This is a genomic window from Bradyrhizobium sp. HKCCYLRH2047 (genome assembly GCF_051168175.1).
Classification (GTDB): domain Bacteria; phylum Pseudomonadota; class Alphaproteobacteria; order Rhizobiales; family Xanthobacteraceae; genus Bradyrhizobium.
In genome coordinates this window covers 112,075-168,165 of record NZ_JBNPUM010000010.1, presented here as the reverse complement: position 1 = coordinate 168,165, position 56,091 = coordinate 112,075, and the positions used below count along the sequence as shown (strand labels likewise).

General features: G+C 66.9%; 48 protein-coding genes (1 of these 48 only partly in view). 21 read left to right on the top strand and 27 right to left on the bottom strand.

Going from position 1 to position 56,091, the window contains the following annotated elements; genetic code table 11:
• Positions 1-253: 253 nt before the first annotated feature.
• Both ACQR1D_RS23945 and ACQR1D_RS23940 read right to left on the bottom strand, forming a co-directional pair.
• The gene (locus tag ACQR1D_RS23945) at positions 254-1,891 is read right to left on the bottom strand and encodes a DUF4403 family protein (protein ID WP_434839189.1); all 1,638 of its coding nucleotides are present in this window, start codon (positions 1,889-1,891) and stop codon (positions 254-256) included.
• A gap of 244 nt (positions 1,892-2,135) precedes the next feature.
• Positions 2,136-2,834: a L,D-transpeptidase gene (locus ACQR1D_RS23940; RefSeq protein WP_434839188.1), complete on the bottom strand. Its 699-nt coding sequence runs from the start codon at positions 2,832-2,834 to the stop codon at positions 2,136-2,138.
• Positions 2,835-3,191: 357 nt separating this feature from the next.
• On the opposite strand from ACQR1D_RS23940, the gene ACQR1D_RS23935 reads away from it, so the two are divergent.
• The 3 genes from ACQR1D_RS23935 (at position 3,192) to ACQR1D_RS23925 (ending at position 5,765) form a co-directional block, all read left to right on the top strand.
• Positions 3,192-4,247: a glycosyltransferase family 4 protein gene (locus tag ACQR1D_RS23935; RefSeq protein ID WP_315804382.1), complete on the top strand. Its 1,056-nt coding sequence runs from the start codon at positions 3,192-3,194 to the stop codon at positions 4,245-4,247.
• 50 nt (positions 4,248-4,297) lie between these two features.
• On the top strand, positions 4,298-4,987 hold the full coding sequence (locus ACQR1D_RS23930; RefSeq protein ID WP_434839187.1) for a class I SAM-dependent methyltransferase: 690 nt from the start codon (positions 4,298-4,300) through the stop codon (positions 4,985-4,987).
• Between the two features lie 145 nt (positions 4,988-5,132).
• A complete protein-coding gene (locus tag ACQR1D_RS23925; RefSeq protein WP_315804384.1) occupies positions 5,133-5,765 on the top strand; it encodes a hypothetical protein in 633 nt (210 codons plus the stop codon).
• A gap of 247 nt (positions 5,766-6,012) precedes the next feature.
• Here the strand turns inward: ACQR1D_RS23925 and ACQR1D_RS23920 are convergent, their stop codons facing one another.
• Positions 6,013-7,677 (bottom strand): aminotransferase class III-fold pyridoxal phosphate-dependent enzyme, encoded by a 1,665-nt coding sequence (locus ACQR1D_RS23920; RefSeq protein ID WP_434894098.1) that lies wholly within the window; start codon positions 7,675-7,677, stop codon positions 6,013-6,015.
• Between the two features lie 35 nt (positions 7,678-7,712).
• Between ACQR1D_RS23920 and asd the strand changes: the two genes are divergently transcribed.
• From asd to ACQR1D_RS23885, 7 genes are all read left to right on the top strand, one after another.
• Positions 7,713-8,588, top strand: a complete 876-nt coding sequence (gene asd / locus ACQR1D_RS23915; RefSeq protein WP_434839186.1) for an archaetidylserine decarboxylase — start codon at positions 7,713-7,715, stop codon at positions 8,586-8,588.
• 115 nt (positions 8,589-8,703) lie between these two features.
• Positions 8,704-9,681 carry an NUDIX hydrolase gene (locus ACQR1D_RS23910; RefSeq protein ID WP_434839185.1) on the top strand — a complete coding sequence of 326 codons (978 nt, stop codon included), beginning with the start codon at positions 8,704-8,706 and terminating at the stop codon, positions 9,679-9,681.
• A gap of 150 nt (positions 9,682-9,831) precedes the next feature.
• A complete protein-coding gene (locus tag ACQR1D_RS23905; RefSeq protein WP_434839184.1) occupies positions 9,832-10,341 on the top strand; it encodes a (2Fe-2S)-binding protein in 510 nt (169 codons plus the stop codon).
• Entirely contained in the window at positions 10,338-11,354 is a 1,017-nt protein-coding gene (locus ACQR1D_RS23900) for an FAD binding domain-containing protein (protein ID WP_434839183.1), read from the top strand. Before ACQR1D_RS23905 ends, ACQR1D_RS23900 begins: the two co-directional genes overlap by 4 nt.
• Before the next feature lie 4 nt (positions 11,355-11,358).
• Positions 11,359-13,563, top strand: a complete 2,205-nt coding sequence (locus ACQR1D_RS23895) for a xanthine dehydrogenase family protein molybdopterin-binding subunit (protein ID WP_434839182.1) — start codon at positions 11,359-11,361, stop codon at positions 13,561-13,563.
• Between the two features lie 289 nt (positions 13,564-13,852).
• A complete protein-coding gene (locus tag ACQR1D_RS23890) occupies positions 13,853-14,731 on the top strand; it encodes an EamA family transporter (RefSeq protein WP_434839181.1) in 879 nt (292 codons plus the stop codon).
• A gap of 166 nt (positions 14,732-14,897) precedes the next feature.
• Positions 14,898-15,791 (top strand): DUF3313 domain-containing protein, encoded by an 894-nt coding sequence (locus ACQR1D_RS23885; RefSeq protein ID WP_434839180.1) that lies wholly within the window; start codon positions 14,898-14,900, stop codon positions 15,789-15,791.
• A gap of 115 nt (positions 15,792-15,906) precedes the next feature.
• Here ACQR1D_RS23885 and ACQR1D_RS23880 read toward each other — a convergent pair whose 3' ends face one another.
• The 4 genes from ACQR1D_RS23880 to ACQR1D_RS23865 form a co-directional block, all read right to left on the bottom strand.
• Entirely contained in the window at positions 15,907-17,181 is a 1,275-nt protein-coding gene (locus ACQR1D_RS23880) for a DUF2130 domain-containing protein (RefSeq protein WP_434839179.1), read from the bottom strand.
• Positions 17,182-17,289: 108 nt separating this feature from the next.
• Entirely contained in the window at positions 17,290-20,367 is a 3,078-nt protein-coding gene (locus ACQR1D_RS23875) for an efflux RND transporter permease subunit (protein WP_316238388.1), read from the bottom strand.
• Positions 20,364-21,437 (bottom strand): efflux RND transporter periplasmic adaptor subunit, encoded by a 1,074-nt coding sequence (locus ACQR1D_RS23870; protein ID WP_434839265.1) that lies wholly within the window; start codon positions 21,435-21,437, stop codon positions 20,364-20,366. Before ACQR1D_RS23870 ends, ACQR1D_RS23875 begins: the two co-directional genes overlap by 4 nt.
• Positions 21,437-22,558: an efflux RND transporter periplasmic adaptor subunit gene (locus ACQR1D_RS23865; RefSeq protein WP_315804395.1), complete on the bottom strand. Its 1,122-nt coding sequence runs from the start codon at positions 22,556-22,558 to the stop codon at positions 21,437-21,439. The genes ACQR1D_RS23870 and ACQR1D_RS23865 overlap by 1 nt, the downstream gene beginning before the upstream one ends.
• On the opposite strand from ACQR1D_RS23865, the gene ACQR1D_RS23860 reads away from it, so the two are divergent.
• Both ACQR1D_RS23860 and ACQR1D_RS23855 read left to right on the top strand, forming a co-directional pair.
• Positions 22,549-22,728, top strand: coding sequence for a hypothetical protein (locus ACQR1D_RS23860; protein WP_316238390.1), 180 nt, complete (start codon positions 22,549-22,551; stop codon positions 22,726-22,728). The two genes, ACQR1D_RS23865 and ACQR1D_RS23860, sit on opposite strands and share 10 nt — an antisense overlap.
• Positions 22,729-22,869: 141 nt before the next feature.
• A complete protein-coding gene (locus tag ACQR1D_RS23855) occupies positions 22,870-23,508 on the top strand; it encodes a TetR/AcrR family transcriptional regulator (RefSeq protein ID WP_434839178.1) in 639 nt (212 codons plus the stop codon).
• Between the two features lie 227 nt (positions 23,509-23,735).
• Here the strand turns inward: ACQR1D_RS23855 and ACQR1D_RS23850 are convergent, their stop codons facing one another.
• Together ACQR1D_RS23850 and ACQR1D_RS23845 are read right to left on the bottom strand one after the other, a co-directional pair.
• Entirely contained in the window at positions 23,736-24,035 is a 300-nt protein-coding gene (locus ACQR1D_RS23850) for a hypothetical protein (RefSeq protein ID WP_316238391.1), read from the bottom strand.
• Between the two features lie 423 nt (positions 24,036-24,458).
• Positions 24,459-25,643, bottom strand: a complete 1,185-nt coding sequence (locus ACQR1D_RS23845) for a urate hydroxylase PuuD (RefSeq protein WP_434839177.1) — start codon at positions 25,641-25,643, stop codon at positions 24,459-24,461.
• Between the two features lie 200 nt (positions 25,644-25,843).
• Between ACQR1D_RS23845 and ACQR1D_RS23840 the strand changes: the two genes are divergently transcribed.
• A complete protein-coding gene (locus ACQR1D_RS23840; protein WP_434839176.1) occupies positions 25,844-26,146 on the top strand; it encodes a hypothetical protein in 303 nt (100 codons plus the stop codon).
• Between the two features lie 23 nt (positions 26,147-26,169).
• Here the strand turns inward: ACQR1D_RS23840 and ACQR1D_RS23835 are convergent, their stop codons facing one another.
• Entirely contained in the window at positions 26,170-28,884 is a 2,715-nt protein-coding gene (locus ACQR1D_RS23835; RefSeq protein ID WP_434894089.1) for a molybdopterin-dependent oxidoreductase, read from the bottom strand.
• Positions 28,881-29,705: an FAD binding domain-containing protein gene (locus tag ACQR1D_RS23830; protein WP_316177889.1), complete on the bottom strand. Its 825-nt coding sequence runs from the start codon at positions 29,703-29,705 to the stop codon at positions 28,881-28,883. Before ACQR1D_RS23830 ends, ACQR1D_RS23835 begins: the two co-directional genes overlap by 4 nt.
• Before the next feature lie 140 nt (positions 29,706-29,845).
• On the opposite strand from ACQR1D_RS23830, the gene ACQR1D_RS23825 reads away from it, so the two are divergent.
• The gene (locus ACQR1D_RS23825; RefSeq protein ID WP_315804402.1) at positions 29,846-31,192 is read left to right on the top strand and encodes an 8-oxoguanine deaminase; all 1,347 of its coding nucleotides are present in this window, start codon (positions 29,846-29,848) and stop codon (positions 31,190-31,192) included.
• Positions 31,193-31,268: 76 nt separating this feature from the next.
• Here the strand turns inward: ACQR1D_RS23825 and ACQR1D_RS23820 are convergent, their stop codons facing one another.
• From ACQR1D_RS23820 to ACQR1D_RS23805, 4 genes are all read right to left on the bottom strand, one after another.
• Positions 31,269-32,348: a BMP family ABC transporter substrate-binding protein gene (locus tag ACQR1D_RS23820; RefSeq protein ID WP_315804403.1), complete on the bottom strand. Its 1,080-nt coding sequence runs from the start codon at positions 32,346-32,348 to the stop codon at positions 31,269-31,271.
• 80 nt (positions 32,349-32,428) lie between these two features.
• On the bottom strand, positions 32,429-33,346 hold the full coding sequence (locus ACQR1D_RS23815) for an ABC transporter permease (protein ID WP_315804404.1): 918 nt from the start codon (positions 33,344-33,346) through the stop codon (positions 32,429-32,431).
• Positions 33,333-34,424, bottom strand: a complete 1,092-nt coding sequence (locus tag ACQR1D_RS23810; protein WP_316177891.1) for an ABC transporter permease — start codon at positions 34,422-34,424, stop codon at positions 33,333-33,335. The genes ACQR1D_RS23815 and ACQR1D_RS23810 overlap by 14 nt, the downstream gene beginning before the upstream one ends.
• Positions 34,408-35,973: an ABC transporter ATP-binding protein gene (locus tag ACQR1D_RS23805; RefSeq protein WP_434839174.1), complete on the bottom strand. Its 1,566-nt coding sequence runs from the start codon at positions 35,971-35,973 to the stop codon at positions 34,408-34,410. Before ACQR1D_RS23805 ends, ACQR1D_RS23810 begins: the two co-directional genes overlap by 17 nt.
• 580 nt (positions 35,974-36,553) lie before the next feature.
• Between ACQR1D_RS23805 and ACQR1D_RS23800 the strand changes: the two genes are divergently transcribed.
• A complete protein-coding gene (locus tag ACQR1D_RS23800; RefSeq protein ID WP_316177893.1) occupies positions 36,554-37,675 on the top strand; it encodes a hypothetical protein in 1,122 nt (373 codons plus the stop codon).
• A 52-nt stretch (positions 37,676-37,727) separates the two neighbouring features.
• Here ACQR1D_RS23800 and ACQR1D_RS23795 read toward each other — a convergent pair whose 3' ends face one another.
• Positions 37,728-38,249, bottom strand: a complete 522-nt coding sequence (locus tag ACQR1D_RS23795) for a nucleoside deaminase (protein ID WP_316238396.1) — start codon at positions 38,247-38,249, stop codon at positions 37,728-37,730.
• A 124-nt stretch (positions 38,250-38,373) separates the two neighbouring features.
• Here ACQR1D_RS23795 and ACQR1D_RS23790 point away from each other — a divergent pair, with 124 nt between their 5' ends.
• Positions 38,374-39,336: a cation diffusion facilitator family transporter gene (locus tag ACQR1D_RS23790; RefSeq protein WP_434839173.1), complete on the top strand. Its 963-nt coding sequence runs from the start codon at positions 38,374-38,376 to the stop codon at positions 39,334-39,336.
• Between the two features lie 90 nt (positions 39,337-39,426).
• Here ACQR1D_RS23790 and ACQR1D_RS23785 read toward each other — a convergent pair whose 3' ends face one another.
• Entirely contained in the window at positions 39,427-40,563 is a 1,137-nt protein-coding gene (locus tag ACQR1D_RS23785) for an MFS transporter (protein WP_434839172.1), read from the bottom strand.
• Positions 40,564-40,595: 32 nt separating this feature from the next.
• Entirely contained in the window at positions 40,596-41,369 is a 774-nt protein-coding gene (locus tag ACQR1D_RS23780) for a DeoR/GlpR family DNA-binding transcription regulator (protein ID WP_434839171.1), read from the bottom strand.
• A 122-nt stretch (positions 41,370-41,491) separates the two neighbouring features.
• Here ACQR1D_RS23780 and ACQR1D_RS23775 point away from each other — a divergent pair, with 122 nt between their 5' ends.
• Positions 41,492-42,430 (top strand): 2-dehydro-3-deoxygalactonokinase, encoded by a 939-nt coding sequence (locus tag ACQR1D_RS23775; protein ID WP_316177896.1) that lies wholly within the window; start codon positions 41,492-41,494, stop codon positions 42,428-42,430.
• Positions 42,427-43,068, top strand: a complete 642-nt coding sequence (locus ACQR1D_RS23770) for a 2-dehydro-3-deoxy-6-phosphogalactonate aldolase (RefSeq protein WP_315804412.1) — start codon at positions 42,427-42,429, stop codon at positions 43,066-43,068. The genes ACQR1D_RS23775 and ACQR1D_RS23770 overlap by 4 nt, the downstream gene beginning before the upstream one ends.
• Positions 43,069-43,254: 186 nt before the next feature.
• Here ACQR1D_RS23770 and ACQR1D_RS23765 read toward each other — a convergent pair whose 3' ends face one another.
• Positions 43,255-45,909: an alpha/beta hydrolase fold domain-containing protein gene (locus ACQR1D_RS23765; protein WP_434839170.1), complete on the bottom strand. Its 2,655-nt coding sequence runs from the start codon at positions 45,907-45,909 to the stop codon at positions 43,255-43,257.
• 288 nt (positions 45,910-46,197) lie between these two features.
• On the opposite strand from ACQR1D_RS23765, the gene serA reads away from it, so the two are divergent.
• Complete coding sequence (gene serA / locus ACQR1D_RS23760; protein WP_315804414.1) at positions 46,198-47,445, top strand: phosphoglycerate dehydrogenase; 1,248 nt, start codon at positions 46,198-46,200, stop codon at positions 47,443-47,445.
• 21 nt (positions 47,446-47,466) lie between these two features.
• Positions 47,467-47,946, top strand: a complete 480-nt coding sequence (locus ACQR1D_RS23755; RefSeq protein WP_315804415.1) for a TOBE domain-containing protein — start codon at positions 47,467-47,469, stop codon at positions 47,944-47,946.
• On the opposite strand, the gene ACQR1D_RS23750 is transcribed toward ACQR1D_RS23755, so the two are convergent.
• The 8 genes from ACQR1D_RS23750 to ACQR1D_RS23715 all read right to left on the bottom strand — a co-directional run bounded on the left by ACQR1D_RS23750 (position 47,855) and on the right by ACQR1D_RS23715 (position 55,791).
• Positions 47,855-48,277, bottom strand: coding sequence for a winged helix-turn-helix domain-containing protein (locus ACQR1D_RS23750; RefSeq protein ID WP_434839169.1), 423 nt, complete (start codon positions 48,275-48,277; stop codon positions 47,855-47,857). The two genes, ACQR1D_RS23755 and ACQR1D_RS23750, sit on opposite strands and share 92 nt — an antisense overlap.
• Positions 48,274-48,864 (bottom strand): DUF2478 domain-containing protein, encoded by a 591-nt coding sequence (locus ACQR1D_RS23745; protein WP_316217574.1) that lies wholly within the window; start codon positions 48,862-48,864, stop codon positions 48,274-48,276. Before ACQR1D_RS23745 ends, ACQR1D_RS23750 begins: the two co-directional genes overlap by 4 nt.
• A gap of 11 nt (positions 48,865-48,875) precedes the next feature.
• Positions 48,876-49,739 carry a xanthine dehydrogenase gene (locus tag ACQR1D_RS23740; RefSeq protein ID WP_316217572.1) on the bottom strand — a complete coding sequence of 288 codons (864 nt, stop codon included), beginning with the start codon at positions 49,737-49,739 and terminating at the stop codon, positions 48,876-48,878.
• A gap of 208 nt (positions 49,740-49,947) precedes the next feature.
• On the bottom strand, positions 49,948-51,042 hold the full coding sequence (modC, locus tag ACQR1D_RS23735; protein WP_316177908.1) for a molybdenum ABC transporter ATP-binding protein: 1,095 nt from the start codon (positions 51,040-51,042) through the stop codon (positions 49,948-49,950).
• Entirely contained in the window at positions 51,039-51,728 is a 690-nt protein-coding gene (gene modB, locus ACQR1D_RS23730) for a molybdate ABC transporter permease subunit (RefSeq protein ID WP_316177910.1), read from the bottom strand. The genes modC and modB overlap by 4 nt, the downstream gene beginning before the upstream one ends.
• Positions 51,729-51,754: 26 nt before the next feature.
• Positions 51,755-52,522, bottom strand: a complete 768-nt coding sequence (gene modA, locus ACQR1D_RS23725) for a molybdate ABC transporter substrate-binding protein (protein ID WP_315804421.1) — start codon at positions 52,520-52,522, stop codon at positions 51,755-51,757.
• Positions 52,523-52,785: 263 nt separating this feature from the next.
• Positions 52,786-54,351 carry an amidase family protein gene (locus ACQR1D_RS23720; RefSeq protein WP_434839168.1) on the bottom strand — a complete coding sequence of 522 codons (1,566 nt, stop codon included), beginning with the start codon at positions 54,349-54,351 and terminating at the stop codon, positions 52,786-52,788.
• A gap of 21 nt (positions 54,352-54,372) precedes the next feature.
• Complete coding sequence (locus tag ACQR1D_RS23715) at positions 54,373-55,791, bottom strand: M20 family metallopeptidase (RefSeq protein ID WP_434839167.1); 1,419 nt, start codon at positions 55,789-55,791, stop codon at positions 54,373-54,375.
• Between the two features lie 298 nt (positions 55,792-56,089).
• Between ACQR1D_RS23715 and ACQR1D_RS23710 the strand changes: the two genes are divergently transcribed.
• On the top strand, positions 56,090-56,091 hold a 2-nt sliver of the coding sequence (locus ACQR1D_RS23710) for a hypothetical protein (RefSeq protein ID WP_434839166.1). It continues 244 nt past the right edge of the window; a 2-nt sliver of its 246-nt coding sequence is all that appears in the window; only part of the start codon is in view: it crosses the right edge, with 2 bases visible at positions 56,090-56,091; its stop codon lies off the right edge, out of view.

Genomic DNA, 56,091 nt, shown 5'->3' with positions numbered 1-56,091 from the left:
CGGGCGCGCGGACAAGGCCCGACAATCTCTCCCTGCGCCGTGTTGCGGCTTCCGTGAGGGCGCGTCAAGCCTCGCGAAACGTATGGCCTCGGGGCCGCAGCACGCTCGCGCGATGCGGCTGCATCGGGTTACCGGAAACGGTGCGGACATTCGTGAGTGGCCGCAGACCAGGTCAGGCCCGATTGAATCGTTGCCGGTCGTTGCACGATCCGAACGCCCGCAGCGACGGGATGCGACATTCCGAAACGGCCCGTCACAGTCCCGGCAACGTATTGACTCGAACCGACATCGTGCCCTCCGCCGAGGCGATCACGCGCAGCACGGTGGCGTCGAAGGCGATGTCGGTCAAAGCGAGGTTGTTGATGTCGGTATCGACGCGGATGCCGTTCTCGTTCTTCTGCAGCTCGGCGACCGCGGTCGCGATCTTGTCGCGGACGTTGTCGGCGAAAGGCTTGAGATCGACCACCGAACGTTCCAGCAGCGCGCGCTGCAGATGCGGCACCACGGCGCGCGCGGCGGCGCCGAGCAGGCCGAACGCCGCGTCGGATTCGACGGCGAGCTGCAGGTCCGACAGCCGCAGGATCTGCTGCGCCTGATCGACCATGGGGCGTCCCCAGATGTGCACGGTCGCGTCGGCGCCGAGGCCGAAGAAGCTCTCCTTCTCCTTGCCCTTCACCTGCAGCGAGATCAGCAGCCGGTTGCCCGAGGGCACGACGGTCGCGTGCTTCACCGTGACCGCGACCGGGCCGGAGCCGTCCTCGGGGAACGTCCGCCCGGCGAGCTGCGAGTCGACGAGCTTGCTGAGCTCGGTGAACGGGACGTCGATCGGAACCGCGACGTTGATGGCGCCGGCGGTGGGTGGAATGATCGTGATCTTGTCCGGGAACGGACACTCCGGCTTGGTCTCGGCGGCCGTGACCCGGGTCTCCGCTTCGATTCCCATGGTGACGCTGACGGCGTTGGCATCGATCGCGGGCTGCGCGGCCAGCGCCCGTGTCGGCTTGATCTCGAGCCAGACCGCGGGCAGTCCCGGCGTGGTGCCCTGAAGCGGCACCGAGCGGCAGGCGCGGGCCCACTGCGCCTGCGCCACGCGCCGCACGGTCGGGTCCTTGCGCAGCCTGTCGCTGAGCGCGCTGAGCTGGTCGTTGACGGTCTTGTCGATGACCGGCTTCATCTGCGCGGGCACGTTGACGCGGGCGCCGGCGACGGTCAGCGCGGTGTCGCCGAGATTGACCTGGGCGGTGAAGTTCGGCTCGACATACCAGGCGGCGGCCAGCCGCGGCCGCATCGCGATCAGCACGTTGCCCTTGATGTCGGCGGTGGCGTTCAGATTCTTGATGTTGATGCCGCCGATCTGCTTGGCCGCATCCGAGCCGAGCAGGCCGCCGATGGCGTCGCCGAGCGCGCCGGTTGCTTTGGCGGACAGCGATCCGGTGACGTTCAGCCGGCCCGAGAGCGGCGTCGCCAGCGACAGAGTGTCCTGGGTGCCGGTGGCGGCGATGGCGCCGCGGGTGACGGTCCAGCCGATGTCGGCATTCTGCAGGATCTGGTTGACGGGATTGTCGGCCTTGCCGGAGAAATTGCGCGGCGTGGCCTTTTCGGCGGCGTCGCGAATCGCGCCGAGCGAGATCGAGACCGGCGTCATGATGATCGAATTGCGCGTGGCCGGCGGCAGCGGCGGCAGTTGGGTCAGCTGCGGCGCCGGCGTGCTGCCCGAGAACAGAAACACCTCCACGATGATGATGCCGACCAGCACGATGGCGGCAAGGCCGGCGGCGCCGATCAAGATCAGCCGCAGCCGGGGCGGCGAGCGCCGCGGCGGAGGCTGCGTTCTCGGGGCGAGCGGATGCGGCCTGCTTTGCCAATCCGGTCGCGGTGTCGGAAGGTTCATGTCGGATCCACGGACTCCAGCTGCCACGCCGGCCCATGCCGGAAGCGGCGAGATCGCGGTTAATACAAGATTGCCGAGCTTACAGGGCCGGACGGAGGCGCGCCAGGGCAGCCCGTGACGCGGATCATCATCAATCGGCCGTGATGGTGAACGCCGACATGCGCGCAAAGAAATGACCGCCGCGGCTTTTGGGCCTCGGCGGTCCAGTCAGGGAGGATCCGGAGGAAGGAACGAGCGGCGCGGGCTAGCGTGTCATGCGGCCGAGATCGGCGCGGCGCTCCATCGGCAGCACGATCACCTTGGCGCCGACGCTGACGCGGGAATAGAGGTCGATCACGTCCTGGTTGGTCAGGCGGATGCAGCCCGACGACACATGGGTGCCGATCGTCTCCGGCGCGTTGGTGCCGTGGATGCGGTAGACGGTGCCGCCGAGATACATCGCGCGGGCGCCGAGCGGATTGCCGGGACCGCCGGCCATGTGACGCGGCAGATAGGGCTGGCGTGCGATCATCTCCGGCGGCGGCGTCCAGTCCGGCCATTCCGCCTTCCTGGTCACCGACTGCACGCCCGACCAGGTGAAGCCGTCGCGGCCGACGCCGATGCCGTAGCGCATTGCCTGGCCGCTGCCGAGCACGTAGTAGAGGTACTTGTTAGGCGTATCGATCACGACCGTGCCCGGCGCCTCGCGAGTCGAATAGCTCACGACCTGGCGGCGCAGCCGCGCCGGCAACTCATAGGCGGTCGCCTCGTCCTCGCGCGGTGTGATCAGTTGCGGCGCCGTCGCCGGCGGCTCATAGGCCGCAATCGGCGGCGGCAGCAGGAACGGGAAGGGGAGTGGCGCGGGAGGTGCCGCCTGCGTCGGCGTCGCCGCCACGATTGCGGATGCGACGAGTACACCAAAGAGAATGCGGGATGACGAATACACTGTGCCCGGCGTGACCATGGACGTCCCCTCGTTTGATCGCTTAGTGCGCGCCGCGCTTGTCTCGGCCGGCGTCGTCAAAATCAGTTGCCTGTCATCATTCTTTGCGGCGCATTGACCAACGCCCGATGCTGCAACTCATAGGGGAGAAAAGTTTCGTTGCGTTTGCGCGCTGCACGCAAAACGGTTTCGTCGGCTTAACCGTTTGTTTCATGACGGTTTCACGACAGCGCCCGCGCGGGACGGCCACGGATCGCGGGGAAAACAGCGGCGGGCGGCCAAAAAGACCCTTCGACAGTTCGATGACGTCACACGCCTGAAATAACAATGTCGGATTTTGCGGCTGTTCAGAATCGCTGCAACTTTCCGGATCGCCTTATGCGGATCTTAATCGCAACCGACGCCTGGCACCCTCAGGTCAACGGCGTCGTGCGCACGCTCACCTCGCTGGCGCGCGCGGCCACAGGCCTCGGCGCCGACATCACATTCCTCACGCCGGAGGGGTTTCCGTCGTTTGGCGTGCCGACCTATCCGGGCCTGCGCCTCGCCGTGACCAACGGCCGCGAGATCGCCCGCCGCATCGAGGCCGCAGCACCCGATGCGATCCATATCGCCACCGAAGGCACGATCGGCTGGGCGGTGCGCCGCTACTGCCTGCGCCACGGCCTGCCGTTCACGACGTCCTACACGACGCGCTTCCCTGAGTATGTCTCGGTGCGCACCGGCATTCCCGATGCCGTCGGCTACTGGGTGATGCGCCGCTTCCACGATGCGGCCGCGATGACCATGGTGGCGACCAATTCGCTGAAGCAGGACCTCGCGTCGCGCGGCTTCAAGAAGCTGGGTTTCTGGACCCGCGGCGTCGATACGAAACTGTTCAATCCGGATGAGCCGGTCACGCTCGATTTGCCGCGCCCGGTGTTCATGACCGTCGGCCGTGTCGCGGTCGAGAAGAACCTCGAGGCGTTCCTGTCGCTGGACCTGCCGGGCTCGAAGGTCGTGATCGGCAACGGTCCGCAGAAGGCGGAGCTCGAGCGTCGCTTCCCCACCGCGCATTTCCTCGGCGAGAAGACCGGCAAGGACCTGACCGCGCACATGGCGGCCGCCGATGTCTTCGTGTTTCCCAGCCTGACCGATACGTTCGGCGTGGTGCAGCTGGAGTCGCTGGCGTGCGGCACGCCGGTCGCGGCCTTCCCCGTGACCGGTCCGCTCGACGTCATCGCCGACCATCCGATCGGGGCGATCGACTGGGATCTGCGCGCGGCGTGCCTGAAGGCGCTGACGATGTCGCGCGAGACCTGCCGGGCGTTCGCGCTCGACCGCTCCTGGGAGAACAGCGCGCGCCAGTTCATCGGCAATCTCGCCGTGCTGCAGCCGTCCCGCGTCGTGCGACCGACCCCGGTGCTGGCCGGCCAGAGCGCGGTGCGCAGCTGACGGCGGATCTTGCGTCACTCGATCAATTCCAAACCAAGTGAGATGTAACGATGGCAGAAACCATGAAGCTCGACGGCGCGCGGGAGCTCGACTTCGATCGCGAGCAGGTCGAGCAGGCCTATGACCGCTGGGCGCCGATCTACGACCTCGTGTTCGGCGGCGTGTTCGAGAAGGGCCGCCAGGCCGCGATATCGGCCACCAACAAGCTCGGCGGCCGCGTGCTCGAGGTCGGTGTCGGCACCGGCATTTCGCTGCCGCTCTATGCGCCGCATGTGCGCGTGTTCGGCACCGACATCTCCGAGGCGATGCTCGGCAAGGCGATGCGCCGCGTCGCCGACCAGCGGCTGAAGAACGTCGAGGGGCTTGCGGTGATGGACGCGGAGCAGCTCGATTTCCCCGACGATTCGTTCGACGTCGTGATGGCGCAATATGTCGTCACCGCGGTGCCGAACCCGGAGGTCGCGCTCGATGAGTTCGCCCGCGTCCTGCGCCCGGGCGGCGAATTGATCATCCTGACCCGCGTCAGCGCCGATGCCGGCATGCGCCGCGTGATCGAGCAGGCGTTGCAGCCGGTCGTGCGCCGCCTCGGCTTCCGCACCGCCGAATTCCGCTGGTCGCGCTACATGCGCTGGCTCGCCGGAGCGCAGCGCATGGAGCTGGTCGAGCGCCGGCTGATCCCGCCGCTCGGCCATTTCTCGCTGGTCCGTTTCCGCAAGCTGGAGCGTGCTGCCGCGGCTTGAAGCCGCGGCGACCGTCTACCGCCGCTGCGGCGTTCTCCGTAGTCCAAAACGTTTCACTGCGTCCGATCGTGTGACATCTTGATGATGTCACACGATCTACACCGAATCCCTGTACACGACCTGCAACTCATACTTCGGAGCAACCATGATCAAGCATTTCCTGGAGCAGCTGCGGATCCAGCGCTGGGACGACCATCGCTACTATCATCACAGCCGTATCAATCAGAGCCTGCACTTTGTCAGCGCGCTCAGCTTCATGATCGCCTACGTGATGATGGTGTTCGATCCGCTGGTCTCGGCGCTGATCGGCTGGCTGGTGTCGATGACCTCGCGCCAGGCGGGCCACTTCTTCTTCGAGCCGAAGGGCTACGACCACGTCAACCAGGCGACCCACGAGCACAAGGAAGAGATCAAGGTCGGCTACAATCTGCAGCGCAAGGTCGTGCTGATGTCGATCTGGGCCGCGGCCCCCGTGGTGCTGTATCTGCAGCCGACCCTGTTCGGCCTGCTGCCGCCCTGGACCACGGCGATGGAGTTCGTCCGCGAAACCGCCAAGCTCTGGCTCGTGATCGGCATCGGCGGCCTGCTGTTCCGCACCATCCATTTGTTCTTCATCCGCGACGTCGAGACCGGCCTCGTCTGGATGACCAAGATCATCACCGACCCGTTCAACGACTTCATGCAGTACCGCTCGGCGCCGCTGGCGCTGCTGCGCGGCGAGCTGATCGATCCGGGCCTGCATCTGATGGGCGAGACCCTCGAGGAGCAGCACGCCTGATCGGACCGATGCGTCGGAGTTGCGCGATGCCCGGGCCGGTCCCGGGCATCGGTGTTTGTGGGGGCTGTCGATGTTGAACGCAGGCTGTCGCGGCAAGGGCAGTGCGCCCCCTCTCCCGCTTGCGGGGGAGGGGCGGGGAGGGGACAGGCTTGCTCCGCTGATCGTGAGAGCGCGTCGTGCCGCGGCCCCCACCCGTCGGGCTCTGCGAGCCCGCCGACCTCCCTCGCAAGCGGGGGAGGCGCTGGCCTCAGCGCCCGAACGCGGCGCCGAGCATCTCCTTCAGGATCTGGCGCTTGATCGCCTTGTTGGTGAGCGTGCCGTCGTTCCACCACCAGCCGTCCTGCTTCATCTTCTCGGCCGCCGAGACGAAGCGCCTGGTCACCTCGGCGAAATCGGCGTCGGTGTAGTTCAGGCTGAAGATGAAGCGGCCGGTGCCGACCCAGCTCAGCGCCAGGCCCTCGGCGCGCAGATAGTATTGCAGCATCCAATTGTAGCGCGACGGCACGGTGTACTCGACCAGCCAGATCGACTGCAGATTGGAGACGCGCACCGGCAGCTCCTTGGCGGTGAGCTCCGCGTTGAGCTGCGCGGCACGGCCGTTCCAGGTCTCGTCCAGCCCGTCATAGATGGCGCGGAAGTTCGGGCTGTCGAGCCGGCTCAGGAACTCGTCCATTGCCGCCATCACGTAAGGATGCGAGTTGAAGGTGCCGCGCGCGAAGCAGATGTCGGCCGGGCGGTCGTCGCGGAAGCGGCGCATCAATTCGCGCTTGCCGCAGACGACGCCGATCGGCAGGCCGCCGCCGAGGCTCTTGCCGTAGGTCACCATGTCGGCCCTGACGCCGAAATACTCCTGGGCGCCGCCCGGCGCGAGCCGGAAGCCGAGGAAGACCTCGTCGAACAGCAGCACGATGCCCCGTTCCGTGCACACCTCGCGCAGCTGCTTCAGCCAGGCGGTGTAGGCCTCGCGGTCGTACTTCCCTTTGCGCGAGGAATCGACCAGCGCCGAATCGCCGGGCGCATTGCCGTTCGGATGCAGCGCCTGCAACGGGTTGACCAGCACGCAGGCGATGTCGCGCCGGGTGCGCAGGACATGCAGCGTGCGCTCGGACATCTCGGCCAAGGTGTAGGTCTCGTGCGGGGCGATCGGATTGCCGACGCCGGGCTGCACGTCGCCCCACCAGCCATGATAGGCGCCGGCGAAGCGCACCAGATGGCTGCGGCCGGTGTGGTAGCGCGCGAGCCGCACCGCCTGCATCACCGCCTCGGTGCCAGACATGTGGAACGAGACCTCGTCCATTCCGGACAGCTCGGTCAGGCGCTTCACATTGTCGGCCACGACCGGGTGATAGAGTCCGAGCACCGGGCCGAGCGCGCTCGCGCGCCGCTCGGCGGCTGCGATGCACTCCTTGTAGAAGTCGTAGCCGAAGATGTTGACGCCGTAGGAACCGGTGAGGTCGTAGAACCGGTTGCCGTCGAGATCGGTCAGGGTGACGCCCGAGGAGGCCTGCATGAACGAGCCGGCGCCGAGCTGCTCCTTGACCAGACGGCTGTACTGGAAGGGGACCCGGTAGCTCTGGGTGAACTGCAGGTCGGAGATGCGGCTTGCGGCCTCCGCCGTCAGCGCGCGGCTCTTGGCGAACCTCTCCTGGAACAACGCGCCGAGTCGGAAGAAGCCGTCCTGGCGCTTCGTGGCGATCGCCTGCGGCGCGCCGTCGGAGCGGAAGAAGTCGTCGATCTCGAACTCATAGCGCGGGATCAGCCTGGAGATCCGGCGCGACATCTTGGAATGGCCGGCCAGCGAGCGGTGCTTGGCGCGCGACAGCTCGATGCGGGCCTTGACCTTCGGGGCCATGGCGGCCGTCACGGCAGCGCCAACGGCGAGCGATACATAAGGAATCGAGTTTTCCATCATGTCCAAAAGCGCTAACCACTCCTGCTGACAGATTCATGACAGTCAAAAGCCTGATCGCCTCCGTCACCCAACAGGAAGACCTCAACTTCCTGCTCACCAACCGCGTGCCGCGCGCCGCGCTGACCCGTTTCATGGGCTGGTTCTCCAAGATCGAGAATCCGCTGGTCCGCGACGCCTCGATCGCGCTGTGGAAGCTGTTCTCCGACCTCGATCTCTCCGAGGCCAAGGAGAACCGCTTCAAGAGCCTGCACGCCTGCTTCACGCGCGAGCTGAAGCCCGGCCTGCGGCCGTTCGATCCCGATCCTGCCATCGTCACGAGCCCGTCGGACGGTATCATCGGCGCCCACGGCCTGATCCGCGACGGCGAGCTCTATCAGATCAAGGGCGCACCCTATTCATTGCGCGAGCTCGTCGTCGATCCCGCCGTGGTCGAGACCCACCGCAACGGCTGCTTCGTCACCTTGCGTCTCACGTCGAGCATGTATCACCGCTTCCATGCGCCTTACGACATGACGCTCGAGCATGTCAGCCTGATCCATGGCGACGTCTGGAACGTCAATCCGATCGCGCTGAAGCGGGTCGAGCGGCTGTTCTGCAAGAACGAGCGCGCCGTGATCCGCACGCATCTCGCCTCGGGCGAGCCGTTCACGATCGTGCCGGTGGCGGCGATCCTGGTCGCGAGCATCCGCCTGCATGCGCTCGACCGCGTATTGAACGCGCAGACCGAGCGGCCGCTCGCCTACCCCTGTCACAACAATGTGCGCAAGGGCGACGAGCTCGGCTGGTTCGAGCACGGCTCGACCATCATCCTGCTCGCGCCGGGCGACTTCACGTTCTGTCCCAATGTCACGGAGGGCGCCCGCATTCGCGCCGGCCAGCCACTGTGGCGCAGGCGCGTCGCCGCCGGATGAATGTCGGGTCCCTGCCTGCGCAATCTCGATTTCGTCGTTGCGCAGTCCTATATCGGAGCGTTCAACTGACGAATCAGACCGCGGGAGTTGCGGTCGTTGCGGCTCGGGAGAGGCGATGGCGAGAGCGCCGATCATGGCGGCAGGTGGCATCGTGCTGCGGCGGGAACAGCCGCCGCGCATCGCGGTCGTGCGCCTGCGCAAGCGTGACGAATGGGTGCTGCCGAAAGGCAAGCTCGACGATGGCGAGACGCCCCGCGACGCCGCCAAGCGCGAGGTGCTGGAGGAGACCGGCCACAAGGTCACCGTGCATGAATTTCTCGGCACCCTGGTCTACGACACGGGCACGCGTTCCAAGGTCGTGCACTACTGGCGCATGGAAGCGGCCGGCGAGCCGTCGCAGCCGCTGATGGACGATGTCCGCGCCGTCGACTGGCTGCCGCTCGATGCGGCAGTGGGGCGGCTGTCGCGCGACCATGAGAAGACCTTCCTGGAGACCGTCGGGCCCTACGCGCTGGCAGGCCTGATCCGCAAGACCAAAGCGAAGTCCGCGCCCGAGGTGGCGGCGAAGACCGCCGCTGACAAGAAGCCGGTCGAGAAGCCCGCGGTGGAGACGGCGGCGCTCGCGGCAAAGCCTGCAACGGCCAGGAAGCGCCGCAGCCGGATCGTAGAGCAGCCCGCCCCGGCGCCGGAGATCGCCGACCTCGCGATCGACGTGCAGGGCGAGCAGCCCGCCGAAGCCGTGCTTGCGGCTGCGGCGCCCGGCCTCGATCAATCCGAACCGATCGTCTTGGAGACGACGGCTATGCCGGTGGAGGCGGACCTAGCCCCGCTGCCGGCCGAACCCGCAGCGATGGAACGCGAGCCCGCCGACCTCGAGCGCATCGAAGCGGTCGCCGCCGCGATCAAGTCGCTGCTGCCCACCCCGGTCGCGCCGGATGCCGATGTGAGCCGCCAAAGTGAGGACGGGCTTGATCCCGGCGCTGAGGCCATGCCGCCTGAGGATGCGGCCGCCGTCGATGACGAGGCGCAGGACGGACCGCGCCGCCGCAGCCTGGCGGAGAAAATGCGGGCGTGGCTCGGCCGCGCCGCTTGAGCCGGACGGCGACGCGACCGACCAGGCGGTTGTACCGTCCGCCCTTTGCACGTGCTGGCCTGGGCAAGTCCCGCGGGCCGCTGCTGAAAAATTGTTGCGAACCATCGGCGCCATCGCGGGTTGATGCGGGTCCGTCAATGGAGACCCCGCATGAGCGCGTCGCGCGAGAATGCCTTACCCCTTTCCAGGCCTGCGCCTCTGTCCGTCACGCTTCAGATCAACGGCGAATTGCGTACTTTGCGGGTGGCGCCCTGGACCACGCTGCTCGATCTCCTGCGCAACCATCTCGATCTCACCGGCACCAAGAAGGGCTGCGATCACGGCCAGTGCGGCGCCTGCACCGTGCTGATCGACGGCCGCCGCGTGCTCTCCTGCCTGACGCTCGCGGTCATGAAGGATGGCGCCGAGATCACGACCATCGAGGGACTCGCCAAGGGCGATGACCTGCACCCGCTGCAGCAGGCCTTCATCGATCACGACGCCTTCCAATGCGGCTATTGCACGCCGGGCCAGATCTGCTCGGCGGCCGGCCTGATCGCCGAGGGCAGGGCGAAGACGAAGGAGGAGATCCGCGAGCTGATGAGCGGCAACATCTGCCGTTGCGGCGCCTATCCGAACATCGTCGGCGCCATCGAACAGGCGATGGGAGGAGGACGATGAACAATTTCGACTATGCCCGCGCGAGCGATGTCGCCGAGGCCGTCAAGCTCAAGGCGGCGGTACCGGAAGCCAGGTTCATCGCCGGCGGCACCAACCTGATCGACCTGATGAAGTATCACGTCGAGCAGCCGCGTCAGCTGATCGACATCAGCCGCCTGCCGTTGACGAAGGTGGAGGAGACGAGCGCCGGCGGCGTCAGGATCGGCGCGCTGGTGCCGAACAGCACGCTGGCCTATCACCCGGTCATCGAGAGCCGCTATCCGCTGCTGGCGAGCGCGATCCTCGCCGGCGCCTCGGCACAGCTCCGCAACATGGCCTCGACCGGCGGCAACCTGCTGCAGCGGACACGTTGCGCCTATTTCTACGACGTCGCCACGCCCTGCAACAAGCGCACACCCGGCGCCGGCTGCTCGGCCATCGATGGCCTCAACCGAGGCCACGCCATCCTCGGCACCAGCGCCGACTGCATCGCGACCCATCCCTCCGACATGTGCGTCGCGCTGGCCGCGCTCGGCGCCACGGTGCATGTTACCGGGGCCTCGGGTGAGCGCCTCATCGCCTTCGCCGATTTCCACCGGCTGCCTGGCGACCGGCCGGATCTCGACAACACGCTGCGTGCCGACGAGATCATCACCGCGATCGAGCTGCCGCCGCAAGGCTTCGCGTCGCACCACAGCTATCTGAAGATCCGCGACCGGCTGTCCTATGCCTTCGCACTGGTCTCGGTCGCCGCTGCGCTCGATCTCGACGGCAGCCAGATCCGCGAAGCACGATTGGCGCTCGGTGGCGTCGCCCACAAGCCGTGGCGCAACCAGGCTGCCGAGGACGCGCTGCGCGGGCAGGCGCCGGATCCCCAGGCGTTCGGCCGTGCCGCGGACATCCTGCTCAAGGAAGCCAAAAGCTCCGGGCACAATGCGTTCAAGATCCCGCTCGCGCGTCGCGCGATCGTCCGCACGCTGACCCAGGCCGCGAACGCAACCCCGCAGATCCAAGCCATCAAGACCATCCGGTGACGTCATGACAGCTCACATCGGCACTGCCACCTCCCGCGTCGACGGCCGCGCCAAGGTCACCGGTGCCGCCAAATATGCCGCCGAGTTCACCGCGCCCGATCTCGCCTTCGGCGTCGTGGTCAGTTCCACCATTCCGCGGGGGCGGATCGTGCGCATCGATACCAGCCGCGCGCTGGCGGTCGACGGCGTCATCGACGTGCTGACTCACGCCAACCGGGTCAGGATGGCGGACAAGGATGACGACTATCGCGACGAGGTCGCGCCGGAGGACGGCTCGCCCTATCGCCCGCTCTACGATGACAGAGTGCATTTCAACTACCAGCCGGTCGCGCTGGTCGTGGCCGAGGACGAGGACACCGCACGCTTCGCCGCAACGCTGGTCGAGATCGACTATGAGGTCGAGAGATTCGCGACGGATCTGCATGCGCTGCGCGAGCAGGCGTTCAAGGTCGACAAGCCGGTCAAGCCACGCGGCGACGCGACAAGGGCGCTCGCCGGCGCAGCCGTGCGTCACGACGCGGACTATGGCGTGCCGATCGAATATCACAACCCGATGGAGCTCTACGCGTCGACGGTGCTCTGGCGTGAGGGCGGCAAGCTCGTGGTCTACGACAAGACCCAGGGCGTCCAGAATGTGCAGCGCTATGTCTGCAGCGTTTTCCGATTGAAGGAGGACGACGTCCAGGTGATGTCGCCGTTCGTCGGCGGCGCGTTCGGCTCCGGCCTGCGGCCGCAATATCAGGTGGTGCTCGCCGCCATGGCGGCGCTGAAGCTGAAGCGCGCGGTGCGCGTCGTGCTCAGCCGTGCGCAGATGTATGGCTTGTGCTATCGCCCGGCGACGATCGAGCGGCTGGCGCTCGGCGCCCGTGAGAACGGCACGCTGGCGGCGCTGACGCAAGAAGCCATCGCAATGACCTCGCAGCACGAGGCGTTCTCGCGCAACGACATCGGCTGGGGCGAGGTGCTCTACACCTCCGCCACTTCGCGCGCGACGCATCGGCTCGCCAGGCTCGACGTGCCGACGCCGGGCGACATGCGCGCGCCCGGCGCCGCCAGTGGCGTCTACGGTCTCGAATGCGCGATGGACGAACTCGCCGTCGCGCTCAAGATGGATCCGCTCGAATTGCGCCTGCGCTGCTATTCCGATCGGGATCAGGACAAGGATCTGCCGTTCTCCAGCAAGCGGCTGAAGGAGTGCTATCAGCAGGGCGCCGGGGCCTTCGGCTGGTCTAAGCGCAATCCGGAGCCGAGGTCGATGCGTGACGGCCGAGAACTCGTCGGCTGGGGGATGGCGAGCGGGGCCTGGGAGGCCTTGCAGATGCCGTTCGCGGCGCGGATTGTGATGACGGCCAACGGACATGTCGAGGTGTCGAGCGCGACCTCCGATATCGGAACCGGCACCTACACGATCATGGCACAGGTCACCGCCGACATGCTCGGCGTGCCGCTCGACAGCATCAATGTGAAGCTCGGCGACTCCACGCTGCCGAAGTCGCCGGTGGAGGGCGGCTCATGGACCGCAGCCTCGATCTCGCATGCGATCGTCAACGCCGCTGATGATATCCGGGCGGAGCTTTTGAAGATCGCGCACACCATCCCGGGCTCGCCTTTGCAGGGGCTTGGGGCCGACGAGGTGACGCTCGCGGGTGGCGCGATCGTTGCCATCGCGGATCGCAATCGTTCGGTGCCCATGGCCGACGTCATGCGCCATGGCGGCATGGACCGGATCGAAAAGGAGCGCGGCTCGGAGTTCGAGGACGACGACAAGCACGCGCACAACACGCATTCGGCCGTTTTCGCCGAGGTGAGGATCGACGAGGAGCTCGGCGTCGTCAGGGTGACGCGCATCGTCAATGCCGTCGCCGCCGGGCGCATCCTCAACACCAAGACGGCTTCGAGCCAGATCATGGGCGGGGTCGTCATGGGCATCGGCATGGCGTTGCACGAGGAAGCCCAGATCGACCAGCGGTTTGGGCGCATCATGAACGCCAACATCGCCGAGTATCACATGCCGGTGAATGCCGACGTTCACGATATCAAGGTGATCTTCGTCGACGAGGAGGATCGCACCATCAACAAGATGGGCATCAAGGGCGTCGGCGAGATCGGCATCGTCGGCGTCGCCGCGGCGATCGCCAACGCGGTCTATCACGCCACCGGCAAGCGTATTCGGGATTTGCCGATCACATTGGACAAGGTCGTGGGGTGAGCCGGTCTCGCCCCCGACAGCCGACGGCTGTCAGGGGTCTTGGGGAAGATCCCAGAACGGCTCCAACTGTGAGACCCATGTTATGTGAATGTGCGTCACGACCATTGTCGTGTCCCGCGCTGGCGGGCATCCGGCTCGGCGGCACTGTCGTGACCAATGCCGTGGGGTACTGGCTTCCCGCGGAACGATGGCGTGTGCCGTCGGCGATGTGATTGCTTGACCGCGGCCGTTGCCAGGGCCAGATTGCTGGACGATCAGAACAGATCGCTCTGCAGTGTGGCCGTTCATCATGCTCTCCGATCTGGCTGCACTGGCGGCTGCTTTCAGCATCGCCGTCAGCAACCTCATTGCGCCGTCGGCCGTTCGCCAACTCGGTCCCGTCAGGTTCAACGCGATCCGTCTCGCAGCGGCGCTCCTCACCATGCTGGCCCTGGTGACGCTGCAAGGCCGCTGGGCCGCGCCGCCGGGGGATCAGCTGCTGATGCTGGCTGCATCGAGCCTGCTCGGGGTCGTCGTCGCCGACTCCTGCTTCTATGCTGCACTGGCGCGACTGGGGCCACGCCTGACGGCCGTCGTCTATGCCAGCTGGGCTGCATTTGCGGCCGTGCTCGGCTATTTTTGGCTTGGTGAAGCACTGTCGGCGATCAAGATCATCGCATTAGCGTGTATCGTCGGCGGCGTGTCCGTCGCAATCATCTTCAGGCAGCCTGGCACCATCGCCCAGGAGACACACGGCTCGCTGCGCGTGGGGCTCGTGTTCGGTCTCGCGGCGGCGCTGTTCGCAGCGGCGGCTGTCCTGATCGCGCGTCCCGTGATGGCTGCCGGCCTCGACCCGGCGTTGGCCACGTCCATTCGTGCCGCGATCGGATTGGCAGCCTTGCTCACTTTGTCCGCCGTTCCGGGTTTCCGCAACTCGGCCGCGGTGGATAGATCAATCGTCATCCGATCGGCGCTCAGCGGTGTGCTCGGGATGGGCATCGGCATGACGCTCGTCTTGTTTGCTCTGACGAGCCGGCCGGTTGGAATCGTTTCTAGCCTGTCGTCGACGACGCCCGTCATGATCCTGCCGCTGCTGTGGTGGAGCACCGGGCGAAGGCCCGCGCCGGCGGCCTGGCTGGGCGCCGTGCTGGCCGTAGCAGGCGTCATCGCCATCACCAGCGGCGTGTGAGGCCGCGGCAGCGGCGTGTGCCACGCACACGCTCGCCGCACTCTCTCCTTGGTTGGTGCCGTTTCGAAACATCTCTCCATGCTTCCGCCCCACGCCGTCCGAAATCTCGGAGAAGGATGCGCCGCCCGCGAGAGGGCGATCATTGTGGGCGTGAGGCGGGAGAAGCATGGTCGAGATCGACGTCGCGGCTTTCGTGAGATCCTGTGCCCCCGCCACCATCCGCCTGACGATGCTGTGCGCGGCGCTCGGCCTGTCGGGTTGCGCCACGGCGCAGATGACGCAGAGCGGCGCGCTCGCATCCTATCAGGCGCTGGCGGAATCGAACGGCCTGCTCGCCAAGTCGCAGCTCAACGTCGACAAGGACAATGTGCTCGCGGCCCAGACCGTGCGTATCATGCCGACGTCCTTTTCGGGGCAGGCCGGCGCGGTGCTGACGGACCAGCAGCGGCAGCTCGTCGCCAATGCGGTCGACCGCGCGCTGTGTCTCAACCTGAGCGAACGCTTCACGGTCGTTGCGCCCAGTCAGAGAGCCGATCTGACGACGCGCACCTTCATCACCCAGGCGTCGCCGACCGATCCGGTCGCCGCCGGCGCGTCCAAGGTCGTGTCGGCCGTGCCTGGCGCGCTGGGCGTCCCCGTCCCAGTGCCGCGGCTGCCGATCGGGCTCGGCAGTCTCACGATCGAGGCCGAAGCGCTCGACCGCAAGGGCCGGCAGCAGGCCGCCATGGTGTGGGCGCGCGGCGCCAACTCGTTCACCAACTCGCCGGTGCTGTCGCAGGCCGGCGATGCCTACGATCTGGCAAGTTCGTTCAGCGCCGATTTCGGCCAGATGCTCGTGACCGGAGAGACCCCGTTCGGCAAGCCACCGAAGCTGCCGTCGATCGAACGCATCGGCGCGGCGCTCGGCGGCAAGCCGAAGAACGCGGCGTGCGAGGCGTTCGGCAGGGACCCCGGGCTCATCGGCATGGTCGCCAACCGTCTGGGCGCCCCGCCGGAATGGGTCGACAAGGGGGCTGTGCCGAGCGACGCCCAGGCGAGCACGCAGATGGCGAAGCAGTAGCGGTCATCTGCATCCGCATGCCACGGCAAAGCGAGACGCGGCGCGATGCGGCTGCATCGGAAAAAGCGTTGATGCGGCGTGATGCTGGCACGCCTCGGGGCGCGGCCGGCGCGCGCTACTCCGCCGCCTCGCTCTTGCCCTCGATCAGCAGCACGTCGAGGCTCTCGATCTCCTGCATCGCGCGGCCGGCGATGCCTTGGAGATCGCCATACAGGCCCGCCGTCGAATCCAGCACGCCGCGCAGTTGCTCCTCGCGCTTGGCCCACAGACGCATCATGGTTTTGCGCTCGCGGTCGAGATCCGACTGCATCTCGGTGAAGCGCTCGACGATGGCGTCGATGCGGTGGCGGAAGCGGGGGCCGGTGAGATAGGCGTAGACCATCTCCATCTTGGTCTGCTGGCCCTCCTGCGCGAGCTTGCTGCAGGCGACGTCGATCAGCGACTGGCGCAGCGCCTGCGACAGCGGCAGCGCGAAGCGCGGCTCGGCGACCCAGACGCCGTCGATCAGGTCGAAGCCGTCGACCCCCTTGGGCAGCGCGCTCGAGACGATCAGCGCGATGTCGGCCTTGGCGGCGCGCAGGTCGTCGCGCAGCTTCACGAGCCAACCATCGCTCCAGTTCTTGGTGCGCTTGGATTCCCACAGGATCGCGCCGCAGGCCTGGCCGCCCGGGCCGACCACGCGATGGATCACGTCGCCGCCGAACTCGCCCTTCGGCACCGGCTCGACCAGGTCGCGGGGAAAGCGCGCGCGCAGTTGCGATTCCAGCTCGATCTCCAGCGCTTCGCCCTGCAGCTGCTGCGAGCCCTGCTCGGCCTTGCGGCGGAGCTCCTCGATCTGCCGCTGCATGCCGGCGATCTGGGTCTCCTTCTCGGCGACCTTGGCCTTCAGGCCCTCTTCGGCCTCTAGCCGCGCCTTGTCGCGCACGGCGACCAGCGACTCCTGCACCTTGGTCTCGATGGTCAGATCGAGCTCGCGGCGGGCCTCGTCGAGCTCGCGCTGCTTGCGCAGCATCTCGGCCTGCGCCTTCTGTGCGTCGGCGAGCTTGGCGTCCTTGCTGACGATGGCCTCGTGCAGCTCGGCAAGCTGGCGATCGCGGTTGCCCATCTCATCGGCCACCGCCTGCCGCGCCTTCTCGGCTTCGGTCTGCGCGATCGCGGCGCGTTCGGCCTTCAGCTTGGCGGCGACCTGCTGGTCGATCGCGGCCTTGGCCTGCGCGATCTGCGCCTGCGCGGCCGTGAGCTGCGCCTCGCGGCGGCCGAAATCGGCTTCTTTCGCCTGGAGCTGCTTCTCGAACTGCCGGCGCGTCTCCGCGATCAGTGGCGCTGCGAGCTGCTCGGTCAGCTTGATCTCGGTGCGGCAGGAGGGGCAGACGATCTGAGGATCGGTCATGATTCGCATCCTTCCATGAAGGCCGAATCTACCCGGCCGCCGCGCGGGCTTTAACCCACGCGGGCGGCTTATCCCACGCAATTATCCGCGATTCACGCAGGCCCCGCGTCAGGCGCCGTGCGCTGCCGGCTCGACTGAATCGCTCGCCTCCGGCGTCTTGATCCGGAACCAGGCGACATAGAGCGCCGGCAGGAACAGCAGGGTCAGCACGGTGCCGACGATGATGCCGCCCATCATCGCATAGGCCATCGGACCCCAGAACACTTCGCGCGCGATCGGGATCAGCGCCAGCGAGGCCGCGGCTGCTGTCAGCATGATCGGCCGCATGCGGTGCTCGGTCGCCTCCATCACGGCCTCCCATGGCGGGCGGCCTTCGTCGCGCAGATGCTCGATCTGCACGATCAGGATCACCGAGTTGCGGATCAGGATGCCGATCAGCGCGAGCACGCCGAGGATGGCGACGAAGCCGAGCGGCGCACCGCTCGGCAGCAGCGCCGCGACGACGCCGATCAAGGCCAGCGGCGCGACCGCGAACACCAGGAACAGGCGCTGGAAGCTCTGCAACTGCAGCATCAGGATCGTGGCCATGGTGAACAGCATGATCGGAACGACCGCGATGATCGGCGCCTGGCTCTTGGCGCTCTCCTCGACGCTGCCGCCGGTGACGACCTGATAGCCGGCCGGAAGCCTGGCGTTGAACGCCGCAAGGGCGGGCTTGAGCTGATCGACCACCGTGTTCGGCTGTACCTGATCGATGACGCTGGCCTTCAGCGTCAGCGTGGGCTGCCGCGAGCGGCGCCAGATCTCGGGCTGCTCGATCTGGTAGCGCAAGGTCGCCAGCGCCGCGAGCGGGATCGACTGGCCGTTCGAGCCCGACAGCTGCAGGTCGCGCAGGGTCTCCAGCGATTGCCGCTCCTTGGCCTGGGCGCGGCCGCGCACGTCGATCAGATAGATGTCGTCGCGCACCTGGGTGATCGAGGTGCCGTCGAGCACGCCGTTCAACGCGTTGGCGATGTCGGAGGACGTGACGCCGAGCTGGCGGGCCTTGTCCTGCAGGACGTCGACCTTCACGACGCGCGCCGGCTCCATCCAGTCGAAGATGACGGCGCCGAGATGGCTGTTGCCGCGCATGACGCCGGCGAATTCCTGCGCTGTCTCGCGCACCTTTGCGACATCAGGCCCGCTGACACGGTACTGCACGGGGCGGCCGACCGGCGGGCCGATGTCGAGCAGGTGCACATAGGCGTCGGTGCCGGGGAACGTCTTGGTGAGATAGGCCTGCAGCTTGGCGCGGGCGCGGTCACGCGCCTCGAGGCTCTTGGTGACGATGATGATCTGGCCGAACGAGACGTCGGCGGGCTGCACGTCGAACGACAGCACGAAGCGCTGCGCGCCGGAGCCGACATAGGTCGACCAGTGGTCGATGTCGGGATCGCCCTTCAGCGCCTCCTGTTCGAACTTCGCCATCTGCGCGTTGGTCTCGGCGATCGAGGAATTCTGCGGCAGGTTGAAGTCGATCACCAGCTCGGTGCGGTCGGAGGAGGGGAAGAACTGCTGCTGCACGAAGCGCATGCCGAACACCGACAGGCCGAAGATCAGGACCGTGGCGACGATCGTGGTCCAGCGGTTGCGCATGCAGGCATTGAGCATGGCGCGAAATATCCGCGTCAGCCGGCCGCCTTCGGCATGGTGACTCGGCAAGGTCGCGGGCAGGATGGTGACGCCGAGCAGCGGCGCAAACAGCACGGCCACGATCCAGGACACGACGAGCGACACGGCGATCACCACGAACAGCGTGAAGGTGAACTCGCCGGCGGCGCTGCTGTTGAGGCCGATCGGAATGAAGCCGGCGACCGTCACCAGCGTGCCCGTCAGCATCGGGAACGCCGTCGAGGTGTAGACGTAGGTCGCGGCCTTGCGCAAGGAGTCGCCCACCTCGAGCCGCGCCACCATCATCTCGACCGCGATCATGGCGTCGTCGACCAGCAGGCCGAGCGCGATGATCAGCGCGCCCAGCGAGATGCGCTGCAGCGAGATGCCGGTGTAGGCCATGAACAGGAAGGTGATCGCGAGCACCAGCGGAATCGAGATCGCGACCACGAGGCCGGCGCGGACGCCGAGGCTGACGAAGCTGATCGCGAGCACGATGATGACGGCTTCGTACAGCGCCTTGGTGAAGCCGCCGACCGCTTCCTCGACGATCTTGGGCTGGTCCGAGACCAGATGCACGCCGACGCCGACCGGCAGATCGGCCACGACCTTGGTCATCTCCTCTTTCAGCGCCTCGCCGAAATCGAGCAGGTTGGCGCCGGCCTTCATGCCGATGGCAAGCCCGATCGCGGGCTGGCCGTTGAAGCGGAACAGCGAGGTTGGCGGATCCTCGTAGCCGCGGGTGATGGTGGCGACGTCGGTGAGCGGGAAGAAACGGTCGTTGATGCGCAGGTTGATCGCCTTGAGGCTCTCCTCGGAGGTGAACTGGCCGGAGACGCGTACCGCGACCCGCTCGGGGCCGGCCTGCAGCACGCCGGACGGCGACACCGCATTCTGCGCCTGCAGCGCGTTGAGGATGGTGCGCTGGTCGATGCCCAGCGCGGCGACCTTGCGTGGCGAGAATTCGAGATAGATCACCTCGTTCTGCGCGCCGACGATGTCGACGCGGCCGACATTGGGCACGGTCAGCACCTTGGCGCGGACCTCCTCGACGCGGTCGCGCAACTGGCGCTGGCTGAGGCCATCGCTGGTGAAGGCGTAGATGTTGCCGAACACATCACCGAAGCGGTCATTGAATCCTGGCCCGACGACGCCGGACGGAAAGTCGCCCTTGATGTCGTTGATCAGGTTGCGCACCTGCAGCCAGGTCGGGACGACGTCGCGCGCCTTGGTCGTGTCGCGCAGGTTGACGAACACCGTGGTCTGGCCGGGCACGGTCAGGCTCTTGGTGTAGTCGAGCGCCGGCAGCTCCTCGAGCTTCTTCTCGATGCGGTCGGTGACCTGCCGCGTCATCTCCTCGGCGGAGGCGCCGGGCCATTTGGCCTGGATCAGCATCGTCTTGATGGTGAAGGACGGATCCTCCTCGCGGCCGAGATGCACGTAGGAGAAGAGGCCCGCAGCCATGAAGGCGATCATGAAATACCAGACGAGCGAGCGGTGCTCGAGCGCCCAGTCGGAGAGGTTGAAGGACTTCACGGCTGAGATTCCTGATCGATGCGGACGGACTGGCCATCCTTGAGACTGTGCACGCCGGCGGTGACGACACGCTGCCCCGGTTCGAGGCCGCCGGTGACGCGGATGCTGCCGTCCTCGTTGCGGGCGACCATGATCTCCTGGCGCTTGACGGAGTTGTTGGCGTCATCCACCAGCCAGACGAAGCTCTTGCCGTCCTGCTCCAGGATCGCCGTCGACGGCAATCGGATGACGGTCCGTTGCTCGGTGTTCACGGTCGCGGTGACGGTGGTGCCGAGCCGCATGGTTTCGGGCGGGTTGTCGAGCGTGATGCGGACGCGACGCGTGCGCGTCGTGGCGTCGGCGCGCGGCGCGATCTCGCGGACCTTCGCGGTCGTGCTGATGGTCGGATCGACCTGCAGCCGCACCGTGAACGGCGTACCGACCTGCAGCGCGCTCGCAATGTCGTCGCCGACGTCGATGACCGCCTCGCGAATGTCGGGCCGCGCCACCGTGACCACGCTTTGGCCGGGCGAGACGACCTGTCCGACTTCCGCGCCGACGGCCGTGACGATGCCGGCGAAATCGGCCTTGAGCTGGGCGTAGCCGAGTTGCTCGCGCGCCTTGGCGAGGTTGGATTGCGCCTTGATCACGGAGGCCTGGGCGGCCGCACGCGACTGCTCGGCGCTCTCCAGCGTCGCCTTGGTGGTGGCGTCGGTTTCCAGCAGGGTGCGCTGCCGGCCCTCGGTGCCGGTCGCGTTGGTGAGCTGCGCCTGGCTGCGCGAGACCTCGGCGGCCGAGGCGCGCACGGCGAGTTCGAGCGCGGCGGGATCGATCGCCGCCACGACCTGGTCCTGTTTGACCATGTCGCCGACATAGACGGGCCGCGCGATCAGGCGTCCGAGCACGCGGAAGCTGAGATCGGCCTTGTAGCGCGGCTCGATCGTGCCGGTGACCGTCGAGACATTGGCCGTCTGCCGTTCGACCTTCATCGACAGCACCGGCCGGACCGGATCGGGAGCGGCGGCCTTCTCGTTGCAGCCGGCGAGCAGAGCGAGCGCGCCGAGCGGAAGAACACAGCGCATCGGCGACATCACGACCGCTTCTCCTCGTTGAACGTGATCTGTTGGCCGACGCTGAGCAGCTTGCCGCCGTCGGTCACGACGCGGTCTCCCGGTCGCAGCCCGGCCGACACCACGATCGCGCCGGTCTCATAGTCCTCGATCGTGATCGGCTTCAGCGACACCGTCCTGTCGCCGCCATCGACCAGCCAGACTGCCGGCGTCTTGCCGGCGGCGGTCAGCGCGCTCCACGGCAGCACGATGCGCTGCTCCGGCTTGATGAAGCCGGTGGCGCTGACGGCGCTGCCGAGGATCATCTCCGGCGGCGGATTCTCGATCGCGATCTTGACGCGGACGGTGCCCGACTTCGGATCGATGGTCGGCGAGACCTCGCGTACGGTGCCCTTGGCCGTGACCGAGGGATCCGACAGCAGCGCCAGCGCGACCTTGCTGTCGTCGAATTTGAGCGACAGCGCGGCTTCGTAGACGTCGATGACCGCGTCGCGGTCGCCGTCATGCGCGAGCGTGAACACGGACTGCGCGGCCTGGGCGACCTGCCCGACCTCGATGTTGCGCGCGGTGATGGTGCCGTCCGCGTCGGCGCGGAGCTCGGTGTAGGTCAGGGCGTCCTTGGCGGTGTCGCGCTGGGCCTTGGCGGCCTCCAGCGATCCCTCCGCCGTGCGCAGCGTCTCCTGGGCCTGGTCGAAGGTCGCGCGCGTCGTGAAGCCGCTCGTGATCAGCGTCTGCTGGCGGTTGAAATTGGAGGTTGCGACCTTTACCTGCGACTCCGCGGCCGCCACGGCGGCCTCCGCGGAATCGAGATCGGCCTGCTGCTCGGCCGGATCGATCCTGGCGAGCAACTGGCCGGCCTTGACGTGCGCGCCGACCTCGACGAGCCGCTCGGTGACGCGGCCGCTGACCCTGAACGACAGGTCTGCGAGCACCCGCGCCTGCACGTCGCCGGTCAGCGTGATCGATTGCCGGCGCTCCGACAGCTTGACCACCTCGGTCCGCACCATCCGGGACGGCGGCGCGGTTGCGGCCGTCTTCTGCTCGCAGCCGGCCAGCAGCAGGCCGACGGCAGCGCAGCCGGCCGCGGCCAGCAGGCGTGAGCCCGGTGCCCGAAGGAAAGAGGATCCTGTGAATGGAGACATGGTCGTATCTTCGGCCCGGTTGGGTGGTGGCGATCATTCCCGTCCTGCCGCGCAAGCACGCAGGGACCGGAAAGCACCTGTTGGTCGTCAGCAGCCCGCAAAACCCGCTCGCCGTTGCAGGCAAGCAGGTTCACGCGAAAGTTGAACACCATCCTCTTGACAGTGCGTGAATTAGACAATCAAATCTAGAATAATTCGTCTAGTAACATTCTCGTGGCGGTTTCGAATTCCCCCTGTGCGGGTTGCCCGGGCGCTCCCGTTGGGACATCGGCCAGCGCTGCCGCCGCGGCGAGCCAAGGCATGACGCGAACGTGCGACGCAAAGCTGCGACCGACCTGAATGCCCCCGTGCGCACGACATCACGTGCGCCGCGGCAGGCGCGTGGCCGTGAGCGCCGCGAGCAGTTGCTCGACGCAGCCGCCGCCATCATCGCCGAGTCCGGGATCGGTGCCGTCAGCATGCATGCCGCGGCACAGCGCGCCGGCGCGTCGATCGGCTCGGTCTATCACTTCTTCCGTGACAAGGATCAGATGCTCGACGCGCTCGCCGAGCGTCACGATGCCGAGCTGCAGCCGGCGTTCGACCTCGTGGTGCAGCGAAGCGATGCGGAATGGGCGGCGATGTCGCCGCCGCAGGTCATCGAGCAGTTGATTGGCTGGGCGATCCGCTACTTCGTTCGCCACCCCGATGCGCTGGCGACGCTCGATCTGCACGACCAGACCATGCACGCCGAGTTCAGGGTCGTCATCGACCGCGTCATGCGCGCCAGGCTCGGCGACGAACTCGGCAGGCAGGCGGCCACGACGCTCGATGCCGTCGTGCTCGGGACACTGCTGTTCACGCGCGAGCAGGATCCGCGCAGCCGCGATGTCGTCGTCGCAGCGCTGCCCGAGATGATGGCTACCTATCTGAGCGCTCTCGAGGCGAAGCGGAAGCGGACGAAGGGATGAGGTACAGCCGGCGTATCGAGGCGATCAGCGCGGCGATTTGAACGGCCACGTGCTGCTCTTCCGATGTGTCGCCACCGAGCACGGCGTCGTCGCGTCCGCAATCGGCTGGTTCGGAAGGATGATCTGGTCGTCGCCGTTCCAGCGGTCGAACTCGTAGCACCATTGCCATTCTCCGATGTGCGGTATCCCTGTTCGTCAGCGCGCGATCGCCAGACGGAGAATCCCGCTCATCGCGCGGGTTCGGCCGGCGATGGCGTGTCGACATGATCCATCGTCGTCATCGACAGCGGCTGCGTTTCGTCGACGCGAGCGGAGCGATCGCTGCGATGTGCCAGCCGTCGCTCGCCGGTCCGGTCGCGCCTGATGACGATCCCTTCGACCAGCCGGGCCACGACGCCGACCACGGCAAAGCTCAAGAGCAGCGAGATGCACAGCAGCCCCAGATAGAGCTTCAGTACCGAGCTTGCGAAGCAGGCAAGCGCGATGAGCACGACAATGGCCAGCCGGCCTTTGACGGAGATCGACATGATGGGGCGTTTCGCTGAGAGCTGATTGTGGGCGCCACTCTAGCGCCATGTTTTCTGCAGCCAAGCCGCGTCCCAACGGGTGGTAAATTTTGCCGCAAGCTCATGACGACAATCGGATGTGCTCCAGCTCAATCGTCGTCGCATGCATCGCAGTTCAACTCCGCGTTGCGAAAATCCGGTTGTCCTTGTGCCGGCTTCACGCAATCGTCGTGGGGAACCGAGCGAGCATCCATTGCCGCGCGCGCGATGAGCGGAGCTGTCAGCCGCACAGCGAAGCGCTTGCGGGCCGCAGCGCAATTAACTGCGCTACCATCGAGACATGGCGGCGCATTGCGCGGACCGCGCTGGCGCGCCTTTGCCCGCCCCACAGACTGCCTCGGGGAGGCAAAGCAGCGGTCGTCATGCCGGCGGCAACTGCGACCGCTATTGCGCACCGGCCCACGCCGCGAGCACGGCGCGCTCCTCGCCGGTGATCTCGGTGATGTTGCCGGGCGGCATGGCGCTCGACCACGCGGCGTTGCGTGCGATCAGCCGCGCGTTGCGCTGGATGTCGTCGGCAGTGTCGAGCCGCACGCCCCTGGGCGCCGTGACGATGCCGTCCCATACGGGCTCGGCGGCGTGGCACATGCTGCAGCGGGAGGTCACGATCTCCTCGACCTGCGCGAAGCGTGGCGGCGCGCTCGTGGCCGCCTTGGCGTCGCGAGGGCCCGCTGCGGACAGCAGCAGGATGCCGATCATGCCCGCGGCTGCGACGCCCCACACCCACCATGGCGACGGATGACCCTTGTGACGCTCGTTGAAGAAATGGCGTATCACCGGGCCGAGCGCGAGCACGATGGCGACGATCGCCCAGTTGTAGCGGGTGCCGAACAGGAGCGGATAGTGGTTGCTGATCATCAGCACCACCACCGGCAGGGTCAGATAGTTGTTGTGGACCGAACGCTCCTTGCCGGCCTTGCCGAGCCTGGGGTCCGGCGCTTGGCCTGCGAGCAGCGCGGCGACGATCTTCTTCTGGTTGGGGATGATCACGGCAAACACGTTGGCGACCATGATGGTACCGATGATCGCGCCGATCTGGTTGAAGGCGCCGCGGCCGCTCAGCACATGGGTGAAGGCGTAGGTGAGCGCGACGAGAAAGACGTAGCCGCCGATCGCGAACGGCAGCTCGTGCCGGGCGAGGCCGCTGCGGCAGGCGGCCTCGTAGAGCAGCCACGCCAGCGCCAGCGAGCCGAAGCTGAACAGGCCGGCCTGGAGGGGCGTGAGGTCGAGGATCGACTTGTCGACCAGGAACAGGTCGGCGTTGAGATAGTACACCACGATCATCAGCACGAAGCCGGATAGCCAGGTGGTGTAGGCCTCCCATTTGAACCAGGTCAGCTCGCTCGGCATCTGCGCCGGCGCCACCAGATATTTGACGATGTGGTAGAAGCCGCCGCCGTGCACCTGCCAGGCCTCGCCCATCACGCCGTTGGGCAGGTTTTCACGCGGCTTCAGGCTCAGGTCCAGCGCGATGAAGTAGAACGAGCTGCCGATCCAGGCGACCGCGGCGATCACGTGCAGCCAGCGGAAGATCAGGCTCAGCCATTCCGATATGATCGAGGCCCACATCGTGCGCTCATCTCCTTCGACAGGGCAAGCCCAGAGCCGAGTGCCTGCGTCTCATCTGTGGCATCGATCGCATCTGATTTCCAGCACGTCGCTGTGGCAGTCGGTGCACAACAGATTAGCTGCCATGTGCGCGTGACGCAGTGGACTCCGGCGGCGCGATTGCGTTCAATGTGGCGGTCTGACAAGCGGGACGGGGCGGGATGACGAGACTGGTTCTGATCATGCTGGTGCTGGGACAGTTCGCTGGTGTGCCTCTGGCGATGGCGCAGACCGCCCCCAAGCAGAGCACGGCCAAGCGCGCCGATGCTTGCGCGCCGATCGGACGCACCGAGGACGGCAAGCTGGTCTATGCGATGAAATGCGAGAGCATCCCGAAGCCGATCGCTCCCGCCGCCCCGCCACAGGCGGCCGCCCAGCCGTCGGAGCCGGCTGCGGAACCAGAGCCCGAGACCCAGCGGAGCGGCCTGTTCGGCTGGTCGTATGATCGCCGACCCAAGCCATAGCGCAGCCGTTTCCCCAGACCGCCTCATTCGCCGAACTTCTCCTGCAACTGCGGAAACAGCCGGTCCGGCTTGAACGGCGCGGCCGTGAAGCGGATGCCGGTCGCGGCGCGGATCGCGTTACCGAGCGCGGCGGCGACCGGATTGTACGGGCTCTCGCTCATCGACTTCGCCCCCAGCGGGCCGATCGTGTCGTGGGTATCGGCAAACAGCACCTCGGTGCGCGGAACGTCGGCATAGGACGGCAGATGATAGTCGCGGAAGCGCGGATTGATCACGCGGCCGGTGCCGTCGATCACGATCTCCTCGTACAGCGCGGCGCCGAGCGCTTGCGCCACGCCGCCCTCGATCTGGCCGCGGCACTGCATCGGGTTGGCGACCTGGCCGGCGTCCGCGGCCTGGACGCTCTTGAGGATCCTGACCTCTCCGGTCCCCTTGTTCACGGCGACACGAAAACCCTGGACGTTGAACGCGACCGAGCGCGGCGTGCCCTGCGAATTACCGCTCGCGGTGAGCGGCGCGCCGCTGGCCTTGGCGAGTTCGGCGAAAGCGAGACGATGTGCGCCACAGGTGATTGCATCATCGGCGATCACGCAGGCGCCGGGAGCGACGTTCCACCTGTCGGAGGCGAACCGCTTGATCGTCTCGGCCAACGCCTCCGCCGCCGCCTGGGTCGCGCGTCCCGCGACGAAGGTGCCGGTCGAGCCATAGGCGCCCGTGTCGTGGCCGCCATGGGCGGTGTCGGACTGTCTGAGGCTGATGCGATCGACGGTGGTACCGAGCACGGTCGCGGCGATCTGGCGATGCACCGTGCTGGTGCCGTTGCCGAACTCGGCGGTGCCGACGGTGAGCACGAAGCCGCCGTCGTCGCGCAGGCTGATCACGGCGTCGGCGAAGTGGCCGTCGGGCGGCACGGTGTCGATCATCGTCAGCGCGATGCCGTCGCCCTTCAGCCACTCGGCCGACAGCTCCGGCGTCGGCGTGGCCTCGTCCATGGCGCGCTCGACCAGATCGAGGCACTGGTCGAGCCCGTAGGAGCCGTACAGCACGTCGCTATGCCCGGATGCCGGCGGCGCCAGCATGGGATCTCCGGGCCTGATGATGTTGCGGCGTCGCATCTCGAACGCGTCGATGCCGAGCTGCCGCGCAAGCTCGTCGATCGCGGCTTCGACCGCGAAGGTGGTTTGCGGCAGGCCGTAGCCGCGATAGGCGCCGGCCGGCACCGTGTTGGTATAGACGGCGATCCCGTCGACCTTCTTGTTCGGACAATTGTACACCGAGATCGACTCGGCGCAGGCATGGAACAGCACGGGCCCGGCGTGATTGCCATAGGCGCCGGTGTTGGAGAGCACGTCGAGCTGCAGCGCCGTCAGCTTGCCATCCTTGTCGGCCCCGGCCTTGACGGTGACGCGCATCGGATGCCGCGTCGAGGTGGCGATGAACTGCTCCTCCCGGGTGAATTCGAGCTTCACCGGCCGCCTTGTCTTCAGCGCCGCCAGCACTAGGATATCCTCGACGAACATCTCCTGCTTGCCGCCGAAGCCGCCGCCGACGCGCTCGCAGAACACGCGCACCTTGTCGGGCTTGAGGTCGAAGATCTCGCACAGCGCCCGCTTCGTCAGGAACGGCACCTGTGTGCTGGAACGCAGGGTGAGCACGCCGTCGTCGTCGAGCCAAGCGAGACCGCCATGCGTTTCCAGCGCGGCGTGCTGCACGCGCTGCGTGGTGAAGGTGCGTTCATAGCTCGCGGCGGCCGACGCCAGCGCGGCGGCGACGTCGCCGAACTCGCCGTGGGTCTCGGCGACGATGTTGCGGCCGACGTCGGCGATGCGATGTTCGCTGCCGCGGCCGGCGTGAATGATCGGCGCACCGGGCGTAATCGCGTCAGCGGGATCGACCACGGCAGGCAGGATCTCGTAGTCGACGACGAGGCGCCGGCAGGCCTCTTCGGCCGCGGCCTCGGTCTCGGCGACGACGGCCGCGACCTTCTGGCCGATGAAGCGGACGACGTCGTCGAGCACGCGGGTGTCCGCCGGATCCATCCAGGCCTGCTCATGGCGCGCGGTCGAGAACAGCGTCGCCGGCGCATCCTCGTGCGTCAGCACGGCATGCACGCCAGGTACTGCCAGCGCGGCCCTCTTGTCGATGCCGACGATGCGCGCATGCGCGTGCGGCGAGCGCGCGAGCTTGACGTGCAGCAGGCCGTCGATCGTGGTATCGAAAGTATAGCGCGCCCGGCCGCGCACCACGTCGGGGCCGGCGGGGGCGGGCAGGCTGCGCCCGAAGGCTTCGCCGGCCGCGACCTGCTCGACATGAACGTGGCCGAGTAGCGCGTCCTCGATGGCGCGATAGCCGGTGCAGCGGCACAGATTGCCCTTCAGCGCCGCGCCGAGATCCTTCTTCTGCGCCTGATTCAGCGAGGCACAGGTGACGATCATGCCGGCGGTGCAGAAGCCGCATTGGAACGCCTGCGCATCGAGGAAGGCCTGCTGCATCGGATGCAGGTCGTCATCGGCGGCGAGACCTTCCACGGTCGTGACCGCCTTGCCCTCGGCGCGAAAGGCGGGGATCAGGCAGCTATGCACCGGTTCGCCGTCGAGCAGCACGGTGCAGGCACCGCAGTCGCCTGCGTCGCAGCCCTTCTTGACGCCGAAATGGCCGGTGTCGCGCAGAAGGGTCCGCAGGCATTGTCCGGCGCGCGGCGCGGTGTCGACTTCCCTGCCATTGACGATCACGCTCATGGCCTGAAGTCCGCGAGCTCGGCGCGAATCTCCTCAGCGAGGCGCAGGGTCATCGCCTTGCGCCAGGCAGGCTTGCCATGAACATCGTCGTGGTACGACGCATCTGGAATTTCGACGAGCAGGCCGGCGCGCAACGTGGTCGCGTCGGGCATGCTGGCAAAGCGCAGTTGCTGCGGCTTGATGGTCGATCCGGTCACGGTGAGCAGCAGGTCGCCGTCGCGGCCCGACGTGCCGATCAGCAGTGCGCCGGAGCGCCCGACCGGCGTCAGCGCGATCTGGCGGAAAGCGCCGCGGCGCTTCAGCGCAGCCAGCGGAATGTCGATCTGCCGCAGCAGATCTCCGGGCGCGAGCACGTTGCTGTTGTTGCCGGTGACGAAATCGGCGACGGGGACGCGCTGCTCGCCTCCGTCATTCTTCCATATCAAGCAAATGCCCTCGAGCGCGGCGAGCAGCGAGATCATCGGCCCGGCCGGCAGCGACATGCAGAGATTGCCGCCGACGGTCGCCGTCTTCCAGATCTTGAACGAAGCCAGGAACGCGCGGCAGCATTGATCGATCAACGGCGCCGCGACCCACTCGGCCGGGCAGGACAGCCCGTCCAGCGCGGCGACGCTGCAGGTCGCGGCGATGCACAGGCCCTGATCGCTGATGCCGAGAGGCGTCCAGGCGAGATCGCTGAGATCGATCAGCCGCGACAGGCGCGCCTGCGGTTCCGAGAACAGCCACGTGCCGCCGGCCAGCCAGGCGTCGCCTGCCTGCCAGGCGGGCAGTTCGGCCCGCGTTCTCGGGCGCACGACCTCCGTGATGGTGTTCAGGTCCATGGTGATGCCAGCTCGTGGGCGCAGCCTGTCGCGGGTGGAATCCTTGCAAGACCAGCGCCAACTGGCAATAGGATGACGCTGGCCTTCCGCTTGCAAGCTACCGGCACATGCAAGCGCCCAATCACCGAGACGAGGCAGCCATGAGCACGACGCCGATCTGGATCAAGGACCCGCTCGCCATTCTCGCCGAGGGCGCCACGCGCGGTGTCGTCGTCAAGGACGGTCGCATCGTCGAGCTGGTGCCTGCCGGTGCCGAGCCGGCGACTGCGGGCGCGGTGGCCTATGATGCGAGCGCGCATGTCGTCATCCCTGGTCTGATCAACACGCACCATCACTTCTACCAGACGCTGACGCGCGCGCTGCCGGCTGCGATGGACCGCGAGCTGTTCCCCTGGCTCAAGGCGCTCTATCCGATCTGGGCGAAGCTGACGCCGGAGGCGTTGGATGCGGCGGTCACGGTCGCGATGGCCGAACTGATGCTGTCGGGCTGCACGACCACGACCGATCATCACTACGTTTTCCCCGCCGGGCTCGAAGATGCCGTCGGCATCGAGGTCGCGGTGGCGAAGCGGCTCGGCATCCGTGTGCTGCTGACCCGCGGCTCGATGAACCTGTCGGAGCGCGACGGCGGACTGCCACCGGACAGCGTGGTGCAGGACGAGGACACGATCCTCGCCGACAGCGCGCGCGTGGTCACGACCTATCACGAGCGCGGACCCGATGCGATGGTGCAGATCGCGCTGGCGCCGTGCTCGCCGTTCTCGGTGACGGGATCGCTGATGCAGAAGACCGCTGCGCTTGCCGATAAGCTCGACGTGCGGCTGCACACGCATCTCGCCGAGACGGAGGATGAGAACCGCTTCTGCGAGCAGATGTTCGGCTGCCGTCCGCTGGACTATCTCGAGAAGAACGGCTGGCTCGGCCCGCGCACCTGGCTGGCGCACGGCATCTTCTTCAATGCCGAGGAGATGAAGCGGCTCGGCAAGGCCAGGACCACGATCAGCCATTGCGCCTGCTCGAACCAGTTGCTTGCCTCCGGCTGCTGTCCGGTGTGCGAGATGGAGGAGGCGGGCGTCGGGATCGGCCTCGGCGTCGACGGCTCGGCGTCGAACGACGGCTCCAACCTGATGCAGGAGGTTCGTGCCGCATTCCTGCTGCAGCGGGCGCGCTATGGCGTTGGCCGGATCAGCCACAAGGATGCGCTGCGCTGGGCGACCAAGGGCTCGGCCGCCTGCGTCGGCCGGCCAGAGCTCGGCGAGATCGCGCTGGGCAAGGCCGCCGACCTCGCGCTGTTCAAGCTCGACGAGCTGCGCTTCTCGGGTGCAGGCGATCCGATCGCGGCGCTGGTGCTATGCGGCGCGCACCGCGCCGATCGCGTCATGGTCGGCGGCCGTTGGACCGTGGTCGACGGCGCAATTCCGGGACTGGACGTCGGCGGGCTGATCGATCGGCACAGCGCGGCAGCCAGGGCCATGCGGGGAGGGTGAAGCGCGCAGCGTTGGAAAATATTCGCTCGAGAACTCTCCCCGACTTGTGGGGGAGAGTTCTAGCGGTGTACTGCGTCTACTTGCCCGGCACCTTGTCGTCGACGCCCTTGACGTAGAAGTTCATGCCGAGAATCTGTCCATCGGCGAGATGGTCGCCGCCCTTGCACTCGATCTCCTTGCCATCCTGGCCGAGCACGGGGCACTTGAACGGGTGCAGCTTGCCGGCGGTGATCGCGGCCTGCGTCTCCTCGGCCAGCTTCTTCACGTCGTCAGGCATGTTGGTATAGGGCGCCATCTCGAACATCTTGGAATCGAGGCCGCCCCAGGTGTCCTCCGATTTCCAGGTGCCGTCGAGCTCGGCCTTGACGCGCGCGATGTAGTAGGGGCCCCAGGTGTCGAGGATCGAGGTGAGCTGCGCCTTGGGGCCGAACTTGATCATCTCGGAGTCCTGGCCGAAGGCGAGCTTGCCGCGCTCGGCCGCGATCTGCATGGCAGCCGGGCTGTCGGTGTGCTGCATGATGATGTCGGCGCCCTGGTCGATCAGCGCCTTGGCGGCGTCGGCTTCCTTACCCGGGTCGAACCAGGTGTTGGCCCAGATGATCTTGACCTTGATGTTCGGGTTCACGGTCTGCGCGCCGATGATGGTGGCGTTGATGCCGGAGATGACCTCGGGGATCGGGAACGAGCCGATATAGCCGAGCACGCCTGCCTTCGACATCTTGCCGGCGATGATGCCCTGGATGTAGCGGCCCTGATACCAGCGCGCCGAATAGGTCGACATGTTCTTGTCGCGCTTGTAGCCCGTGGCATGCTCGAAATGCACGTTGGGATACTTCTTGGCGACCTTCAGGGTCGGATCCATGTAGCCGAACGAGGTCGTGAAGATCAGCTTGTTGCCGGCGCGGACCAACTGCTCGATGGCGCGCTCGGCGTCCGGGCCTTCCGGTACGTTCTCCAGATAGGTCGTCTCGATCTTGTCGCCGAGCTCCTTCACCAGCGCCTGGCGCGCGAGCTCATGCTGATAGGTCCAGCCGAGGTCGCCGATCGGTCCGAGATAGATGAAGCCGACCTTCAGCTTGTCGGCGGCGTGCGCCACGCCGGCGATGCTTCCCGCCAGTACCAGCGCAACGGCAGCCCCCAGAAGCCTTTTCATCATCGTCCATGCCTCCAAACAATCGGGGGAAACCTCGTGAGCCAGAGCGCCGCGCCCCATCGCTGGCGCTCCGGATGATTGCTTCAGCGATCCGGCACGAACACCGTCCCCAGCGCCGCCGGCGCAGTGGAGCCGCCGGTGCGGGCGCGCGACAGCAGCACCAGCACGATCACCGTGGCGAGATAGGGCAGCGCCGACATGAACTGCGAGGGGATGCCGACCCCTGCGCCCTGCGCATGGAGCTGCAGGATCGTCACCGCGCCGAACAGATAGGCGCCGATGACAAGGCGGCCCGGTCGCCAGGATGCGAACACGACCAGCGCCAGCGCGATCCAGCCGCGTCCCGCGGTCATGCCGGGAATGAAGAAAGGCGTATAGGCCAGCGGCAGATAGGCGCCGGCGAGCCCGGCGCAGCCGCCGCCGAACAGCACCGCGAGCAAACGGATGCGCAGCACGGGATAGCCGAGCGCGTGGGCGGAGACATGGTTGTCGCCGCAGGCGCGCAGCACCAGGCCGGCACGGGTGCGGTACAGGAACCACCAGACGGCGATGATCAGCGCGAGCGACAGATAGACGAACGCGTCCTCGCCGAACAGGATGCGGCCGACCAGCGGAATGTCGCTGAGACCGGGAATGGAGAGGTGCGGCGCGGTGCCGATGCGCTCGCCGACGAAGCGCGCGCCGATCAGGCCGGACAGACCGATGCCGAGGATGGTCAGCGCGAGGCCCGTGGCCACCTGATTGACGGCGAGGCCGAGGGTCATGAAGGCGAAGATCAGTGACATCAGCATGCCGGCGACGATGCCGCACAATGCGCCGACGACGATCGAGCCGGACAGCCAGGCCCCGCCGAAGCCGCAGGCCGCGCCGACGATCATCATGCCCTCGACGCCGAGGTTGAGCACGCCCGAGCGCTCGGTGACCAGCTCACCGGTGGCCGCCAGCAGCAGCGGCGTCGATGCGGCGAGCACCGACAGGATGATTGCTTCAACCAGCACCACTTTGCACCTGCCGCGCGGCGAAGACGAGCTTGAAACGGTAGAGGATTAGGGAATCGCAGGCGAGCACGTAGAACAGCAGGATGCCCTGGAACACCTTGGTCACATCGAGTGGAATCTTCATCGTGATCTGGGCCTGCTCGCCGCCAATGAACGTCAATGCGAGGAAGAGCCCTGCAATGAATATTCCAACTGGATTGAGCCGCCCCAGGAAGGCCACGATGATCGCGGTGAAGCCATAGCCCGGCGAGATGCCTGGTTGCAGATGTCCGATGGGGCCCGCCACCTCGATGATCCCTGCGAGACCGGCCAATGCGCCGGACACCGCGAATGTCAGGAGGATGAGCTGGTTGGCGTTGAAGCCGCCGAAGCGTGCCGCGCGGGGGGCCGCGCCGACGACGCGGATCTCGAACCCCTTGATGGTGCGCTCGAGCAGCACGAAGGCGCCTGCAACGACGAGCAGCGCGATGACGCTGCCGAGATGCAGGCGTCCGCCCTCGATCAGCACCGGCACGGTGGCGACCGGGTCGAACTCCGCCGTGGTGGGGAAGTTGAAGCCGGCGGGATCGCGCCAGGGGCCGCGGACGAGATAGTCGAGCAGGAGATCGGCGACATAGACCAGCATCAGGCTTGTGAGGATCTCGCTGGCGCCGAACTTGACGCGGCACAGCGCCGGGATCAGCGCGTAGAGGGCGCCGGCTGCGGCGCCTGCGACCAGCATCGCCGGCAGCACCCAATGTCCGGCCTCGGTGCCTTGCGTCTTGACCGCGATCCAGCTGCCGGCAACGGCGCCGATCAGGAACTGGCCTTCGGCGCCGATGTTCCAGGCGTTGGCGAGGTAGCACAGCGACAGACCGATCGCGATCATCACCAATGGCGTCGCTTTCACCGCGATCTCCTGCAGCGAATAGCCGTCGGTGAGCGGCGCGACGAAGTAGACGCCGAGCGCGGTGATCGGGTTCTTGCCGAGCACGGCGAACAGCACGCTCATCGTGACGAGTGTCAGTCCGATCGCGATCAGCGGCGAAACCAGCGCGATGGTGCGCGAACGCTCGGCGCGCTTCTCAAGCACGAGCTGCATGCGCCGCCTCCTTCTCGAGACTGGCGCCGCCCATCAACAGGCCGAGCCTCTCCCGCGTGGCCTCGGCGCGCGGCAGCGCCTCCGACAAGTGTCCATGAAACATCACCGCGATGCGGTCGGCGATCTCGATCAGTTCGTCGAGGTCCTGGCTGGTGACGAGGACGGCAGCGCCGGCGCTGGCGAGATCGATCAGCGCCTGGCGGATGATCGCGGCGGCGCCGGCGTCGACGCCCCAGGTCGGCTGGTTGACGACCAGCACCGCCGGCGTGCGCAGGATCTCGCGGCCGACGACGAACTTCTGCAGGTTGCCGCCGGACAGGCTCGCCGCTTCCGGATCCCGCTTGGCCTTGCGGACGTCGAATGTCTCGGTCGTCAGATCGACCGTCCGCAACGTCGCGGCCGCGTTGATGAAGCCGTGCCGGACCATGTCGCTCGCGGCGTGTCCGGTCAGCAGCGCGTTCTCGGACAGCCGCATCCGCGGCGCGGTGCCGTGCCCCAGCCGCTCCTCCGGCACGAACGCCGCGCCCATCTTGCGCCGTTGGGTGATCGAGAGATTCCCGCAGGCGAGGCCGTTGATGATGATCGTGCCGGGCTCCTTGACGAGGCGTTCGCCGGACAGCGCAGCGAACAGCTCGTCCTGGCCGTTGCCGGCGACACCGGCGATGCCGAGGATCTCTCCGCCCTTCAGCTCGAAGGAAATGTTCTTGAGAGCCACGCCATGAAGCTCGCCCGGGGCGAGGGTGAGATCATTGACGACCAGACGCGGCACGGTGGTGTGCCGCTCGGCCGGCGGCTTCACCTCCTTGATCTCGGTGCCCACCATCATGCGGGCCAGCGAGGCAGCCGTCTCCAGCTTCGGATTGCAGGTCGCGACCTTCCTGCCGCCGCGAAGGATGGTGGCGGTGTCGCACAGCCGCTTCACCTCTTCCAGCTTGTGGCTGATGTAGAGAACAGCGCGGCCTTCCGCTTTCAGGCGCTCCAGGACGACGAACAGTTGGTCGGCCTCCTGCGGCGTCAGCACGGCGGTGGGCTCGTCCAGGATCAGGAATTTCGGATTCTGCATCAGCGCGCGCACGATCTCGATGCGCTGCCGCTCGCCGACCGACAATTGCCATACCTCGCGCTTCGGATCCAGCGGCAGGCCATAATCGCGCGCGACATCCGCGAGCCGCGCCGACATGGCCTTGAACGGCTCCTTGCCGTCGAGCCCGAGCGCCACGTTCTCGGCCACGGTGAGGTTGTCGAACAGAGAGAAATGCTGAAACACCATGCCGATGCCGAGGGATCGCGCTTCGGCCGGGCCGGACAGCTGGACCGGCTCACCCTGCCAGCGCAACTCGCCGGCGCTCGGCTGCACCAGTCCATAGATCGTCTTCACCAGGGTCGATTTCCCCGCACCGTTCTCGCCGAGCAGGGCGTGAATCTCGCGTGGCCGGATCTCGATGTCGATCTTGTCGTTGGCAACGAAGTCGCCATAGCGCTTGGTCAATCCGACCGTCTGCAGGAGCGGAGGCGTAGATTTCGGATCGACCGGCGCTGGGTCAGGCATTTGCTGCGTCATGGGGCAGGGGGAATGAAGCTGCCTCAATTGTGATCTAATTTGCCGCGGCGCGTAAGAGGCGAAAAGCGCCATCCTTTGCCCAACTCTTGTCCAACGGTTCATCCGCGGAGACCGGCGAATGCAGCGCGCCGTCGGTTGCAGGCATCGCAGGCCGCAATCGAGTCGAGCGCAGCGCCCCATGAAGTTCTGTGGCACTTCTGCGACACTGGCCGGGAAATCGATCCGGTCGCAGCAGGCTGCACGTTGGATGAGCAGCGTCATGCAATGCGCGTCCAATGGCGCGCTTGCGCTCACGGGTGATCGCGAAATCGTGCGAGAGGCCAGGCGACGCTTTTCGGAAAAACTTCAGCAATGTGAAGCAGCAAGATCGTGATCCGGGAGCGTCGCGGCCGCGGCCAATCGTCCCATGGCTGCGCCCGCGACCGCCACCGTCGACGCCGTAATACGGCATAACCTTGATCAAACTGCGGGCAAGTCCTGGAGAAAGTTGAGGCTTCTCCGGCCGGTGGAACGGCGCAACTGTGCATGCAAGTCGGGAATCTGCGCTTGTCAACTGGGGGTGTTCGGAATGTCGTTTCGTCAAATAATTGCGGCGGCCGTCGCGCTGGGCGCGGTCGCACTGACGTCAGTCGGTGTCGCTGGGGCCGCTGATCTGCCCGCCAAGGCGGTCGCGAAAAAGGCTCCGGCCGAGGTGCCGTTCTTCCTCGTCGTCGACAATCGCGTCAGCTACTCCTACATCTTCGATGCCAGCCAGCCTGGTGCATGGAGCGTGAACGGCAACGGCACATTCAACGCCAAGACCGCCAAGCAGGTCTACTCGTTCACCCATTTCGACGTCTGGGGCTACGGCACCAACTTCTTCACGATCTCGCTGTTCAAGTCGGACCACAACGATCCCGCCGGACCGTGCACGCAGACCGGCGGCATCGTCTCGCCCAACGCCGGCTTCGCGTTCACGCCGGCGAGCTGTGCCGGCGCGACCGAGATCTACGGCCTGTTCCGCTCGACCTTCGGCTGGAATCAGATCTTCAACACCAAGGCCTTCACCATGGGCCCGCTGCAGAACATCTCGTTCGAGGTGGGCATGGATGCCAACACGGAGAATCGCTATTTCGGCGCCGCCAAGCGCGACGTGGTGGCCGGCCTGCAGTTCGCGTTCAACCTGCCCTACAAGGGCTATTTCAACGTCGCTCCCCTGATGTATTGGGAGTTCGCCAACCACAACTCGTTCTCACAGTGCGGCGCCGGCTGGTCGAACCCCTGCATTACTGACGGCAATACCTCGTTCAAGCCGACCTGGGCGGTCGAGACCAACTACTACATGGATCTCGGTTTCCTGCCCGAGAGCATGCAGTTCTTCTCGATCTCGGGCCGCGCCGGCTGGTACGGCAAGAAGGGCACCGACACCGAGCCGCTCCCGGCGAGCGTCGCGAACGGCGTCTATCCGACGAAGGTCGAGTTCAACTCCGAGCCGATCCGCCTGACCTTCGACGCGTCGAAGGCGATGTGGGGCGAGAAGCAGAGCCACATGATCGACGTCTGGGTGGCCTATCGCTACTGGCAGAACAAGTTCGGCCTCGACCACAACAACGCGGTCGGCTGTTCCGTCGCCGGCGTCGGCGGCACCCGCGTCGCCACGGGCGCCTGCACCGAGTCGTCGCTGTATTCAGGCGTGACCGTGAAGTTCTGATATCGACCGAGCCACGCAAGCAGGCGCCGCGCCTCCGGTCGCGGCGCCTGCTTCATTTGTCCCAGGCTCCCTCATGCAGCGTCGCGGCTTCGTCCTCCAGCAGGGGGCCGACGACTTCGGTCGCACGCTGGCCGCTCGCGAACACGTCGCGGCAGGGCAGGTCGAGGGTCGGGTTCTCCGGATGATTGCCGGTGAGGTCGCGCAGCCGCCGTTCGCTCAGCCCATAGACCACGCGTCCGATGCCCGCCCAGTAGATCGCGCCCGCGCACATCGCGCATGGCTCTGCCGACGAATACAGGGTGGCAGCCGCTCTGATTTCGGGCGCAATCGAAATGCAGGCCTGGGTCGCGGCCAGCCGCTCGGCATGCGCCGTGGCGTCATGTGCCGGCATATAGCCGTTCTCGGCCTCGATCAGAACGCGGCCGTCGGCCGCGATGAGCACGGCTCCGAACGGATGATTGCCGTTGGACGTCGCACGGCGCGCGATGGCGAAGCTGTGGCGCAGGAAATGTGCGTCCCGGTCTTGTGCGTCGGCCTGCCTCTGTCCGTCTCTTGCCTGATCTGCCGGTCCCATCGCCACTCTGCTCCGTTGCGGGTCGGGGGATCCTGCGCCGGCGCGGAGACGTCTGCAACCGCGGGAACTGATGGCCCGCGGCTCGCGTTTCCCGGCGCACGAGTGCGGAGAGCGGGCAGGCGACATGGCGGCAAACGCGGATTCCAGGGTGGCCGTCTATGCGGCGCTTGCCGGCAATCTGCTCGTGGCCTGCACCAAGATCGCCGCGGCGATCTGGACCGGCAGCTCGGCCATGATGAGCGAGGCGATCCACTCCGTCGTCGACACCTCGAACGAGCTCCTGCTGCTCTACGGCTTTCATCGCGCGAGCCGTCCGCCCGACCGACGGCATCCGCTCGGGCATGGTCGTGAGCTCTACTTCTGGAGCTTCATCGTTGCGCTGCTCTTGTTCGCGCTCGGCGCCGGCGTCTCGCTGTACGAAGGCGTCGCGCATCTGATGCATCCGCTGCCGATCGAAGACCCGACGGTGAACTATATCGTGCTCGGGCTCTCCTTCGTGTTCGAGGCAGGCTCCTGGTGGGTGGCGGTGCGACGCTTTCGTGCGGCGGCCCCGGGGCTCTCCTATCTCGAGGCGTTCAAGCGCAGCAAGGACCCGCCGGCCTTCATGGTCGTGTTCGAGGACAGCGCGGCCCTGATCGGCATCGTCATCGCCGCTGCCGCGACGGCTGCGGCGGTTGCCTTCGAGGAGCCGGCATGGGACGGCATCGGATCGATCCTGATCGGCCTGCTGCTTGCGGCGACCTCGATGGTGCTCGCGCGGGAGAGCAAGAGCCTCCTGATCGGCGAGCCCGCGGATCCGGAGCTGGCGTCCTCGATCCTCGACATCGCCCGCAGGAGGAAAGGCGTCAAGTCGGCCAACGGCCTGCTCACGGTGCAGCTGTCGCCGCAGCAGGTCGTCGTCGCGCTGAGCATCGAGTTTGCGGACGATCAGCGCGCCGACGACATCGAGCGCGCCGTGGTTGCGATCGAGAGCGAGCTGAGGGCGCAGCATCCGATCATCGCGGCGCTGTTCGTCAAGCCGCAGACCGGCGCGCGCTATCAGGAAATGCGCGAGAGCCTCCTGCAAGATGGTTCGGCTCCGGCGTGAGATCGGCGGCTGAGCGGTTGGACGACGCCGCTTCGTGCAGACGAATGGCCGAGGCATGAGATACGCCAACCGGAGTGGCGCGCAGCGCGCCTAGGGCGGCGTTCTCGCGGCCAAAGGCGCGCTCAGCAGCACGATGACCAGCAGCCCAGCCAACATCCAGAACGCGGCCGGCAGGCTCGTGGCCGCGGCGACGAAGCCGATGCCCGCGGGTCCCAGCAGCACGCCGGAGTAGCCTGCGGTGGTGACCGCCGCGACGGCCAGCCCGACCGGCATCGCGGTCTGCGCGCCGGCCCGACGGAACAGCACCGGGACCAGGTTCGACGCACCCAGGCCGATCAGCGCAAAGCCGGCCATGGCAGCAGCAACCAATGGAGCCGTGAGCAGCAGCACGAAGCCGGCGATGGCGATCGCGCTGCCCCCCAGCAGCGTTGCGCGATCACCGATCCGGGCAACCACGGCATCCCCGACGAGGCGCCCGGCGGTCATTGCGATCGAGAACATGATGTAGCCCAGTCCGGCCTGTGCGGCCGGCAGGCGCCCGGAACCGACGAGCAGCAGCGCGCTCCAGTCGAGCATCGCGCCTTCGACCAGGAACATGATCGCCGCGAGCGCCGCCAGCAGCAGCACCGCGCCATGGGGAAGCACGAGCAGAGGCCCCGTTTGCGCGGGCTTGCTCGCCATCAGTCGTGGGGCAGCGACGATCATCGCGGCCAAAGCGAGCGCGCAGCAGGCCAGCGTGCCGAGCAGCGGCGCGACGTCGAACGCGAGCAGCGCGGTCATGACGCCGGAGCCCGCGAAGCCGCCGATGCTGAACTGGGCATGGAAACCCGACATCAGCGGACGCTCGCTCAGCCGCTCGACGTCGATCGCCTGGATGTTCACGGCGACGTCGAGCGAGCCCAGCGCCGCTCCGAAGGCGAACAATGCGAGCGCAAGCGTCGCTGGCGTTGCGGCGATCGCCAGCAGCGGCAGGAACAGCGCGAGAGCGATGCCGCTGACGACGACGACCGGCTTGCTGCCATAGCGGGCGCTCAGCAGTCCGGCGGCCAGCATCGATGCGACCGAGCCCACGCCGAGCGAGAGCAGCAGCAGGCCGAGCGTCGCATCGTCGACGCCGAGCCGCTGCTTGGCAAACGGCACCAGCGGTGCCCAGCAGGCGATGCCGAAGCCGGCGACGAAAAAGGCCAAGCGGGTCGCGAGCCGCGCCGCGCTGTGATCAGAACTCATTTGGAAGATTCCTGACTTTCTGAAAGGCGCTGTCACACCGGCGGAGCGGCCGTCACGATGGTCGCTCCCGCCCGTTTGAGCAGGGCAAGTCGAGCCGCCGGCGCATCATGCTCGACGGTGAGCTGGCTGATCGTCTTGGCGCCGGCGACACGGTGAGGCGCTCGGGTCTCGAGCTTCTCGTTGGTGACCATTGCGACGCTGACGCGGCTCAGCGACAGCAGCGTCCGCTTGAACGCTGCGTCGGTCGGATCAATCGCGCTGATGCCGCCTTGCGCCGACACGGCGCAGGCGCCGATGAAGCAGCGGTCGATGTTCAAGCGCTGCATCTGCATGAGGGCGTCGGCGTCGACACAGCCGCCGACTCCGGGGTGAACGGAGCCGCCGATCATGATCAGTTGCAGGTCCTGCCGATGCAGCACGGTTGCGGCAATGTCGATGGCGTTGGTTGCGACGGTGAGATCGAAATCATCGGGCAGGACCTCAGCGAGCGCGAGGTTGGTGCTGCCACTATCGAGGAAAAGAAATTCGCCACGCGCGATGCCGCGGGCGGCCGTCCGGGCGAGCGCCAGCTTGCGTTCGCGATCCTGCCCGATCCGCGCCGCCATCGGGGTCATGCCGCCGGCGATCGGCAATGCGCCGCCGTACACCCGGCGGCAGCGTCCTTCGGCGGCAAGCGCGCGAAGATCGCGCCGGATCGCATCCTCGGAGACGCCGAATTCATGGGCCAGGGCGGCCGCGATGACCGCGTGCCCTGTAGCGAGGCGGCCGGCGATCTGGTCGCGACGCGCCAGTGGAAGGTCTGACATGCCTCCTCATATCAGGCAGGAACAAGAATAACAACGTGCATAATCGTGCACGATGCAATTTGTTGTTTGCGCGGCCGGCCGGGCATGTCATTGCCAGATGTCGAACTGTTCGGGAGCAGGACGTGACCGCCGTCGATTCGTCAGCAACGCCGGCCTTTGTCGCCGTCGACTGGGGCACCTCCAGTTTCCGTGCCTGGCTAATGGCAGGAGACGGCACGGAGCAGGCGGAGAGCCGTGGTGGCGAGGGCATGCTGCATTGCGCGACATCGGGCTTTGCACCGGTGCTGCGCGATCATCTGGCGCAACTCGGCGCGCCGGCCGATGTTCCGGTGCTGATCTGCGGCATGGCCGGCGCCCGGCAAGGCTGGGTCGAGGCGCCGTATCTGCACACGCCGACCCGGCTGGAGGCGTTGCACGCCGGCGCGATCGGCGTCGACACCGAGGGCGACGTCAGGATTCTGCCGGGGCTGGCGCAGGCCCGTGCAGATCAGCCGGACGTGATGCGCGGCGAGGAAACCCAGCTGCTCGGCGTCACCGAGCCTGACTTCACCGGGATCGTCTGTATTCCGGGCACGCACAGCAAATGGATCCGGATCGATGCCGGCGCTGTGATCGATTTTGCCACCTACATGACTGGCGAGCTGTTCGCTGTCGTCTCTCAGCATAGCATTTTGATGCACGCCGTCGAACCGGAAGCCTCGACCGTCGCGCACGACGCGGCATTCCGCGAGAGCCTTGCGGCGGCGCTTGCCGCGCCGACGTCACTGACCAATGCGCTATTCCGGCTCCGCGCAGCCCAGCTCCTCAATTTCGAGCAGCGGTCCGACGGGGCTGCGAGGCTCTCCGGGCTTCTGATCGGCAGCGAGATCGCCGACGCGCGGGTGCGGTTCGGCGCCGAGCTTCCGTTGCGGTTGATCGGAGCGGGCCGGCTCGGCCGTCTCTACTGCGCGGCGCTGGCGGCTGCTGATTTCGACGTGAACGAATGTGATGCCGAGCAGGCGTCCCGGCGCGGCCTGGTCAAGGCCGCGCGGCAGATCTGGGGAGCGCGTTTCCGACCATGACAAAGTCCGTTGCCTGGCCGCACGTCAAGCGGTCGCTCGTCGCGATCCTGCGCGGCATCAAACCCGACGAGTCCGAGGCCGTCGTCGATGTCCTGATCGAAGCCGGCTTCGAGCTGATCGAGGTTCCGCTCAACTCGCCGGAACCGTTCGCCTCGATCGAGCGTCTCGCCGCCCGGTTCGGCAAGCACTGCCTGATCGGTGCAGGGACCGTCGTCAATGCCGCAGATTGCGTGCGGGTCGCGGAGGCCGGCGGGCGTCTGATGGTCAGCCCCAACGTCGACGTCGAAGTGCTGGCGACCGCGCAGGCCTATGACATGGTGACCATGCCCGGGGTGTTCACGCCGAGCGAAGCGTTTCTCGCGCTGCGCTGCGGCGCCTCGGCCCTGAAATTTTTTCCTGCCTCAGTGCTCGGTCCGTCGGGAATTGCCGCGCAGCTTGCCGTCCTGCCGAAGGGCGTCGTGGTCGGCGCCGTCGGCGGCGTATCGGACAGCAATCTCGCCTCCTATGCTGCAGTCGGCGTGCGGGCCTTCGGACTGGGCTCGAGCCTGTACAAGCCGGGCATGAGCGCGAGTGATGTACGGCAGACCGCGGCCGCTTCGGTTCGTGCCTATGACGAGGCCATCGCAGCGGCGAGCTGAGTTGGTCCACGCTCCGTGATGGTCTCGTGCTGCTGTCCGGCGAGCGTCGCGACCGCCTTCGTCACCGTAACGGCCGGCTGGTTGTCTCGGTGACGGCGTGGACGATCCGGCGCAAGCTGCGCGTCGTGGCAACGGCCCGCAAAGTTGCGGGCCATTGCGATATGGCTCGGCCGCAGGCTCCGCGCGTCAGCTGGCGGCGGCGTTGATCTCCGGCGATTCGCCTTCCTCCGCAGACTGGGTGAACGCCTGCAGCGCGTCGGCCATCTGCATGCGGCCGCCGATGCCGGTGATCACGACGTCGACCATCGTGAACGACGAGTGGAAGTGGCCGTGGGCCTTGAGCTGCCCGACCGGCACGCCGGCGGCGGCGAGCGCTTCCGCATAGGCGACACCCTCGTCGCGCAGCGGGTCGAACTCGCAGGTGACGATGTAGGCCGGCGGCAGGCCGTTGAGCTGACCACGCAGCGGCGACACCCGTGGATCGGTACGATCCGCCGGCGAGCAATAGATGTCCCAGAACCAGAACATCAGCCCGCGCGTCAGGAAGTAGCCGGCGGCATTCTCGGCGTAGGACGGCCGATCGAAGCTGCAATCGGTCACCGGGCAGACCAGCAGCTGCCCGCCGATCGCAGGTCCACCGCGATCCCGTGCGAGCTGGCAGGTTACGGCTGCGATGTTGCCGCCGGCGCTCCAGCCGGCGACCAGCACCGGCCCGTCGCGTCCGCCGAGCTCGGCGGCGTGCTCGGACACCCACTTCGCCGCTGCATAGCCGTCCTCGGCCGCTGCAGGGAAACGATGCTCGGGCGCGTGACGGTAGTTCACGCTGACGAAGATCATGTTGGAGCGGCGGCACATGTCGCGGCAGAACGGATCGTCCGACTGCTCGTCGCCGAGCACCCAGCCGCCGCCATGGAAATACACGACGATCGGATGCGGCCCGGGCGTGGCCGGACGGTAGAGGCGGTAGGCAAGAGGGCCCTCGGCGCCTTGCAGAGTGCCGTCCTTGACCTCGCCCACGGGGCGGCCCGGCGGTCGGGCCTTGTTGAATTCGGCGACGAAGTCGCGTGCGCCTTGCGCGCCCATCGATTCGATCGGCGGCAGGTTCATCTCGGTGAGCATGTTCAGCACCAGCCGCACATCCGGCTGCAGCTTCACGATCTCGCCGTCGTTGCACTGGCTCGCACCGTTCGGGCCCGTGAGCTTGAAGCCGAGCATGCCGCGGCTGACGACCTCGTTGCAGATGCCGCGATAGGGCCCGACGCCGCCGGTGTATGGCATCAGCGTCTGCGGCTTGCCCGGCACGTTGGCGCCTGTGTACCAGGTGTTGGCGAGCCGGTGCAGCGTGACCGTCGAGCAGTCCGCCATGTGGCGCATCCAGCCGGCCTGCGCGGTCTCGGTCGGCTCGATGGTGGTGAAGCCGGCGTCGCGCATCGCGGCGAGACGATCGACCACGAAGTCGACGTGCTGCTCGATCGACACCGCCATGTTCGACAGCACCGATGGACTACCGGGACCGGTGATCAGGAACAGGTTGGGGAAGCCGGCGACCGTCAATCCAAGATAGCTCTCCGGGCCATCAGCCCAGCTGTCGTCGAGCGACTTGCCGCCACGGCCCTTGATCGGATGCACCGCGCGGATCGCGCCGGTCATGGCATCGAAGCCGGTCGCGAACACGATGACGTCGATGTCGAAGCTGCGCTTGTCGGTCTTGATGCCATTGGATGTGATGGATGCGATCGGCTCCTTGCGCAGGTTCACCAGCGTCACGTTCGGACGGTTGAACGTCGCGTAGTAGTTCGTGTCCAGGCACGGCCGCTTGGCGCCGAACGGGTGATCGTGCGGCGTGAGCGCCTCGGCCGTCTCGGGATCCTTGACGATCTCGCGGATCTTCTCGCGGATGAGATCGGCGAGCAGCGCGTTGCCGTCGGCATCGACGCCCTGGTCGGCCCAGAGCTGCGTCAGCATGCCGACGAGATCGCCGGAGGCCCACATCTTCTCGAAGCGCTCGCGGCGCTCGGCCTCGCTCAGCGCCCAGCTGAATTCGGTGGCCGGCGGGATCGGCACGCCGGTCATCGACCAGCGTGCCTGCTCGCGCAGCCCCTTGCGATCCTCCGCGAGCTGCGCGGCGCGATCGGCCGGGAGCGGACCGTTATGCGCCGGCAGCGCGAAGTTCGGGGTGCGCTGGAACACCGTGAGCTGCGCGGCCTGCTCGGCGATGATCGGGATCGACTGGATGCCGGACGAGCCGGTGCCGATCACGGCCACGCGCTTGCCGCGGAGGTCGACGCCATCATGCGGCCAGCGGCTGGTGAAGTAGATCTCGCCCTTGAAGTCGTGCACGCCGTCGATCTCCGGCGGCTTCGGCTGCGACAGGCAGCCGGTCGCCATGATGTAGTGGCGGCAGGACACGGCAGGGCCGTGGTCGGTCGTCAGCAGCCAGCGCTCCCTGGCCTCATCCCAGGCGGCGCCGAGCACGCGGGTGCCGAAGCGGATGTCGCGGCGCAGATCGTAGCGATCGGCGACGAAGCCGAGATAGCGCAGGATCTCCGGCTGGGTGGCGTATTTCTCCGACCACTGCCAGGCCTTTTCGAGCTCAGGATCGAAGGTGTAGCTGTAGTCGACGGTCTGGATGTCGCAGCGCGCGCCGGGATAGCGGTTCCAGTACCAGGTGCCGCCGACGTCGTTGGCCGTATCCAGAGCGACGGTCGAGAAGCCCGCCTTGCGCAGACGGTGCAGCAGGTAAAGCCCTGCAAATCCGGCCCCCACGACGGCGACATCGACCGTCTGCGTTTCACCGCCCGACGCCTCCGACGCGCGTGTCTCGACAATCCCGTCTGACATGCTGACCTCCCGATGATTTTGTGATTGGAGGAAAGGCTAGCTCTGCTCGCATGGTTTGTCAGCAGCCAAAACAACGATCTGCGGTTGTTGCAGTGCGGACCGTGCAGCGCGGCGGGTATGCCAGGCGTGATTTTGCATCGCCGGTCAAAAGGCCGCGACGGAGTGGACAAGACCCTGAGAAAGCGACAGAAAGCCACCCTGCCGCGTCGCATTCACCAAGTTTCAACGCATCGCGACTGTAACAACCGCTACACTACGCCACCTCCACGACTGAATCAGGCCAGGCCCATGCCGCTATCGCTGCCCAAGCAAAAGATCCGCGTTCTGCTCCTCGAGGGCGTGAACGACTCGGCCGTCCGCATGTTCGAGGCCAACGGCTATACGGAAATCGAACGGCTGCCGAAGGCGCTCGGTTCGGCGGAGTTGAAACGTATGCTGTCGGGCGTGCACATGCTTGGCATTCGCTCGCGCACGCATCTGACCGAGGAAGTGCTGCAGGCCGCCGATCGGCTGATGGTGGTCGGCTGTTTCTCCGTCGGCACCAACCAGGTTGATCTCGATGCCGCGAAGCGGCTCGGCATCCCCGTGTTCAATGCGCCCTATTCGAACACCCGCAGCGTCGCCGAGCTGACGATCGCCGAGGTCGTGATGCTGATGCGCCGCATCTTCCCGCGCTCGGTGTCGGCGCATGCGGGCGGCTGGGACAAGTCCGCCAATGGCAGCCGAGAGGTGCGCGGAAAGACGCTCGGCATTGTCGGCTACGGCAACATCGGCTCGCAGCTGTCGAACCTCGCCGAGGCCATGGGCATGCGGGTGATCTTCTTCGATCTCACCGACAAGCTCCGCCACGGCAACACCGAGCCGGTCGAGAGCCTCGACGAGCTCCTGGCGATCAGCGACGTCGTGTCGCTGCATGTCCCGGAGACGCCGGCGACCGCCAACATGATCGGCGAGCGCCAGATCCGTCACATGAAGGACGGCGCCTATCTGATCAACAATTCGCGCGGCACGGTAGTCGACATCGAGGCGCTGGCGAGCGCGTTGCGCGAGGGCAAGCTCTCAGGCGCCGCCGTCGACGTGTTTCCGGTCGAGCCGGCCTCGAACGCCGATCCGTTCGTCTCGCCGCTGCAGGGCCTGCCCAACGTGATCCTGACCCCGCATGTCGGCGGCTCCACCGAGGAGGCGCAGGACCGCATCGGCGGCGAGGTTGCGCGCAAGCTGATCGACTATTCCGATGTCGGCTCGACCTTCGGCGCCGTGAACTTCCCGCAGGTGCAGTTGCCGGCGCGCCCGACCGGCACGCGCTTCATCCATGTCCACCGGAACGTGCCGGGCGTGCTGCGCCAGGTCAACGATGCGGTGTCGCGGCACAACATCAACATCCTTGCGCAATATCTGCAGACCGATCCCGAGGTCGGCTATGTCGTGCTCGAGACCGACGTGGTCGGCGGTGAGGGCGAGGCGCTGCTGTCGGAGCTGCGCGCGGTGGAGGGCACGATCCGCGTGCGCGTCCTGTACGATCACGACCGGCCCTGAGGCTGTGGAGGCTGCCGCGCGATGACCGGCTCGTCTGCATCGTCTTCAGCCTCGTCCGTCGTTCTCAGCACGACGGTGCCGGCGCGCGTGCTGCGCCATGATCCGCAATACGGCATGTCGACATTGTTCTTCGCCGACGGCGAGCTGCGCGTGCCGATGGTCGATGCGGCTGTTGACGCCGGCGTCTCCGTGACCATCGAGGCCCGCGACGTCTCGATCGCGCTGTCGCGGCCGATGGATGTGTCGATCACCAACCGGCTGCCGGGCCGGATCGAGGAGATCCTGCCGCTCGATCCGCCCTATGTGCGCGTGACGTTCGATCTCGGTGCGACCAGGCTCCACGCGCTCGTGACCTTGGAATCGGTCGAGCGGCTGGCGTTGGAGCCGGATCTATCGGCCTGGGCGATGATCAAGAGCGTCGCGATCGGACCCGGCGCGGTTCGGCCTTCGGAGCTGCCTCGGCCGCGCCGCTGGCCCGCTTCTGATAGCGCGGATCGGTAGCCTTCTGCAGCTCGACGAGCGCCGCAGCGGTGGCCGTGCGGGTGCGCCGCTCCATCGAGCGATACAGCGCGATCAGCCGCTCGCCGAACGGCGTGATCTCGGCGCCGCCGCCGCGGCGGCCGGGATGGGTCTCGAACACCGGCGTCTCGAAGGTGCGGTTGAGCGCATCGACCATCAGCCAGCATTTGCGGTAGGAGGTGCCGCTCGCGCGCGCGGCGCCCAGGATCGAGCGCTCCCGGCGGATGAAGTCGATCAGCAGCAGATCCTCGGGCGACAGACTTCCGCCGTTGCCGAAAGTGATGGTCAATGCGATCTGAGCTTCGCGCTTCATCCTATTCCGATCCGCTCGCGTTGTGAGCCGATCATGTCACGCGGGCTCTGCGCTGTCACCATGCGGCCGGACCACGCTTCGATCCAGCCGGCACGGCGCGCGACTTCGACCGGGACGCATTCGGCGAACACGCCGGCGAAGCGCGTCCACGCCTCCATCATCGCAGGCGATACCGCCGTGATGATCGGAAGCCCGGCTGACATCGCCGAGCCGAAGGCGTCGGCGAGGCCACCTCCCGCCGCCTCCTGCTTGCCGAACTTGCTGAGGATCACGACATCCGTGCCACGCGCGATCGACTGCTGCACGGCGGCGCAGGCCAGCACCAATCCTTCGGGATCGAGATTGCAGGCCTGCGATCCCGGGCCGAGATCCTGCGAGATCGAGAACATGCGGTTGTCGTCGAGGCTGCGCAGCATCATGGCCTTGCACGGCCTGGTCTTGTCGACGCTGCTCTCGATCACGCCGGAGACGCGCAGCCCCATGCCTGCGAGCCGCGTGGCGAACTCATCGAGTAACTCCTGGATGACGGTGGACGCAGCGCCCTGCAGCGCCACGATCTGACATGTCCCGACCTCAGCGACACCCATGGCAGTCCTCCTCACGCATTGGCGGAGACGCGGCCCGCCTTCCGACCGGTTCGCATGATCTCTTGGACAGCCGAGACGACGCTCGCGGCGATCGATCGCCCGCGGTCGTCCATGCCGGTCCATGCGGCGTGGCGGCCGCGCGGATCGATCTCCAGCAGCTTGACGTTGGCCGGCACGCGCAGACCGTCGCGCGCGATGCCGCGCAGTGCGCCATCGAGCGGCGCCAGCACCGGCGTGCCGCCGAGCGATCCGAGCTGCAGTCCTTTGTAGACGCGGGTGCCGATGTCGAGCGGCGTATGCCAGACGGCATCCTGATCGGAATAGACGAAGCGCTCGCGGCCTGCGCCGCCGAGATCGCGTGCCTTGCCGTCCGCATCGCGCGTCGTGCCGTGCGCCACGATCGCGCCGGTCTCGCAAGGATGTGTCTCGACCGCGATGTCGCAATTGTGCCCGACCGCAAAGCGCGGCCCAATGCCGACGGCGATGCCGGCGACGCCGCGCAGATCCGGCGTCGCCAGATGCTTCTGCATCCGTGCGTCGACGATGACCGCGGGATAGCGGAACGCGATGATGTCGGTGAGATGCATCCCGGTGACCGCGACCCGGCCTGGCTCGCGATGAATGCGCACGACGTCCGCGATGCCCTCGGCCCGGCAGCCGATCACGCCGTCGATGTCGCACGTCTCACCATACAGGACGTCGTGAAAGGCCATGCCGCGTCGGATCACCGGCGGAAAGGCGTCGTGACAAAGGACGAGCGCGAAGCACGCCTGGTTGAGCTTGGCCGCGATCGCGGAGGCGATCTCGTTGGTGCCCAGCACCAGCGCGAGCGGCTTGGGCGCGTTCGGATGCCAGGTGACGGCGGCGGCTTTCATGCTGATGACCTCGTGTTGCGAGATCGAATGAGCAAGCCGCGGGCCAGATCGTTGGGCGCCGACCAACTTGTTCATTGCATTGAGGAAAAGCAGGCAGGCTTCGGTTTTGCGATCCAAAGCTATATTGTTTAAGATATAACATCGGACGCTATATTGTCGCTTATACAACATGTGTTGCGATGGTGGGGGGAGGGTCGGCGCGTGCCGATCAGACGATGGGCTCTTCGCGCCGAACCAGCGCGACGCCCTTGACCTGGGCGTAGACGGCAAGCCCCGCCTGCAGGCCGAGCTCGTTCCACGAGCGTTGGGTGACCCGCGACAGCAATCGCGCGCCCTCACCGTCCTCGCCGAGGCCGAGCAGGGCGGTGACGCGGTGGTCCGATTGGCTGCGGATTTCCAGGATCTTCGCGCGCAGCACGTTGACGATGGTGCTGCGGCTCGGCATTTCCACGGCGAGGCTGACGTCATCGGCCAGCACGCGCAGGCGGCGGCGTGTTCCGGACGCAAGCGGCTCGGCCGGCAGCACGAAATGCCCGCCGGGCACCGCAAGCGTCACCATGCCGTCGATGGCGTCGTGCTTCAGAACGGTGGCGTCGAGACTCACCGCAGCATCGCGGGAGAGCGCGAGCGGCAGTGTCAGGTCGGCTTGGAGCACGGACAGCGGGCCTGAAGCCAGGACGCTGCCATTGCGCATCAGCACCAGCTGATCGGCGAGCCGCTCGACCTCCGCGATATCGTGGCTGATGTAGAGGATCGGCAGGTCGAGCGCGGCATGCAGGCGCTCCAGATAGGGCAGGATCTCGTCCTTGGTCATCTGGTCGAGCGCCGACAGCGGCTCGTCCATCAGCAGCAGCTTCGGCTGGCTGAGCAGAGCGCGGCCGATCGCCACGCGCTGCCGCTCGCCGCCGGACAGATGGCGCGGCGAGCGCTCCAGCAGCTTGGCGATGCCGAGCAGCGACACGACCTCATCGAAGCCGATGGCGGTGGGGCCGGACGGGCCGGGATGGCCGTACATGAGGTTGCGGCGGACGGAGAGATGCGGAAACAGATTGGCTTCCTGGAACACGTAGCCGATCGGGCGCCGGTGCACCGGGCGGAAGGTCTTCTCGTCCTGCCAGACGTCGCCGGCGACGGAGCATCGTCCGTCCAGGCGGTTGAGGCCGGCGATGCTGCGCATGACGGCGGTCTTGCCACAGCCGGACGGGCCGAAGATCGCGGTGACGCCGCGCGCCGGAACCTCGAACCGCGCGTTCAGCTCAAAGCGCCCGAGCGTACCGCGGAAATCGACCTTGACGGTGCTCATGACGCCCGTCGCGTCATCTTCTTCTCGATCAGCATCATCGTCAGAATGACGCCGAACGAGAACACGACCATGCCGAGCGCCAGCACGGAGGCTTCGGTCCATTGCGAGGTCTCGACGTAGTCGTAGATCGCGACCGACAGCACCTTCGTCCTGCCGGGAATGTTGCCGCCGATCATCAGCACGACGCCGAACTCGCCGACAGTGTGGGCAAAGCCGAGGATCGCGCCGGTGAGGAAGCCGGGGCTCGCCAGCGGCACGGCGATCGTCCAGAACGCGCGCCAGGGCGAGGCCCGCAGCGTGGCGGCTGCTTCCAGGGGCTTCTCGCCCATGGCCTCGAAGGCGTTGCGGATCGGCTGCACCACGAACGGCATCGAGAACAGCACCGAGCCGATCACGAGGCCCGGGAAAGTGAAGGCGAGGGTGCGTGCGCCCCACAAGGAAGCCAGTGCCCCGCCCGGACCGCTCGGGCCGAGCGCGACCAGCAGATAGAAGCCGAGCACGGTCGGCGGCAGCACCAGTGGAATCGCCACCAGGGCTGCGACCGCCTCTTTCCACCACGCCTGCGACCGCGCCAGCCACCATGCGATCGGTGTTCCCACAATCATCAGAATGACGGTCGTGATCGCTGCCAATTCGAGGGTCAGGCTGACCGGTTGCCAGATATCGGCCGAGACGTGCAAGTTCATCCCTGGAAGTTCATCGACGTGAGCGCTCAGCTGCCGGACTTCGGGTCCAGAGCATAGCCGAACTTCTCGATGACCGCACGGGCTTCCGGAGTCTTGAGGAAGGTCAGGAACGCAGTCGCCGCCTCGTTGCCGGCGGATGCCTTCAGCAGCACGGCATCCTGGCGGATCTCGGTGTAGAGGGTCTGCGGCACCAGCCAGCGCGACCCGCCGGCATTCGGCATCAGCTGCGACAGCGCGACGAAGCCCACCTCGGCATTGCCGGTATCGACGAACTGGAACGCCTGCGAGATCGTGTTGCCCTGCACGATCTTGGGCTGGATCGCTTCATAGAGCTTGAGCGCCTTCAGCGTCTCCACTGCGGCCGCGCCATAGGGCGCGGCGGTGGGATTGGCGATCGACAGCTTGTTGAACGCGTTCGCCTTCAGCGTTTCCTCGCCCTTCACCGCCTTCGGGTCCTTGCTCCACAGCACGAGCTTGCCGATGGCGTAGGTGAAGCGGCTCTCGGCGACGCCGAGGCCCTCGTCGACCAGCTTCTTAGGCCGTTCGTCGTCGGCGGAGAGCAGGATCGCGAACGGCGCGTTCTCCTTGATCTGGGTGTAGAACTGTCCGGACGCGCCGAAGCTCAGCACCAATTCGTGTCCCGTCTTGGCCTTGAACAGGCCGGCGATCTCCTTCGCCGGCTCGGTGAAGTTGGCGGCCACGGCGATGTTGGCGCTGCCGGCAAACGCGTTTGCCCCAGTCAGGAGAGCGGCAGCCGCGCACAGAGCAGCGGCGACGAAGCGCATCGATCTCATCACAATTGTCCTCGTTCATATCGACAGAGACGGGTTCGCTTCGGTGAATTGCAAGTCCCGTTCCGGCGCAGCGGCCCGTACCGATGCCGTGCTATATTCATTCGTATACATCAAAATAGACAGGTCGGCGACGTCCCGTCAACCCGAGGGGCTCCCTCGGGCAAACGCGATGGGCGTCAGTGTTCGACTTTCGACAATCGAGGCTGAAGCGATGTCGGAAACGTGACGGCCCGAGAACCAGGGGTCTTCGGGCCGGCGCGAGACTAAGCCATCCGCTCCCAGAGCTGCCGCACCAGCATGCCCGCGCGCTTCTCGATCGCCGCGGCGGCATCGAGCGCGAGGTCCTCGCGATAGCGGCCGGCGATCAGCTGCACGCCGATCGGCTGGCCATTGTGAACCGCCACCGGCACCACCGCGCCGGGCAGCCCGAGCACGTTGATGGCCGAGATGAAGCGGATCTCGTTGAAGAAGATATCACGCACGCGCTCCGGGCTTACCGTGTCCTCGCGCGGGCCCGGCGTCGGCTTGACCGTCGTTGGCGCCAGCACCACCGGATACTCCTCGAAGAACATCTGCCAGGCGCGGATATGGGTGGAGCGCTGCGCCGTCGCGTTCATCCAGCCTGCGAGGTCGAGGATCTCGGCCTTGGCCCGCATCCCTCCCCACGCCTTGTGGAAGTCTTCGGAGGTGACGGCGAGCATCTTGGCTTCCTGCATCACGACCACCTCGGTGGTGATGACGTCGCACCAGGTCTGCCAGACGCCGGAGATGTCGGGGACCTCGACCTCGCTGACCCGGTAGCCGGAGCGCTCCAGATGATCCGCGGCCTGCCGGAGCGCGGCCTGCACCGAGGGATCGACGTCCATGTCATCAGGAATCTTGGCGAGCGCGACCTTGATCGGCCGCTTGGGCGTCTCGCCCTCGAGCGGGGCCGGCACCCACCAGGGATCGCGCGGATCGCGCCGGCTCATCACCTCCAGCGCCAGCCTGACGTCGGCGACGCTGCGCGCCAGCGGCCCCTGCGACGACATCAGATGCGCCAGCATCGGCCGCTCGGCCGCGGCGCTTTCATTGTAGGCCGGGATGCGCCCCTGTGTCGGCTTGATCGTGACCACGCCGTTGCAATGCGCCGGCCAGCGCAGCGAGCCGCCGATGTCGTTGCCATGCGCGATGGTGCCGATGCCGGCGGCGACCGCGGCTCCGGCGCCGCCCGACGAGCCGCCACAGGTGATCTCGGGATCCCACGGGTTCAAGGTCAGCCCGTGCAGCGGGTTGTCCGTGAAGCCGCGGAATGAGAATTCCGGCGTGTTGGTGAGGCCGAGCACGATCGCGCCCGCCTTCTTGAGGTTGCGCACGACGGGCGCGTCCGACGGCGCGATGATCCCCGTCTGCGCCGGAACGCCGTTGGGGTTTGGCCGTCCCTCGTAGTCGACGTTCTCCTTGATCGTGACGGGCACGCCATGCAGCAGGCCGTCCTTGTTGCGCGCCTTGTCCGCGGCGCGCGCAGCTTTCAAGGCTTCTTCGGACAGATCGACGACGACCGCATTCAGCTTCGGATTGACCTCATGCATGCGCGCGAGATGGGCCTCGGTCACCTCGACCGAGGAGACCGCGCCGGAGCGGATCGCAGCGGCGGTGTCGAGCGCCGACCACTGCCAGACTGGTCCTTTCGGCAGCCGCGGCTTTGGCTCGGCTGCCTTCGCCTGTGGTCTGGCCTGCGGCTTCGCCTTTGCGGGCTTCCTGTTGGCCGTGGCGCGCGCGGCCGCGCGCTTCGGAGCCGGCTTGGCGGTCTTCGCCGCCGGCTTCTTCTTTGTCGCTGTCTTCGCCATCGTGTCCCCCCAGTTTCTCTCTCAAACGACCGACATGGTCAGCGGCGGCTCGACCTCGGCGGGCAGCGGGCTGACATAGGGCGTGCGCTGTGTCCGCTTCTTCAGGTCGGCCTTGGCGGCTGCGATCAGCGCCGGCTCATTGAACGCCTTGATGCCGAGACCGGCCATGGCCTTCGCGGCCTGCACCATCGCCTTGTGCGCGGCCGGCGTCTTGCCTTGCGCGACGACCTGCCAGGTATGGAACGGCGTGCCGATCGCCACCGTCGGCGCGTGCACCTGCACCGTTGGCACCACCCAGCTGACGTCTCCGACATCGGTCGAGCCGATCTGCGGATTGCGCTTGGCGTTCAGCGGCACCAGGAAGTCGGCCAGCGGCTTGTCGGTCGGGTCCATGCCGATGCTGTAGTAGACGGATTCGATGTCCTTGTCGGTCAGGGTCGCCTGGATCTGCCCGGCGAAATCCTTGTCGGTCGTATCGAAATGCGGCGGCCCGAGCTCTTCCATGATCCCGTGCAGCGCCTCTTCGAGCGGCGTGTTGGGCAGGATGTTGGAGACCGCCGAGATGATCTTCATCTCGACCTTGGTCTCGGTCATCATCGCGGCACCTAGCGCGATCTTGTGCACGCGCCCGACCAGCTCGTTCATGCCGGGCAGGTCGCGCGCGCGGATGGAGTAGCGCACGCGCGCATGCGCCTGCACGACGTTGGGTGCGATGCCGCCGGTGTCGAGCAGTGCGTAATGCACGCGGGCGTCGCTCGGCATGTGCTCGCGCATGTAGTTGACGCCGACATTCATCAATTCCACCGCGTCGAGCGCGCTGCGGCCGAGATGCGGCGAGGCGGCCGCATGCGAGGTGCGTCCGGTGAAGATGAAGTCCGCGCGCGTGTTGGCGAGCGAGGGCGTCATCACCACTTCCCAGAAGCTCGACGGATGCCAGGTGATCGCGATGTCGGCATCCTCGAACGCGCCCGAGCGCACCATGAAGGCCTTTGCGGCGCCGCCCTCCTCGGCAGGGCAGCCGTAGTAGCGCACGCGTCCCGGGACCTTGTTGGCGGCGAGCCAGTCCTTCACGGCGGTGGCCGCGAGCAGCGCGGCCGAGCCCAGGAGATTGTGGCCGCAGCCATGGCCGTGGCCGCCGGTCTCGATCGGACGATGCTCGGCGACGCCGGCCTCCTGGCTGAGGCCGGGCAGGGCGTCGTATTCGCCCATGAAGGCGATGACCGGACCGCCTTCGCCCCATTCGCCCATCAGCGCGGTCGGGATGCCCGCCACCTTTTCGATGATCCGAAAACCCTGGTGCTTCAACTCGGTGAGGTGTTCGGCGGAGGAGCGGGCTTCGGTGTAGCAGACCTCGGGCATGCTCCACACCCGGTCGCTGAGCTCGATGAAACGGGTCTTGATCGCGTCGACGCCGCGCCAGATCTCGCTGCGGTTGTCCATCTCCGGTCTTGTCCTCTGCTGCCGATAGGAAGCCGGTATGGTTATCAGCTAAGTTCCCCGACGCCTAGCGATCCGCCGCGAGAGCAGCCATGCGGCCCGCGGCAAGGCGCGGAGGCGCGCGCGTCATCCTTTGAGCAGATGATGCTGCGGTTGGATGCAGCGCGATGCTTTCGGCGGCGCAGCGAGAACGGTGCGGACTCCGTCCTCGAATTTCGGAACTGCCGCCGTGCGCCGTTACCGCGCCCATCCTGGAACGATCGTGGTCGCGTCCTGTTCTCGTGTCTGGAGTGCGACCACCAT

What these genes read in the sequence shown, in the direction of transcription:
- ACQR1D_RS23945 (WP_434839189.1), bottom strand. Translation starts at nt 1,891, where the DNA reads ATGAACCTTCCGACACCGCGACCGGATTGGCAAAGCAGGCCGCATCCG.
- ACQR1D_RS23940 (WP_434839188.1), bottom strand. Translation starts at nt 2,834, where the DNA reads ATGGTCACGCCGGGCACAGTGTATTCGTCATCCCGCATTCTCTTTGGT.
- ACQR1D_RS23935 (WP_315804382.1), top strand. Translation starts at nt 3,192, where the DNA reads ATGCGGATCTTAATCGCAACCGACGCCTGGCACCCTCAGGTCAACGGC.
- ACQR1D_RS23930 (WP_434839187.1), top strand. Translation starts at nt 4,298, where the DNA reads ATGGCAGAAACCATGAAGCTCGACGGCGCGCGGGAGCTCGACTTCGAT.
- ACQR1D_RS23925 (WP_315804384.1), top strand. Translation starts at nt 5,133, where the DNA reads ATGATCAAGCATTTCCTGGAGCAGCTGCGGATCCAGCGCTGGGACGAC.
- ACQR1D_RS23920 (WP_434894098.1), bottom strand. Translation starts at nt 7,677, where the DNA reads ATGATGGAAAACTCGATTCCTTATGTATCGCTCGCCGTTGGCGCTGCC.
- asd (WP_434839186.1), top strand. Translation starts at nt 7,713, where the DNA reads ATGACAGTCAAAAGCCTGATCGCCTCCGTCACCCAACAGGAAGACCTC.
- ACQR1D_RS23910 (WP_434839185.1), top strand. Translation starts at nt 8,704, where the DNA reads ATGGCGAGAGCGCCGATCATGGCGGCAGGTGGCATCGTGCTGCGGCGG.
- ACQR1D_RS23905 (WP_434839184.1), top strand. Translation starts at nt 9,832, where the DNA reads ATGAGCGCGTCGCGCGAGAATGCCTTACCCCTTTCCAGGCCTGCGCCT.
- ACQR1D_RS23900 (WP_434839183.1), top strand. Translation starts at nt 10,338, where the DNA reads ATGAACAATTTCGACTATGCCCGCGCGAGCGATGTCGCCGAGGCCGTC.
- ACQR1D_RS23895 (WP_434839182.1), top strand. Translation starts at nt 11,359, where the DNA reads ATGACAGCTCACATCGGCACTGCCACCTCCCGCGTCGACGGCCGCGCC.
- ACQR1D_RS23890 (WP_434839181.1), top strand. Translation starts at nt 13,853, where the DNA reads ATGCTCTCCGATCTGGCTGCACTGGCGGCTGCTTTCAGCATCGCCGTC.
- ACQR1D_RS23885 (WP_434839180.1), top strand. Translation starts at nt 14,898, where the DNA reads ATGGTCGAGATCGACGTCGCGGCTTTCGTGAGATCCTGTGCCCCCGCC.
- ACQR1D_RS23880 (WP_434839179.1), bottom strand. Translation starts at nt 17,181, where the DNA reads ATGACCGATCCTCAGATCGTCTGCCCCTCCTGCCGCACCGAGATCAAG.
- ACQR1D_RS23870 (WP_434839265.1), bottom strand. Translation starts at nt 21,437, where the DNA reads ATGTCGCCGATGCGCTGTGTTCTTCCGCTCGGCGCGCTCGCTCTGCTC.
- ACQR1D_RS23860 (WP_316238390.1), top strand. Translation starts at nt 22,549, where the DNA reads ATGGAGACATGGTCGTATCTTCGGCCCGGTTGGGTGGTGGCGATCATT.
- ACQR1D_RS23865 (WP_315804395.1), bottom strand. Translation starts at nt 22,558, where the DNA reads ATGTCTCCATTCACAGGATCCTCTTTCCTTCGGGCACCGGGCTCACGC.
- ACQR1D_RS23850 (WP_316238391.1), bottom strand. Translation starts at nt 24,035, where the DNA reads ATGTCGATCTCCGTCAAAGGCCGGCTGGCCATTGTCGTGCTCATCGCG.
- ACQR1D_RS23845 (WP_434839177.1), bottom strand. Translation starts at nt 25,643, where the DNA reads ATGTGGGCCTCGATCATATCGGAATGGCTGAGCCTGATCTTCCGCTGG.
- ACQR1D_RS23840 (WP_434839176.1), top strand. Translation starts at nt 25,844, where the DNA reads ATGACGAGACTGGTTCTGATCATGCTGGTGCTGGGACAGTTCGCTGGT.
- ACQR1D_RS23835 (WP_434894089.1), bottom strand. Translation starts at nt 28,884, where the DNA reads ATGAGCGTGATCGTCAATGGCAGGGAAGTCGACACCGCGCCGCGCGCC.
- ACQR1D_RS23830 (WP_316177889.1), bottom strand. Translation starts at nt 29,705, where the DNA reads ATGGACCTGAACACCATCACGGAGGTCGTGCGCCCGAGAACGCGGGCC.
- ACQR1D_RS23825 (WP_315804402.1), top strand. Translation starts at nt 29,846, where the DNA reads ATGAGCACGACGCCGATCTGGATCAAGGACCCGCTCGCCATTCTCGCC.
- ACQR1D_RS23820 (WP_315804403.1), bottom strand. Translation starts at nt 32,348, where the DNA reads ATGATGAAAAGGCTTCTGGGGGCTGCCGTTGCGCTGGTACTGGCGGGA.
- ACQR1D_RS23810 (WP_316177891.1), bottom strand. Translation starts at nt 34,424, where the DNA reads ATGCAGCTCGTGCTTGAGAAGCGCGCCGAGCGTTCGCGCACCATCGCG.
- ACQR1D_RS23805 (WP_434839174.1), bottom strand. Translation starts at nt 35,973, where the DNA reads ATGCCTGACCCAGCGCCGGTCGATCCGAAATCTACGCCTCCGCTCCTG.
- ACQR1D_RS23800 (WP_316177893.1), top strand. Translation starts at nt 36,554, where the DNA reads ATGTCGTTTCGTCAAATAATTGCGGCGGCCGTCGCGCTGGGCGCGGTC.
- ACQR1D_RS23795 (WP_316238396.1), bottom strand. Translation starts at nt 38,249, where the DNA reads ATGGGACCGGCAGATCAGGCAAGAGACGGACAGAGGCAGGCCGACGCA.
- ACQR1D_RS23790 (WP_434839173.1), top strand. Translation starts at nt 38,374, where the DNA reads ATGGCGGCAAACGCGGATTCCAGGGTGGCCGTCTATGCGGCGCTTGCC.
- ACQR1D_RS23785 (WP_434839172.1), bottom strand. Translation starts at nt 40,563, where the DNA reads ATGAGTTCTGATCACAGCGCGGCGCGGCTCGCGACCCGCTTGGCCTTT.
- ACQR1D_RS23780 (WP_434839171.1), bottom strand. Translation starts at nt 41,369, where the DNA reads ATGTCAGACCTTCCACTGGCGCGTCGCGACCAGATCGCCGGCCGCCTC.
- ACQR1D_RS23770 (WP_315804412.1), top strand. Translation starts at nt 42,427, where the DNA reads ATGACAAAGTCCGTTGCCTGGCCGCACGTCAAGCGGTCGCTCGTCGCG.
- ACQR1D_RS23765 (WP_434839170.1), bottom strand. Translation starts at nt 45,909, where the DNA reads ATGTCAGACGGGATTGTCGAGACACGCGCGTCGGAGGCGTCGGGCGGT.
- serA (WP_315804414.1), top strand. Translation starts at nt 46,198, where the DNA reads ATGCCGCTATCGCTGCCCAAGCAAAAGATCCGCGTTCTGCTCCTCGAG.
- ACQR1D_RS23755 (WP_315804415.1), top strand. Translation starts at nt 47,467, where the DNA reads ATGACCGGCTCGTCTGCATCGTCTTCAGCCTCGTCCGTCGTTCTCAGC.
- ACQR1D_RS23750 (WP_434839169.1), bottom strand. Translation starts at nt 48,277, where the DNA reads ATGAAGCGCGAAGCTCAGATCGCATTGACCATCACTTTCGGCAACGGC.
- ACQR1D_RS23745 (WP_316217574.1), bottom strand. Translation starts at nt 48,864, where the DNA reads ATGGGTGTCGCTGAGGTCGGGACATGTCAGATCGTGGCGCTGCAGGGC.
- ACQR1D_RS23740 (WP_316217572.1), bottom strand. Translation starts at nt 49,739, where the DNA reads ATGAAAGCCGCCGCCGTCACCTGGCATCCGAACGCGCCCAAGCCGCTC.
- modC (WP_316177908.1), bottom strand. Translation starts at nt 51,042, where the DNA reads ATGAGCACCGTCAAGGTCGATTTCCGCGGTACGCTCGGGCGCTTTGAG.
- modB (WP_316177910.1), bottom strand. Translation starts at nt 51,728, where the DNA reads ATGAACTTGCACGTCTCGGCCGATATCTGGCAACCGGTCAGCCTGACC.
- modA (WP_315804421.1), bottom strand. Translation starts at nt 52,522, where the DNA reads ATGAGATCGATGCGCTTCGTCGCCGCTGCTCTGTGCGCGGCTGCCGCT.
- ACQR1D_RS23720 (WP_434839168.1), bottom strand. Translation starts at nt 54,351, where the DNA reads ATGGCGAAGACAGCGACAAAGAAGAAGCCGGCGGCGAAGACCGCCAAG.
- ACQR1D_RS23715 (WP_434839167.1), bottom strand. Translation starts at nt 55,791, where the DNA reads ATGGACAACCGCAGCGAGATCTGGCGCGGCGTCGACGCGATCAAGACC.